This window comes from Flavobacterium sp. ACN2, from assembly GCF_002303885.1.
Taxonomy (GTDB): domain Bacteria; phylum Bacteroidota; class Bacteroidia; order Flavobacteriales; family Flavobacteriaceae; genus Flavobacterium.
Window position 1 is genome coordinate 57,672 of sequence record NZ_MRCM01000009.1, and the last position, 57,671, is coordinate 115,342.

The 57,671-nt window shown below is 32.7% G+C and carries 58 protein-coding genes (2 of these 58 cut by a window edge); 28 read left to right on the forward strand and 30 right to left on the reverse strand.

The features are described from left to right. A protein-coding gene (locus tag BSF41_RS12540; RefSeq protein WP_095929836.1) for an AIPR family protein crosses the window boundary here: on the reverse strand, positions 1-1,571 show its 5' portion. 166 nt of this gene lie to the left of the window's left edge; 1,571 of the gene's 1,737 nt are visible here — the first part of the coding sequence; its start codon is at positions 1,569-1,571; its stop codon lies off the left edge, out of view. Positions 1,572-1,970: 399 nt separating this feature from the next. Between BSF41_RS12540 and prfA the strand changes: the two genes are divergently transcribed. Both prfA and BSF41_RS12550 read left to right on the forward strand, forming a co-directional pair. Then, the gene (gene prfA / locus BSF41_RS12545) at positions 1,971-3,047 is read left to right on the forward strand and encodes a peptide chain release factor 1 (RefSeq protein ID WP_095929837.1); all 1,077 of its coding nucleotides are present in this window, start codon (positions 1,971-1,973) and stop codon (positions 3,045-3,047) included. Between the two features lie 706 nt (positions 3,048-3,753). Continuing rightward, the gene (locus tag BSF41_RS12550) at positions 3,754-5,085 is read left to right on the forward strand and encodes a DUF5723 family protein (protein ID WP_095929838.1); all 1,332 of its coding nucleotides are present in this window, start codon (positions 3,754-3,756) and stop codon (positions 5,083-5,085) included. 372 nt (positions 5,086-5,457) lie between these two features. Here the strand turns inward: BSF41_RS12550 and BSF41_RS12555 are convergent, their stop codons facing one another. The 11 genes from BSF41_RS12555 to BSF41_RS12600 form a co-directional block, all read right to left on the reverse strand. Next, positions 5,458-5,835, reverse strand: a complete 378-nt coding sequence (locus BSF41_RS12555) for a hypothetical protein (RefSeq protein WP_095929839.1) — start codon at positions 5,833-5,835, stop codon at positions 5,458-5,460. A 29-nt stretch (positions 5,836-5,864) separates the two neighbouring features. Continuing rightward, positions 5,865-6,224: a hypothetical protein gene (locus tag BSF41_RS12560; protein ID WP_008462338.1), complete on the reverse strand. Its 360-nt coding sequence runs from the start codon at positions 6,222-6,224 to the stop codon at positions 5,865-5,867. Positions 6,225-6,271: 47 nt separating this feature from the next. Next, positions 6,272-6,556: a YtxH domain-containing protein gene (locus BSF41_RS12565; RefSeq protein WP_095929840.1), complete on the reverse strand. Its 285-nt coding sequence runs from the start codon at positions 6,554-6,556 to the stop codon at positions 6,272-6,274. Positions 6,557-6,614: 58 nt separating this feature from the next. Then, positions 6,615-6,767, reverse strand: a complete 153-nt coding sequence (locus tag BSF41_RS23615) for a lmo0937 family membrane protein (protein WP_141248143.1) — start codon at positions 6,765-6,767, stop codon at positions 6,615-6,617. A gap of 37 nt (positions 6,768-6,804) precedes the next feature. Beyond that, complete coding sequence (locus BSF41_RS12570; protein ID WP_095929841.1) at positions 6,805-7,452, reverse strand: porin family protein; 648 nt, start codon at positions 7,450-7,452, stop codon at positions 6,805-6,807. Between the two features lie 34 nt (positions 7,453-7,486). Further along, entirely contained in the window at positions 7,487-8,056 is a 570-nt protein-coding gene (locus BSF41_RS12575; protein ID WP_095929842.1) for a DUF4142 domain-containing protein, read from the reverse strand. Between the two features lie 249 nt (positions 8,057-8,305). Continuing rightward, entirely contained in the window at positions 8,306-10,093 is a 1,788-nt protein-coding gene (locus BSF41_RS12580; protein ID WP_095929843.1) for a CHASE3 domain-containing protein, read from the reverse strand. Between the two features lie 13 nt (positions 10,094-10,106). Further along, on the reverse strand, positions 10,107-10,556 hold the full coding sequence (locus tag BSF41_RS12585) for a response regulator (RefSeq protein ID WP_095929844.1): 450 nt from the start codon (positions 10,554-10,556) through the stop codon (positions 10,107-10,109). Positions 10,557-10,577: 21 nt separating this feature from the next. Beyond that, positions 10,578-11,129 carry an AraC family transcriptional regulator gene (locus tag BSF41_RS12590; RefSeq protein WP_095929845.1) on the reverse strand — a complete coding sequence of 184 codons (552 nt, stop codon included), beginning with the start codon at positions 11,127-11,129 and terminating at the stop codon, positions 10,578-10,580. A 159-nt stretch (positions 11,130-11,288) separates the two neighbouring features. After that, positions 11,289-11,474 (reverse strand): CsbD family protein, encoded by a 186-nt coding sequence (locus tag BSF41_RS12595; protein WP_095929846.1) that lies wholly within the window; start codon positions 11,472-11,474, stop codon positions 11,289-11,291. 108 nt (positions 11,475-11,582) lie between these two features. Next, the gene (locus BSF41_RS12600; RefSeq protein WP_095929847.1) at positions 11,583-12,056 is read right to left on the reverse strand and encodes a Dps family protein; all 474 of its coding nucleotides are present in this window, start codon (positions 12,054-12,056) and stop codon (positions 11,583-11,585) included. A 152-nt stretch (positions 12,057-12,208) separates the two neighbouring features. On the opposite strand from BSF41_RS12600, the gene BSF41_RS12605 reads away from it, so the two are divergent. From BSF41_RS12605 to BSF41_RS12615, 3 genes are all read left to right on the forward strand, one after another. Then, positions 12,209-14,392: an OmpA family protein gene (locus BSF41_RS12605; RefSeq protein WP_095929848.1), complete on the forward strand. Its 2,184-nt coding sequence runs from the start codon at positions 12,209-12,211 to the stop codon at positions 14,390-14,392. A 112-nt stretch (positions 14,393-14,504) separates the two neighbouring features. Continuing rightward, entirely contained in the window at positions 14,505-15,332 is an 828-nt protein-coding gene (pyrF, locus tag BSF41_RS12610; RefSeq protein WP_095929849.1) for an orotidine-5'-phosphate decarboxylase, read from the forward strand. Positions 15,333-15,494: 162 nt separating this feature from the next. Beyond that, the gene (locus BSF41_RS12615; RefSeq protein WP_095929850.1) at positions 15,495-16,295 is read left to right on the forward strand and encodes an ABC transporter substrate-binding protein; all 801 of its coding nucleotides are present in this window, start codon (positions 15,495-15,497) and stop codon (positions 16,293-16,295) included. Here the strand turns inward: BSF41_RS12615 and BSF41_RS12620 are convergent. Then, positions 16,292-17,212: an AraC family transcriptional regulator gene (locus BSF41_RS12620; protein WP_095929851.1), complete on the reverse strand. Its 921-nt coding sequence runs from the start codon at positions 17,210-17,212 to the stop codon at positions 16,292-16,294. The two genes, BSF41_RS12615 and BSF41_RS12620, sit on opposite strands and share 4 nt — an antisense overlap. Positions 17,213-17,281: 69 nt before the next feature. Then, entirely contained in the window at positions 17,282-18,292 is a 1,011-nt protein-coding gene (locus BSF41_RS12625) for an aldo/keto reductase (RefSeq protein WP_095929852.1), read from the reverse strand. A 965-nt stretch (positions 18,293-19,257) separates the two neighbouring features. Between BSF41_RS12625 and BSF41_RS12630 the strand changes: the two genes are divergently transcribed. Further along, on the forward strand, positions 19,258-20,751 hold the full coding sequence (locus BSF41_RS12630; RefSeq protein WP_095929853.1) for a catalase: 1,494 nt from the start codon (positions 19,258-19,260) through the stop codon (positions 20,749-20,751). Positions 20,752-20,925: 174 nt separating this feature from the next. On the opposite strand, the gene purU is transcribed toward BSF41_RS12630, so the two are convergent. From purU to BSF41_RS12670, 8 genes are all read right to left on the reverse strand, one after another. Further along, a complete protein-coding gene (purU, locus tag BSF41_RS12635; protein WP_095929854.1) occupies positions 20,926-21,780 on the reverse strand; it encodes a formyltetrahydrofolate deformylase in 855 nt (284 codons plus the stop codon). Between the two features lie 91 nt (positions 21,781-21,871). Then, the gene (locus tag BSF41_RS12640; RefSeq protein WP_095929855.1) at positions 21,872-22,591 is read right to left on the reverse strand and encodes a DUF4197 domain-containing protein; all 720 of its coding nucleotides are present in this window, start codon (positions 22,589-22,591) and stop codon (positions 21,872-21,874) included. A 118-nt stretch (positions 22,592-22,709) separates the two neighbouring features. After that, entirely contained in the window at positions 22,710-23,273 is a 564-nt protein-coding gene (locus BSF41_RS12645; RefSeq protein WP_095929856.1) for a hypothetical protein, read from the reverse strand. 30 nt (positions 23,274-23,303) lie between these two features. After that, positions 23,304-23,726: a cytochrome c oxidase assembly factor Coa1 family protein gene (locus tag BSF41_RS12650; protein ID WP_095929857.1), complete on the reverse strand. Its 423-nt coding sequence runs from the start codon at positions 23,724-23,726 to the stop codon at positions 23,304-23,306. Between the two features lie 135 nt (positions 23,727-23,861). Then, positions 23,862-24,737, reverse strand: a complete 876-nt coding sequence (locus BSF41_RS12655; protein ID WP_095929858.1) for a hypothetical protein — start codon at positions 24,735-24,737, stop codon at positions 23,862-23,864. Positions 24,738-24,909: 172 nt separating this feature from the next. Then, complete coding sequence (locus BSF41_RS12660; protein WP_095929859.1) at positions 24,910-25,779, reverse strand: hypothetical protein; 870 nt, start codon at positions 25,777-25,779, stop codon at positions 24,910-24,912. 247 nt (positions 25,780-26,026) lie between these two features. Further along, complete coding sequence (locus BSF41_RS12665; protein ID WP_095929860.1) at positions 26,027-26,368, reverse strand: hypothetical protein; 342 nt, start codon at positions 26,366-26,368, stop codon at positions 26,027-26,029. Between the two features lie 180 nt (positions 26,369-26,548). Beyond that, a complete protein-coding gene (locus BSF41_RS12670; RefSeq protein WP_095929861.1) occupies positions 26,549-28,111 on the reverse strand; it encodes a L,D-transpeptidase family protein in 1,563 nt (520 codons plus the stop codon). A gap of 294 nt (positions 28,112-28,405) precedes the next feature. Between BSF41_RS12670 and BSF41_RS12675 the strand changes: the two genes are divergently transcribed. From BSF41_RS12675 to BSF41_RS12690, 4 genes are all read left to right on the forward strand, one after another. After that, positions 28,406-31,846 carry a methylmalonyl-CoA mutase family protein gene (locus tag BSF41_RS12675; protein WP_095929862.1) on the forward strand — a complete coding sequence of 1,147 codons (3,441 nt, stop codon included), beginning with the start codon at positions 28,406-28,408 and terminating at the stop codon, positions 31,844-31,846. Positions 31,847-31,999: 153 nt separating this feature from the next. Beyond that, complete coding sequence (locus tag BSF41_RS12680; protein WP_095929988.1) at positions 32,000-32,905, forward strand: restriction endonuclease; 906 nt, start codon at positions 32,000-32,002, stop codon at positions 32,903-32,905. A 24-nt stretch (positions 32,906-32,929) separates the two neighbouring features. After that, positions 32,930-33,424 (forward strand): hypothetical protein, encoded by a 495-nt coding sequence (locus BSF41_RS12685; RefSeq protein ID WP_095929863.1) that lies wholly within the window; start codon positions 32,930-32,932, stop codon positions 33,422-33,424. 287 nt (positions 33,425-33,711) lie between these two features. Beyond that, on the forward strand, positions 33,712-34,188 hold the full coding sequence (locus BSF41_RS12690; protein WP_095929864.1) for a hypothetical protein: 477 nt from the start codon (positions 33,712-33,714) through the stop codon (positions 34,186-34,188). A 275-nt stretch (positions 34,189-34,463) separates the two neighbouring features. Here BSF41_RS12690 and BSF41_RS12695 read toward each other — a convergent pair whose 3' ends face one another. Then, the gene (locus BSF41_RS12695) at positions 34,464-34,781 is read right to left on the reverse strand and encodes a hypothetical protein (protein WP_095929865.1); all 318 of its coding nucleotides are present in this window, start codon (positions 34,779-34,781) and stop codon (positions 34,464-34,466) included. A gap of 192 nt (positions 34,782-34,973) precedes the next feature. Between BSF41_RS12695 and BSF41_RS12700 the strand changes: the two genes are divergently transcribed. Beyond that, the gene (locus tag BSF41_RS12700) at positions 34,974-35,381 is read left to right on the forward strand and encodes a helix-turn-helix domain-containing protein (protein ID WP_095929866.1); all 408 of its coding nucleotides are present in this window, start codon (positions 34,974-34,976) and stop codon (positions 35,379-35,381) included. Positions 35,382-35,585: 204 nt separating this feature from the next. Further along, complete coding sequence (locus BSF41_RS12705; RefSeq protein ID WP_095929867.1) at positions 35,586-36,029, forward strand: hypothetical protein; 444 nt, start codon at positions 35,586-35,588, stop codon at positions 36,027-36,029. 76 nt (positions 36,030-36,105) lie between these two features. Here the strand turns inward: BSF41_RS12705 and BSF41_RS12710 are convergent, their stop codons facing one another. After that, positions 36,106-36,492, reverse strand: a complete 387-nt coding sequence (locus BSF41_RS12710; RefSeq protein WP_095929868.1) for a flagellar motor protein MotB — start codon at positions 36,490-36,492, stop codon at positions 36,106-36,108. A 337-nt stretch (positions 36,493-36,829) separates the two neighbouring features. Here BSF41_RS12710 and BSF41_RS12715 point away from each other — a divergent pair, with 337 nt between their 5' ends. Together BSF41_RS12715 and BSF41_RS12720 are read left to right on the forward strand one after the other, a co-directional pair. Next, entirely contained in the window at positions 36,830-37,282 is a 453-nt protein-coding gene (locus tag BSF41_RS12715) for a hypothetical protein (protein WP_095929869.1), read from the forward strand. Positions 37,283-37,397: 115 nt separating this feature from the next. Next, on the forward strand, positions 37,398-37,931 hold the full coding sequence (locus BSF41_RS12720; RefSeq protein ID WP_095929870.1) for a polymorphic toxin-type HINT domain-containing protein: 534 nt from the start codon (positions 37,398-37,400) through the stop codon (positions 37,929-37,931). A 67-nt stretch (positions 37,932-37,998) separates the two neighbouring features. On the opposite strand, the gene BSF41_RS12725 is transcribed toward BSF41_RS12720, so the two are convergent. The 4 genes from BSF41_RS12725 to BSF41_RS12740 all read right to left on the reverse strand — a co-directional run bounded on the left by BSF41_RS12725 (position 37,999) and on the right by BSF41_RS12740 (position 41,004). Then, a complete protein-coding gene (locus BSF41_RS12725) occupies positions 37,999-38,385 on the reverse strand; it encodes a secretion protein (protein WP_095929871.1) in 387 nt (128 codons plus the stop codon). Between the two features lie 363 nt (positions 38,386-38,748). After that, positions 38,749-39,150 carry a DUF3244 domain-containing protein gene (locus BSF41_RS12730; RefSeq protein ID WP_095929872.1) on the reverse strand — a complete coding sequence of 134 codons (402 nt, stop codon included), beginning with the start codon at positions 39,148-39,150 and terminating at the stop codon, positions 38,749-38,751. Positions 39,151-39,624: 474 nt separating this feature from the next. Next, positions 39,625-40,029, reverse strand: a complete 405-nt coding sequence (locus BSF41_RS12735; RefSeq protein WP_095929873.1) for a T9SS type A sorting domain-containing protein — start codon at positions 40,027-40,029, stop codon at positions 39,625-39,627. A 609-nt stretch (positions 40,030-40,638) separates the two neighbouring features. Further along, positions 40,639-41,004 (reverse strand): DUF3244 domain-containing protein, encoded by a 366-nt coding sequence (locus BSF41_RS12740; RefSeq protein ID WP_095929874.1) that lies wholly within the window; start codon positions 41,002-41,004, stop codon positions 40,639-40,641. Positions 41,005-41,454: 450 nt separating this feature from the next. On the opposite strand from BSF41_RS12740, the gene BSF41_RS12745 reads away from it, so the two are divergent. From BSF41_RS12745 to BSF41_RS12755, 3 genes are all read left to right on the forward strand, one after another. Continuing rightward, complete coding sequence (locus BSF41_RS12745) at positions 41,455-42,327, forward strand: AraC family transcriptional regulator (RefSeq protein ID WP_095929875.1); 873 nt, start codon at positions 41,455-41,457, stop codon at positions 42,325-42,327. A 293-nt stretch (positions 42,328-42,620) separates the two neighbouring features. Next, a complete protein-coding gene (locus tag BSF41_RS12750) occupies positions 42,621-43,490 on the forward strand; it encodes an alpha/beta hydrolase family protein (protein WP_095929876.1) in 870 nt (289 codons plus the stop codon). An 89-nt stretch (positions 43,491-43,579) separates the two neighbouring features. After that, positions 43,580-44,110 (forward strand): hypothetical protein, encoded by a 531-nt coding sequence (locus BSF41_RS12755; protein WP_095929877.1) that lies wholly within the window; start codon positions 43,580-43,582, stop codon positions 44,108-44,110. A gap of 75 nt (positions 44,111-44,185) precedes the next feature. On the opposite strand, the gene BSF41_RS12760 is transcribed toward BSF41_RS12755, so the two are convergent. Then, positions 44,186-45,157, reverse strand: coding sequence for a TerC family protein (locus BSF41_RS12760; RefSeq protein WP_095929878.1), 972 nt, complete (start codon positions 45,155-45,157; stop codon positions 44,186-44,188). 500 nt (positions 45,158-45,657) lie between these two features. On the opposite strand from BSF41_RS12760, the gene BSF41_RS12765 reads away from it, so the two are divergent. Beyond that, positions 45,658-46,212: a transposase gene (locus BSF41_RS12765; RefSeq protein WP_172426900.1), complete on the forward strand. Its 555-nt coding sequence runs from the start codon at positions 45,658-45,660 to the stop codon at positions 46,210-46,212. Between the two features lie 56 nt (positions 46,213-46,268). Beyond that, positions 46,269-46,631 carry a transposase gene (locus tag BSF41_RS12770; RefSeq protein WP_172426901.1) on the forward strand — a complete coding sequence of 121 codons (363 nt, stop codon included), beginning with the start codon at positions 46,269-46,271 and terminating at the stop codon, positions 46,629-46,631. Positions 46,632-46,732: 101 nt separating this feature from the next. Here BSF41_RS12770 and BSF41_RS12775 read toward each other — a convergent pair whose 3' ends face one another. Continuing rightward, positions 46,733-47,749 carry a glutamine synthetase beta-grasp domain-containing protein gene (locus BSF41_RS12775; RefSeq protein WP_012024410.1) on the reverse strand — a complete coding sequence of 339 codons (1,017 nt, stop codon included), beginning with the start codon at positions 47,747-47,749 and terminating at the stop codon, positions 46,733-46,735. A 429-nt stretch (positions 47,750-48,178) separates the two neighbouring features. Here BSF41_RS12775 and BSF41_RS12780 point away from each other — a divergent pair, with 429 nt between their 5' ends. From BSF41_RS12780 to BSF41_RS12820, 9 genes are all read left to right on the forward strand, one after another. After that, entirely contained in the window at positions 48,179-50,368 is a 2,190-nt protein-coding gene (locus BSF41_RS12780) for a glutamine synthetase III (protein WP_095929881.1), read from the forward strand. A 409-nt stretch (positions 50,369-50,777) separates the two neighbouring features. Further along, complete coding sequence (locus BSF41_RS12785) at positions 50,778-51,659, forward strand: hypothetical protein (RefSeq protein ID WP_095929882.1); 882 nt, start codon at positions 50,778-50,780, stop codon at positions 51,657-51,659. Positions 51,660-51,772: 113 nt separating this feature from the next. After that, positions 51,773-52,294, forward strand: a complete 522-nt coding sequence (locus BSF41_RS12790; RefSeq protein WP_095929883.1) for a hypothetical protein — start codon at positions 51,773-51,775, stop codon at positions 52,292-52,294. An 8-nt stretch (positions 52,295-52,302) separates the two neighbouring features. Further along, entirely contained in the window at positions 52,303-52,713 is a 411-nt protein-coding gene (gene csgH / locus BSF41_RS12795; protein WP_095929884.1) for a curli-like amyloid fiber formation chaperone CsgH, read from the forward strand. Positions 52,714-52,748: 35 nt separating this feature from the next. Further along, the gene (locus BSF41_RS12800) at positions 52,749-53,036 is read left to right on the forward strand and encodes a CsgE family curli-type amyloid fiber assembly protein (protein WP_256385525.1); all 288 of its coding nucleotides are present in this window, start codon (positions 52,749-52,751) and stop codon (positions 53,034-53,036) included. 16 nt (positions 53,037-53,052) lie between these two features. Next, complete coding sequence (locus BSF41_RS12805) at positions 53,053-53,457, forward strand: curli production assembly/transport component CsgF (RefSeq protein ID WP_095929886.1); 405 nt, start codon at positions 53,053-53,055, stop codon at positions 53,455-53,457. 1 nt (position 53,458) lies between these two features. Then, entirely contained in the window at positions 53,459-54,820 is a 1,362-nt protein-coding gene (locus BSF41_RS12810; RefSeq protein ID WP_095929887.1) for a CsgG/HfaB family protein, read from the forward strand. 60 nt (positions 54,821-54,880) lie between these two features. Then, the gene (locus BSF41_RS12815; RefSeq protein WP_095929888.1) at positions 54,881-56,377 is read left to right on the forward strand and encodes a carboxypeptidase regulatory-like domain-containing protein; all 1,497 of its coding nucleotides are present in this window, start codon (positions 54,881-54,883) and stop codon (positions 56,375-56,377) included. A 154-nt stretch (positions 56,378-56,531) separates the two neighbouring features. Then, on the forward strand, positions 56,532-57,671 hold the 5' portion of the coding sequence (locus BSF41_RS12820; RefSeq protein ID WP_095929889.1) for an AIR synthase related protein. The gene runs 39 nt beyond the window's last position; the window shows 1,140 of its 1,179 coding nt (coding positions 1-1,140); its start codon is at positions 56,532-56,534; its stop codon lies beyond the right edge, outside the window.

A 57,671-nucleotide genomic window follows, 5' to 3' on the forward strand; every position in this document is an offset into this window, starting at 1 on the left:
TCTATATTAATTTCATCTAAATTAATATTTGAAATTTCTTCAAAAGATACATGCCTCTTTTTATATAATTCTTTTACTATAATACAGCTTAAATGTAATTTAAAATTAGAAGTTTTAGTTTTTGTAATTGGGTCTTCATGCTTTGACCAAAAGTTATGAGTTTTTTGATTTATTAAGCAACAATTTAAATATCCTCTGAAATTTTTATTAGGATCAAATATTTTGTTGTAGGTATTCTCAGTTTTTAGCAGAGAAGTTGGTCTAGATCTTGAAGTATGGGCATCATCAAAGACAATTGCTTCAATTGCTTGAGCAGTAAGTTGGATACTAAATATTTTTGTTGATGGTTTTCCTAAATTTTTATAATAATTTTTTCTTCGATCGTAATAGTATCCTTCATTTAGAAAGAAGAGTTCTAAATTTCTCTGGATTGGTTCAGTGGCCCTTAGAAGAGTTGGTGAAACGGGATTCTGACTATTTGTAGAAGCAATTATATTGTCAGTTGTTTCTTTATTATTGTTAATAATTACTTTTACCAAAACTGATCTATTGTCAGTTGGATCTTCATTGTGATTATTAAAAATTGAATAGGAAGTCTGCAGACCATTAACAATTTGGATGTTCTCAATGGACAACTTTTTTCCAACTTCTTTCGGCTCTTCTGCGATAATCGTAATTCCATTGTTTAACCACCAAAAATCAACATCGGACTTGTTCTCAATAGTGTTTTTTATTTTTTTATTTACATCCACTAAGCCTTGAAAATGTCTGATATTGCTTTCAAATAGATCATCTCTAATATCCCCATTTTCAGCTTTTAAAAATTGTTTATAATTAGCTAATTTGACAGTTCCAATATAACCTATTCCATTATCATCAAATTCAGTAGATAAAGGCCTATCTTTAAATTCTATTGATAATCTATTTGATTTTTGTTTTTGGTACAATTCTAAAAGTTCTTTGCTGCTAAATTTTAAAAATCTAATATCAGAAGTAGATAAACAGCTACTAGATAAGTCCATCAATTGATCGACTTTCTGTTCAAATATTTTGTTAACAACAACCTCGCTTGCATTTGTTGCATAGATATAATCTAAACTAATTGAACCACCACTAATAACTGTTTTTTTCCAAACTTCAATTAATAAAAGAGTTTGCTCTACTAAATCAGAATTGAATCTGCTTAACAATGCTGTTTCAGTCTTTTCAAGATCTAGTAGAACAGGAATTGTAGTTATTAATTTATCAATTGGTCCTTCTTTAAAAGAATTTTCCTTTTTGCATTGAGTAATAATAAAACGAGAATTAGTTCTATTTGAAAAGTTAAAATTTTCAAGGTCATCTATATTTTCTACGAATTCTTCATCTATGAAAACCATTAGAGAATCAATTCCTCCATCGTTTCCTCCATCAACTATTGAGCTTAAAATATTTTCATATGTTATATTTCTATCTTTATGAATTTGCGTTAATGAAAAAATCTCAAAAACTTCGCTGTCATTCAATTCAAGTTCATTTGTTTCCTTAAATATTTTGATGCATCCTTCTAAAATAATTTTATTGTTACTCATAAATTGTTTAATAGGTTATTATTATGTGAGAAATTGAAAATAGTTGATTAAAAGCAAACATCGTATTAAATTCAAATTAATCAACAAGTAAAAACACCTGATTTTTCATTTTGGTAAAAGTAATTGCATTATATTCAATTACATTACGGAAAACCGTAAACGTAATTATGAAAACCAAAGCCCTAGCCCTGATAGAAGCGGCATCCTTTTTAGGCAAACGAAGAAGGACTTATTAAACCATAAACTTTCTGCCTAAAAAGATATAGCGGATAGCAGGAAACAGCTCCTAAAAATCATTATAATTCCACTAAACATTCAAGTTAAATTCCGCAAAAAAGGAACACTAGAATTTTCGATAAAAATTTTGTAATTTTGCCGTCCAATAAAAGGAATTAGAAAATGTTAGATAGACTTCAATATGTAAAGCAGCGTTTCGATGAGATTTCGGATTTGATTATTCAGCCGGATGTTATTTCTGATCAAAAACGTTATAAGCAGCTTAATCAAGAATATAAAGGGATTAAAGCGCTTGTTGAAAAGAGAGAAGAGTACATTGTAATTTTGGCAAATATTGACGAAGCAAACGAAATTATTGCTGACGGAAGTGATGCTGAAATGGTGGAAATGGCCAAAATGCAATTGGATGAAGCAAAAGAACGTCTGCCAGAATTGGAGGAGGAAATCAAATTTATGCTTATTCCTAAAGATCCTGAAGATGCGAAAAACGTTATGGTGGAGATCCGCGCCGGAACGGGTGGGGACGAAGCGAGTATTTTTGCTGGTGACTTGTTTAGAATGTACACGAAATATTGTGAATCTATGGGATGGAGATCATCTGTTGTAGATATGAACGAGGGTACTTCTGGAGGTTTTAAAGAGGTTATTTTTGAGGTTACTGGAGAGGATGTATACGGAACTTTGAAGTTTGAAGCGGGTGTTCACCGTGTACAGCGTGTTCCGCAGACTGAAACTCAAGGACGTGTGCATACATCGGCTGCAACGGTTATGGTTTTACCAGAAGCTGAGGAGTTTGATGTTCAGGTAGATATGAACGATGTTCGTGTCGATTTCTTCTGTTCGTCTGGACCTGGAGGACAATCGGTAAATACTACGAAATCGGCTGTACGTTTAACGCACATTCCAACAGGATTGGTGGCGCAATGTCAGGATGAGAAATCGCAACACAAGAATAAAGATAAAGCTTTGATGGTATTACGTTCTCGTTTGTACGAAATGGAATTGGCTAAAAAGCAGGAAGAGGATGCTAAAAAACGTAGCTCTCAGGTAAGTTCTGGAGACCGTTCGGCAAAAATCCGTACGTATAACTATGCGCAAGGTCGTGTAACTGATCACCGTATTGGTTTAACGCTTTACGATTTAGGAAACATCATGAATGGTGATATTCAGAAAATTGTTTCTGAGCTTCAGTTAGTTAACAATATGGAGAAATTGAAGGAAGCTTCGGAGGTATACTAAATTTCTGAGATGCTAAGATTCTAAGATACTAAGGTTCTAAGTTTTCTCTTAGGACTTTTTAATAATTTAAGCCGAACTTTGTTCGGCTTTTTTTGTGGAAAAAATACCAAAGATTGGGAAGACCTTAGAATCTTAGCATCTTAGCGCCTAAAAAGAATATAGCCAGCGGTTTCAACCGCTGGAACGCAAAGAATTGGTTAAAGTTGTTAAGATTCTGAGGTTCTAATGTTCTAAGTTTTTTTCTTTGAACATAATTTTTTTGAGTTGCTAAGTTACTGAGATTCTAAGGTTCTAAGTTTTTTTCTTTTTGAACATATTTTTTGAGTTGCTAAGATTCTAAGGTACTAAGGTTCTAAGTTTTCTCTTAGGACTTTTTAATAATTTAAGCCGAACATTTGTTCGGCTTTTTTTATGCCTAAAACTTAAAGAGAGAATGAAAACTTTGCATTTTAATATCTCAGCAACTTCGCATCTTAATTTCTAATGATAATTTAATGTGGATAATTAAGGCCTGTAATTTCAAAAAAAGCTTTCTAAATTAAGATAAATACTATAGCGCAATTTTGTGAAGTAAGATTTATAATATAGTTGGTAAAGCTTAGTCTCTTAGAGCTTTAGAGTCTTACAGCTTTAATGGAAACTTGTTTTTTTATAACTTTTTTTTACCTCATATTTGCCCTATTAACCAACCAACTAACATTAATTTATGAAGAGAACTTTACTTTTATTTTGCTTCTTTGGGAGCTTTTTTTATGCGCGATCGCAATCGTATTTCGGATTCAGGGATGATAATTATGCCGGAATTCAGTCTGCATTGTTTAATCCGTCCAATATTGTAGATTCAAAATACAAAGCCGACGTTACGTTTGGATCTGGCAACGGAACTGGACAAAATGATTTGTACGGAGTTAATATGATGGATGTATTAGATGGCGGTTACAATCTGGAAACCGATGCAAGCAAAAATTTCAAATCGAACAATAGAGGGAATTTCAATGTAGATATCATGGGGCCTTCTGTAATGCTCAATATCACGCCTGTACATAGTGTAGCGCTTTTTACGCGTGTGCGAAGTGTGACGAGCCTTGTTGGCATAAACGGACAACTTATTGATGAGGTAAATAAAGATGTAGATGTTTCCAATAGTTTTTTAATTACGGGCGGTAATCCGAATGCTGTTTCGAATTCTTGGGCCGAGATAGGAGCGAGTTATGCTACTGTCCTGTTTGATCGTGATGATCATTTTGTAAAAGGTGGTATTACTCTAAAGTATTTAATGGCGGGAGTAAACGGCTACGTTAACGGAAATGATTTAAGTGTGGCTTTTAATAAAAACGAAGCCAATCCTTTGTTAAGCGAATATTATTCGACAGGAACCATAAGAACAGCGGCAAGTTATGATTATGCTAACGGAGATGATCCTAAGTTTGATGCCGCTTCGGCTGGAGTAGGAGTAGATTTAGGTTTTACCTACGAATATCGTACAAACTGCCATTCTTGCGCAGGAAATCGTTATAAGTTTAAAGCTGCTGCTTCTATAACCGATATTGGAAAACTAAACTATAATAACATTGTCGAGAATACTTATAATATTACAGGAAGGGTAACGCAGCAAGATATTGAAGATGCAGACGATATTTTTGAGTTTTTTGATTCTAACTATACTAAAGTATCTTCGAGAAAAGGGGTAAAAGCAAATCTTCCAACGGCTTTGCACACCAATTTGGACTGGAACATCGACCAAAGATTTTATGTGAATTTAAGCGGTGATTTCAATCTAGTAGATGCCAAAAAAGTAAACGGAACCGCAATAGCCAATTCGGTTACTTTTACGCCGAGATATGAAACCAGACAGTTTAGTTTCTATGTTCCGGTGACCTATATGCAATACAGCGGAACTCAAATAGGAGCGGGTTTTAGAGCAGGTCCAATATTTATTGGTTCTGGAACTCTTTTCTCCAATATGTTTTCAAACAACTCAAAAGGCTGTAATATTTATGCTGGTTTAAAATTGCCTATTTATCAGGATTATAGGTAGAGGTTCTGAGGTGCTAAGATTCTAAGGTTCTGAGATGCTGAGATTCTAAGATTCTAACTTAAATTTGAAGACATAAAAAAACAGCATCTACAAAGTAGATGCTGTTTTTTTTTTAAGATTAGTAAGCAAGATTAAAAAATCGAAAATATAAACCTTAGAACCTTAGAATCTTAGCAACTTAGTATCTTAAAAAAATATATTGAAGGTCTTCACCCCATCAACCGTTTCCCCAAACACGTATGATGGAGCTAGACGCCTAAAAATACTCTCGTATATTCTAAACATTTATATAGATTAGAGTAAACGTAAACGCCATTTTTTATCATTATTTCGCTAAACTTTTCCATAATAATTTAAATTAAGTTAAACAAATTACTCTCTAGATGATTCGTATTGTGATGATTCTTCTTCTTCTTCAGAAGAATCATGATGAGGTTTAGAAACCAGATTGGTTACAATAAGCTGAACAATCGAGCCTAAAACACCTTTAAACATTGAGTCGCCTTTACCGACAATAAATCTTTTGGCTAAATAACCAATTCCGATACTGATGGCAGATTGAGCGATGTGGCTTTTAAAACCAACCGTTTCGTTGATTTCTTCCACCGTGTTTCGAATAAGGTTAATGGGCTTTAAATTGTCTTTAATTTCATTAATCTCGTCTTTTATAGCACACCATTCTGTGTCCTGGCGAATTTCTAGTTCCTCAATTTTTTGATTTAACTGATCAATAGTGTAAATAGCCTCCATAGTTTTTTCGGTTTTTTAGGTTAATTAAATCAGTTTTTTGTTTCTTTTAGAATACTTGAAATGATAGTATTTCCAATAGGAGTTTTTATCAGTTTATGATGTGATTTTACAACCACAATTACCAAAATTAGATAAAATAGCGCCATGATAAAAAAGCCATAGTAATACTCTCCAAGTTCTTTACCAATCCATAAACTAATCCCGATATTTAGGAACAAAGTAAAAAATGCAACAACAATACCAATCGCTATCTTTGAAGCCAATGATGAAGCACCATCAGCAACAGAACATACTGTTTTTAGTTTAAGTAATTCTAAACTTGTTTTAGCATAGTTTTCTGCTTTTTCATAAAGATTTAAATTCTCGTTTGTTGTTGCATTTGGTTCCATGATATAGGGTTTTATGGTTTGAAAATTTCACTAATTAATTCTACTTATTAATAGTTTGATTTTACTGTTTTAACATCGTCTTTTAGCGTGTTGTAATCTTCTTTAACTTGGTTAAGTTTAGATTTTCCTTCTTCGATAATTTCTTTACCGTTTGAAGTAATTGTGCTTACAATGCCATCAAATTTTGTTTTTAGATTATCACCATAATCTTTTGATTTATCTTTGATTTTTTTTCTTGTGTTTGATCCTTTGTCTGGTGCAAATAAAACACCTATGAATGCTCCCGCCGCTGCGGCTCCTAAAATTCCTAAAATTGTGCTACTAGTTTTCATAATAAATAATTTAATGGATTAATATTTAATAATTTGTTGATTTAATAAATTGTGATTTTTAAATTTCTCGACCTTTAATTAGTCGAAGCAATACTGCGATAATGGCAATTACTAACAGAATGTGGATTATGCTTCCGAAACTGTAAACAAAGAACCCAAGAGCCCAAAGTATCACCAGAATCACTGCGAGTGTATATAATAAGTTTGACATGGTTTTTTATTTTAGTGGTTAATAATCAGTTTTTCTTTTAGTTTAACTTATAAGAAAGATATAAAGTCAAGTTGCTGTTTTTTGCATCAGGAAACGTGTATGTAGTTCCTGCAACCGTTCTTTCTTTACCTACAGTAGTTAAACCGTAATTGTAACGTAATCCAACGCTGATTGGGTTAAAATCTACCCCGACACCAGCAGAAAGACCTGCATCAAATTTGGCTAGATCATCTGTGTCAATGTCTTGGTCAAAATCAAAACTTCCGTCTCCGCTAACTTTAGAGCTTACTAAATAAGAAGCGTAACCACCGGCATGAATGTTGAAATTTTTAGTAACATTTACTCTAACCAAAAGTGGCACTTCTATGTAGTTCAATCTAAATTTTGCATTTCCAGATGCAAAAGCATTGTTGTATTCTAATTCTGAACCTTTTGTTGTAAACAAAATCTCTGGCTGAATCGCTACAAAGTCTGAAATAGGAAGTGTAGCATAAACACCGGCATTAAATCCGTATAAGATATTATTATCATCTACATCGTCTCCGCTTCCATATAAGTTAGACATGTTGAATCCTCCTTTTACACCGAATTCGGTATTTACATTATTGTCCTGAGCGTGCAGCATTCCAAATGATGCTGATAAAAAAAGTGTTAAGGCGCATAAAAAATTGGCTTGTAATTTCATAGTAAAAAATAATTAGTTAATAGATAATAGGCGTTTATTCATTTTGTTTTTTTATTCTTTCAGTCTCTCGTAAGAGTTTATATTGTTCTGGCAAAAATCTAAGAACGAGTTCCAAAATTTGTTTATCATTTGTTTCTCTAGAAATAGTCTCAAATAACTCAATCTGGTCGCATATGGCTTCTGTCATGGCGTTTAAATAGATATTGTTAAAATCATTATTGCTTGCGTCTATGAGGTTGTACAGGTCTCGTTTGTGCGTGGCGTTTATTTCAGTAATAACAATGAGCTTTGATGTGGCCAATTTGGCTATTTGATCCAACAATTGATTCTCTTGGAGTTCAATTCTTTTACTTAATTCCTGAACAATAACATCTGAACTTTTTTGTTGTGCAATTTGACTTTTTGAAATAATAGATTTGCTAATATTCGCCGTAGAAATAAAAAAGTAGACTTCTGTTTCTTCTCTTTCATTTTTTGCAAAAGCTTGATTCTTCAAAGTATTTTCAATCGGATTAATTTTTCTGCAAGATGTGATGCATAGTACCAATAAGATTAAGAAAAAGACTTTAAAATATGTCGCCTTCATGGGGGAAATTACTTTCATTATTACTTCTTAAAGTATTACATTACAAAGATGCTAACGAATGAAAGATTTTGCTTTACAGCATAAAAATGAATCGTTATATAATTCCCATAATAGATTTTTTTCAAGGGTTTATCCTTTTAAAATCAATGGTTTGTGAAGTTTGGGTTTGGTATAAAAAAAAAGAAATTATAGGTTTTTCTATAATTTCTTTTTCTGTTTTTCGATATAATGTAGGAGATTTTTTTTCTTACAAATAAAAATAAAATTTTAATCTGGTAGAAAGACCGTAAAGATAGAGCCTTTGCCCAAAGTGCTGTCGGCTACAATATGTCCTTTATGGTTCTCGACAATCTTCTTGCAGATTGCTAATCCGATTCCGGTTCCTGGATAATCTGTTTTAGAATGGAGACGTTGAAAGAGAATAAAAATAGTTTCTTTAAACTGCGGGTCAAATCCCATTCCGTTGTCTGTAAAAGTAATTTTGTGAAATTTCTTTACCGACTGTTCTAATATTTCTGGATACTCTGAAGAGCTTACTTTTTCGCTAGAAATAGATATTTCAGGTTCAACATCGGGCTGACTGTATTTTAATGAATTTCCAATTAAATTGATAAACAGCTGTTCGATCTGATACGGAATTACCGCAAGCTTCGGAAGTTTACCAATGCGCTGAATAACGGCTTTCTTTTCTTCAATAGTTTCAGCCAGTTCAGATTCGGCATTGTCCAAAAGTTCATTCAGATTCATTTTAATGAATTCCTTTTTGGTTGTATTGGTTCTAGAGAATAAAAGAAGATCGTCTATTAAAACACGCATTCTTTTTGCCGAACTTTCTATTTTGGTAATGTAATTTTTACCGCTTTCAGACATAACTTCTTTGTCGGCACTTGAAACTCTAGAAATAAAGGTTTGTATTTTTCGAAGTGGTTCTTGCAAATCGTGACTAGCAACATGGTTGAAAGAGGCCAGTTCTTTATTGCTTTTTTCCAATTCTTTATTTCGTTCCTGCAATTCGATATTAAGAAGATGCTCGTCTGTAATGTCAAAGTTAATTCCGAGCAAGATTTTACTGCCTTGCTGATCGGTTACTAATTTACCTGTTGTTTTAAAGTAACGCACTTCAAAATCTGGACGTATAATTTTGTAATATACAAACGGAAGATGTTTCTTCTCTATAATTCCGTCAATAGCTTTTGCTACTGCTTCCTTATCATCTGGATGAACATATTTTAAAAGTGTTGCTTTGTTAGGAGCAAAAGATTTTGGCTCAAGCCCTAATAATCGGAACTGGTTGTCTGAAAAATCTATTTTATCAGAATCCAGATCCCATTGCCAAGTGCTGAATTTACCAATATTTTCAGATTCAGAAATTAAACCTGTCGAAATAAGAAGTTTTTTATTGAATACTTTCAGTCGTTCAAAATCACGGCTAATTTGACGATAAGCCAGTAAAATAAAGCTCAAAGCGACTAGAAATAAAGAAATAGAAAACAGCGGACTTAAAGAAATTTCCGAATCGTAAATCTTTAGTCTTTTCTTTAAAAAATCCTTCTCAATGTCGTTCATTTCGTCCACCTTAAAACGGATATTTTCCATTAAAATACGGCCGCCAAACATATGATTGTCCAATTTTCTTTTATCGTATGTTTTTGGATCGCTATATTTTAGACAATTTTCAAAAGAAACAAAACGCTGGGTAATGAGTTTGAAAAGTTTCTGAAGATTTTCCTGCTGTCTCGGATTATCGGCAGTGAGTTTTTTTAAGGTAATAAAAGAAGTATTGACCTTATCTCGGGAATAAATGTACGGAGTCAGAAAACGGGCATTGCGAGTGATGATGTACCCTCGCTGGCCCGTTTCTGCATCTTTTATAGCCGACATTAATCGTTCGAGCTGAATGTTGATTTCGTAAGTATGCATAACCAGTTTGCTTGATTCATTCAAGTCCTGATTATGTTTGTAAGCAATTGAAGAAAGAAATAACAGAATGAAAACTGCGATTACAAAAATAACTCTCAAAGAGTTTGAAGAATTAAAATTTGGTATCCACTTCATTATTGGAATGCTTTTATTTTAGTCGCAGCAAGAAATTATCACGGTTTAAACCAGAAGTATGATAATGCCAGTTTACGGTCACGACTTCATTAATTATTTTTTTCAGCGTATTGAAATCGCTTGGCTTTTTGATGTAAATATTGGCGCCTTGAATAAAGGTATCTTCAATATCTTCTTCTGAAGAAGAAGTAGAATAAATCGCAATGATTATATCTTTTAAATGGTCCGTTTTTTTGATTTCAATCAAACATTCTTTACCTGTTTTCTTAGGCATGTTTAAATCTAGAAACAAAATATCAGGAAGTTTATTGTCTTTATTCATTAAATGATCCATAAGCTGCATCCCATCATGAACAAAATTTACATTCGTTTGTATCTTTATTTCTTCAAATGCATCTTTAAAGAAAAGACGGTCATCTTCATCATCATCGGCCAATAAAATGTGTAATGCGTTTTTTTGCATTTTAATGTGGTATTTGGGTTTTTATTTTAAATTTTCTCTTCGTTTCTTAATAATTCTCTGAAAAGCAGACGGAGTAATTCCGGTTGTGTTTTTAAACTGCGTACTCAAATGCGCGACACTCGAATAGTTTAGTAAAAAAGCAATTTCGGTCAAACTCATTTCGTTGATAATAATCAACTGTTTTGCTCTTTCAATTTTCTGTAAAATAATAAAGTTTTCAATAGAAGAATACGTTACTTCTGAGAAAACATTAGATAAATAACCGTAACTGTGGTTTAATTTTTCTGCCAAAAATACAGAACTTTTATAATTATTGTTGTCATCCATGAAAACAAGTTCGATGATTGCATCTTTTATTTTTTGGACTAATACACTTTTTTGATTTTCAACTACTTCAAAACCACACGGAGCCAATTTAGTTTTTAAATTATCCAATGCTTCAGCATCAAGATTGTCTTCAATCTCAATTTCACCAAAACCCAGAGTTGTAAAATTTATGTTGTTTTGTTCCAGATTTTGTTTTAAATAAAGAGAGCAAATAGTATTGATGTCGAACTTTATAAATAGTTTCATTTTATAGAAATTTGGTTAAAGATACTTATTTTTTTTGGTGTTTTTGCTTTTAAATGGTATAGAATTACACGGAAATGTGATTTTAAAATAAATTTTTCAAAAAAATACCGTCTAATATTTTCTTACTAGACGGTATTTCCCTGATTGAGTTGCAAGGATTTACAATTCTGACAGGATCTGATGAAATTCTTCTTTTGTTTTTCCCAGTTTTTGCTGAAGTCTTCCGTACATTTCGTCTTCTTTTCCTTCAGCGAACATCAAATCATCATCTGTTAGAGTTGCAAACTTTTGTTTCAGTTTACCTTTCAGCTCATTCCAGTTTCCTTTTATTTCGGTAGTATTCATGATATCTCTTTTTATATATTATTGTATTGTAAAATTGCAAATTATCAATCGGCTTTATGTTACATTTATTTTTCTGACTGTTGCATAATTTTCATTTTTTTGTCTTTGTTACTCCTGATATCTTCTCAGAATCCAAGCCATTTTTTCGTGTTGTTGCAACAGTCCTGTTACAAAATCGGCAGAACCTACATCATTGGTTTCGTTTTCAAAAACCGGAATATAATCTCTAAATTCGGTTACCAGCTGTTCATGGTTTTCTAAAAGTTCAGACAACATAGTTTTTTGTGAAGCATATTCTTTTGGAGATTCTTTTAAAGTAGAATTATCTATAAACTCTTTCATTGTCCCGATTGTTTTTTCGCCCAACTGATTAATGCGTTCTGCAACTTCATCAATATTGGCTTCCAGAATTCTATATTGTTCTTCAAACAATTTATGCAATTCCATGAAGCTATTTCCAGAAATATTCCAGTGAAATTTTCTTGTTTTTACATATAATGTCATTTCGTTAGATAAAATTGTTGCTAAAATAGACGCACTCTTTTTTAAATTTTTTGGTGTAATTCCAATATTTGGGCTCATAATTATCTGTATATTAGGTTATTCTCAAAGATACTTTTACAACCCCATTTTTTCTTATATAATTTATCAGAGAAATTACATGAATTCAATGTTTTTTTAACCCTTTTAGGTTTTAATTATTGTAGTTTTGCGCCCATCTAAAACTAAATTTAATGAGAAAACATTTACCAATTTTACTTTTTTTAATTATTTCTTTTACCGCAAAATCACAATCCTACTTAGGCTATTTTCATGACAACTATGCGGGAGTTCAAAGTGTTTTGTTCAATCCAGCTTCTATTGTAGATTCACGTTTTAAAACAGACATTAATTTGTTCTCAATTAGTGGTGCTGTAGAAAATGACTTATATGGTGTTAAACTATTTGATGTTTACAAAGACGGGTACGATTTTGAAAGCCAGTCAAAAGTTTCTGCAAAAAATGCTAACAACGGATTGGCAAATTTTGATATTATGGGGCCCTCTTTTATGTTTAATATTGCGCCAAAACATTCTCTGGCTGTTTTTACAAGAGCAAGATCTGTTTCTAACATCAGAAAAATTAACGGGTATCTTATAGATCAGGTAAAAGACGGATTAGATCAGTCTGATAGCTTCAATTATAATTTAGGAAGTCCAAATGCAGCATCTCATTCTTGGGGTGAACTTGGAATTTCATATGCCGCAGTTTTGTTTCAAAAAGACCAGCACTTTTTAAAAGGAGGTTTAACGGCTAAATATCTTCAAGGTGGTGTAAATGCATATGTTCACGGAAAAAATGTGAATGTGGCTTATATTGAAAACTCAGCAGATCCAAAAGAAGGTTCTTTAATTTCAAATGGTGAAGTTACGGTTGGAGGAAGTCAAGATTGGGAAGCAAATGATGATTACAAATTTGATTCAAAATCACGCGGATTTGGTTTTGATTTTGGATTGGTTTACGAATGGAGACCTGACTATGATCAATATGATCTTAAAAAAGCAAAACCAGCAGATAATAATTTTAGGGATTTAAATAAATACAAATTGCGTTTCGGTTTATCGGTAACAGATATCGGATCTATCAATTATAAAAACTCAAAAGTTGACACTTATAATGTAAACGGAGTAGTGACGCAACAAATGATTGATGACGCAGAAGATTTGTATGATTTCTTAAATGAACATTATACCAAAACTTCAACTTCAAAAGGAGTAAAAACAAATTTGCCAACTGCTATTCGAGCAGATGCAGATTGGAATATGTACAATAAATTCTATTTGAATCTTAACGGAGATATTAACCTGGTTTCTGGCAGTAAATTGAACGGTTACGGAATTGCAGATCGAGTTACACTGACACCACGTTACGAAAGCAGATGGTTTAGTTTTTATTTGCCAATGACTTATATGGAATATAGCGGTATGCAGGCTGGAGCAGGTTTACGCGCAGGAGTTTTCTTTATTGGTTCTGGTTCTATTTTGAGTAATTTAGCTTCTAGCAACTCTAAAGGAGCTGATTTTCACTTAGGAATGAAGATTCCAGTTTACGAAAAACAATTTAAAGATACAGACGGAGACGGTGTAATTGATAAAGAAGATGCTTGTAGAAAAGTTGCGGGTCCAGCTGAAAATGGTGGTTGCCCTTGGCCAGACACAGATAAAGATGGTGTTTTTGATAAAGATGATGCTTGTATAGATGTAGCTGGACCAAAAGAAAATAAAGGTTGTCCTTGGAAAGATAGTGACGGAGATACTTTATTGGATAATGTAGATGCATGTCCTACAATTGCTGGACCTATAGAAAATAAAGGATGTCCATGGCCAGATACTGATGGAGATGGGGTTTTGGATAAAGATGATGCTTGCCCGAACGAAGCAGGTGCAGCAGAAAATAAAGGATGTCCAGAATTAGACGCAGATAAGGATGGCGTTTTGGATAAGGATGATGCTTGTCCAACAGTTGCTGGTCCAGCAGATAATAAAGGTTGTCCAAAAGTGACTAAAGAAACTTTAGCGCAGCTAAAAGTAGAAGCAAGATCTATTTTCTTTACAACTGGAAAAGCGACTTTAAACGATGCTAAAAAAGGAGAAACTTCTGGAAGATTAGATGCGATAAAAGAAATCTTAAGAAATTATCCAAATGCAAAATTTGCTATTAACGGACATACAGATAATGTTGGAAATGCAAAAGCAAATCAAAAATTATCTGAAGCTAGAGCAAAAGTAGTGATGGATCTTTTAATCGAAAAAGGTGTAAATCCAGAGAATTTAACTTCTAAAGGTTACGGTTCGACAAAACCTGTAAAATCAAATAAAACAGCTGCAGGAAGAGCAGAAAATAGAAGAACTGAAATTGTTTATTTAGGCAATTTGTAAACGCTTCTGAAGATAAAAGTAAAAAGCCATTCTTAATTGAGTGGCTTTTTTTATTTTTGCATACTTTTAAAAAAGAATTAATTCTTTGAAATAGAAGAACTAAAAATACAATATGACAACACAACAACTACACGAACAAATTCTTCAAAAAAAATCATTTTTATGCGTTGGTTTAGATCCTGATCTGGCTAAAATTCCGCAGCATTTATTAGAAACCGAAGATCCTATTTTCGAATTTAATAAAGCGATAATCGATGCAACGCACGATCTGACGGTTGGATACAAACCAAACACCGCTTTTTTTGAAGCATACGGAATAAAAGGATGGATGTCTTTGCAGAAAACAATCAATTATATCAACGAAAATTATCCTGATATTTTTACAATTGCAGATGCAAAGCGTGGAGATATCGGAAACACTTCTAGCATGTATGCGAAAGCTTTTTTTGAAGATCTGAATTTTGATAGTGTAACCGTTGCTCCATATATGGGAAAAGATTCTGTAGAGCCTTTTCTAGCATTCGAAAATAAACATACTATTATGTTGGCTTTAACTTCTAATGAAGGTGCTTTCGATTTCCAGACTTTAAATACTAATGGAAAAGAATTGTACAAACAAGTTCTAGAGACTTCTAAAACTTGGAAAAACAGCGAGAACCTGATGTATGTTGTCGGTGCAACAAAAGCAGAATATTTTACTGAAATCAGAAAAATTGTTCCAGACAGTTTCCTACTAGTTCCAGGAATTGGCGCTCAAGGCGGAAGCTTATCTGAAGTATGCAAATATGGAATGAATGATAAAGTTGGTCTTTTGGTAAACTCTGCAAGAGCTATTATCTACGCTTCAAAAGGAACCGATTTTGCTGAAAAGGCTAGAGAAGAGGCTTTGAAAGTACAGCAGGAAATGGCTGAGATTATTGGTTTAAAGTTTCAGGTTTAAAGTTTCAAGTTTACTTTGAACATAATTTAACCGCAAAGTTCGCTAAGATTTACGCCATGAACGCAAAGTTATTTTCTTTGCGTTCATGGCGTAAATCTTAGCGAACTTTGCGGTTAAATACACAACAACAACTTTAAACGTAAAACCTGAAACAAATAAAAAATGAAACAGTTAAAAGATCAAATAGGAAACGTTCATACTTTTGAAACTGCTCCAAAGCGTATCATTTCGCTAGTTCCATCGCAAACCGAATTATTGTATGATTTAGGTTTAGAAGAGAAAATTATCGGAATAACGAAGTTTTGTGTTCATCCGTTTCATTTTAAGTCGATTAAAAAGATTGTTGGAGGAACCAAGAAAATTCACTTTGAAAAAATAAAGCTTTTAGAGCCGGATATTATTATCTGCAATAAAGAAGAAAACACACTGGAGATTGTAGAACAGTTAAGTGTAATTTGTCCTGTGTGGGTTACCAATATTGTTACTGTCGAAGATAATTTCCAGATGATTTCAGATTTCGGGCAGTTATTCAATTGCAGAACCGAAGCGCAGAAATGGAATGACAAATTGACTTTCGCTTTAAGCGATTTTAAAAATTATATTCAGGATATAAAAGAAAAAAAAGCGTCCTATTTTATTTGGAAAAATCCATACATGGTTGCAGGAAAAGATACCTATATAAATGAGTTACTAAAACTAAATCATTTTAAAAATATCTACGAAGACAAAGGCCGTTATCCCGAAATCGAATTAAAGAAAATGCGTTTAGAAGGCGATCCTGATATTGTTTTTCTTTCTTCAGAGCCATATCCTTTTAAAGAAGAAGATGCTTTCGAAATAGGAAGGTTTACACATCACGCTAAAACCATTTTCGTTGACGGCGAAATGTTCTCTTGGCACGGCAGCAGATTGTTGAAGGCTTTCCCTTATTTTAAATTACTGCACGAAAGATTGAAGAATTAGTTAAATGAATTTCTAAACTCTAAAGGAGAAACCGTGGTTTTACTTTTGAAAAGCTTATTAAAAGATTGAGGATGTTCGAAACCTAATTTATAAGCAGTTTCACTTACACTCAAGGTAGTTGTGGTAAGAAGTTCTTTGGACTTTTCAATAATTTTATTATGAATATGATGTTGTGTGCTTTGTCCTGTCAAAGAGCGCAGCATATCGCTGAGATAATTTGGCGTAACATTTAATTGTTCTGAAATATACGCGACAGTTGGTAATCCTAATTGCTGCACTTTGTCACTTTCAAAATATTCAGAGAGAAGAAGTTCCAGTTTAGTTAAAAGAGTATTGTTTGCATTTTTTCGGGTAATAAACTGTCGGTTATAAAAACGATTGCAATAATTAAGAAGCAGTTCAATATGCGAAATCATTACATCTTGGCTGAAAGCATCAATAGAAGACAGATATTCTTGTTCGATGTTCTTCATAATTCCTGTAATCATCGTTTCTTCTTTTTCTGAAAGATGCAATGCTTCATTAACAGCATAAGAGAAATAACCATACTCTTTTATTTTTTTTGCCAAAGCATAACTCTGAATAAAATCAGGATGAATGACTAACATTGAGCCATATACAGAAGAATCCATTGGAACTTCTGTAGAAATAATCTGGCCCGGCCCCATAAATGTCATGACACCTTCATCAAAATCATAATAATTTTGACCGTATCTCATTTTTCCCTTAAATCCTCTTTTAATTGAAATTGTATAGAAGTTATAAATGACACTCTTTAGATTATTATCAAAATGACAACTTATATCTCTCAGATTTACAAAGCTTACCAAAGGATGATCTGGCTTTGGAATTCGTAATAATTGATGTAATTCTGAAATAGAGGTAATGTTATACGGAGTATGATCTTCTTTCTTCATGGCTTTAGGTTTAATACAGGAAAAGCTGTCATAAAGATAACTTTTCCTGTAGATTTTTTTTCTGATTTCTTATAGATTAACAGATTTCATTCCAGATTCATCATAACGATTTCCGGTAATTGTTCCAAGAGGAATAATGTTTTCTAATCTGTTCAATTCTTCAGTAGTCAGGATAAGCTGAGAAGCCTCAATATTTTGCTCTACATATTTTACTCGCTTTGTACCCGGAATGGCTAAAAATCCTTTAGATGCAATCCATGCCAAAGCCAATTGCGAAGCAGTAATTTTTCTTTCGTCGGCGATAAGTTTTATTTCATTTAAAAGTTCAATGTTTTTATAAAATTGTTCTCCTTGAAAACGAGGAATTGATCTTCTAAAATCATTTTCGGCTAAGTCTTGCGGATGTTGTATTTCTCCCGAAATAAAACCTCTTCCTAGAGGTGAATAAGCTACTACACCAATTTGAAGTTCTTCTAATGTTTTTATAATTCCGTCTTCTTCAATGCTTCTTTCAAAAAGGGAATATTCACTTTGAACTGCCGTTAGGGGGTGAATGTTGTGTGCTTTTCTTATGGTTTCAGAAGAAGCTTCAGAAAGGCCAATATAGCCAACCTTTCCTTCTTTTACCAAATCAGACATTGCCTGAACTGTTTCCTCTATTGGAGTATTAGGATCAACGCGGTGCAGGTAATATAAATCGATATAATCTGTTCCAAGATTTTTAAGAGAACGTTCTACTGCCTTTTTTACATATTCTTTTTTGCCATTAAACTGCCAGGTAAGTTCTTCGTTGTCATTAATCTCAAAACCAAATTTTGTAGCAATGATGTAAGCGTCACGATTTCCTTTTATAGCTTTTGAAATCAATCTTTCATTTGCCAATGGACCATATAAATCGGCCGTATCTAAAAAATTACCGCCTAATTCAAGTGAACGATGTATTGTTTTTATAGATTCAGTTTCGTCTGCTTTACCATAAATATCATTTCCTGCAATCTGACTCATTCCCATGCAACCTAAACCAATATTAGGAATAACAAGTCCCTGATTTCCTAAATTAACTTTTTTGATAGTACTCATAATTACTGTTTTAATTTTAAATCAAAATTGATTTAGCAAAGATCCGTCAGTATTGCTTTTATAAAGTATCTAAATCTCGTGTAGTTGTATCCAAAATGAGCCAATGTTTAAAAGATTGTGTTTTTTACCGCAAAGCACACAAAGAATTACGCAAAGTTCGCAAAGTTTTTAAGGCAAAGCTTTGCGAACTTTGCGTTTTATACTAAACCTCTTGAGTAAAAAAGCTTAGCGCTCTTTGCGTTAAAATATGCTCAAAGTAAAGCAACCTGAAACAAAAGAAAACATGAAACCTGAAACTAAACTTATATAAAAAAAAGAATGCCGACATCTCGAAGACGCCGGCATTATTTAACTAACCAAAACCAAAATAATAAATAACCAGTTTATTACATTACAAATGTCCGACATAAATCAATTTTATGCTGTTAAGATCTTGTTATTACTTTGTTGGATATAAGTTAATGTTCATATTGTTGAGAGTTTAACCGCAAAGCGCGCAAAGAATTACGCAAAGTTCGCAAAGTTCGCAAAGTTTTTAAGGCAAAGCTTTGCGAACTTTGCGTTTACACAAAACCTCTTGAGTAAAAAAACTTTGCGCACTTTGCGTTAAAATTATGCTCAAAGTAAAGCAACCTGAAACAAAGAAAACATGAAACCTGAAACAAAACTTATATAAAAAAAGAATGCCGGCATCTCGAAGACGCCGGCATCATTTAACTAACCAAAACCAAAATAATAAATAACCAGTTTATTACATTACAAATGTCCGACATATATCAATCTTATGCTGTTAAGGTTTTGTTATTACTTTGTTGACCATACGTTAAGATTTGTCAAACCACTGTTTTGAGCTTTCTGCACTGTTAAATAACATTTGGTTATTAAAATATAATAACAATCAATTTTGCTTATGAATATGGTCAAGATAAGTTTGTATATTTGATAAAACATTAAAAATCAGCAATATGGAATCAAGCAAAAAATTAACTACTGCAACAGGAACACCCGTTCCAGACAATCAAAACATTCAAACAGCTGGTCCTCGCGGCCCCGTTTTATTACAAGATTTTTGGTTCTTAGAAAAAATGGCTCATTTTGATCGAGAAGTAATTCCCGAAAGAAGAATGCATGCCAAAGGATCTGGGGCTTACGGAACTTTTACTGTTACGCACGATATTACTCAATACTCCAAAGCAGACTTGTTTTCTGAAATTGGTAAAAAGACAGAAATGTTTGTGCGGTTTTCAACTGTTGCAGGAGAAAGAGGCGCTGCTGACGCCGAAAGAGACATTCGTGGTTTTGCCATGAAATTTTACACTAACGAAGGAAATTGGGATTTGGTAGGAAATAATACGCCAGTTTTCTTTTTTCGTGATCCAATGAAATTTCCTGACTTGAACCATGCTGTAAAACGTGATCCAAAAACCAATTTAAGAAGTGCTGATAACAATTGGGATTTTTGGACTTTACTGCCAGAGGCTCTCCACCAAGTTACGATAGTAATGAGTGACCGTGGAATTCCGAGATCGTATAGAGAAATGCACGGTTTTGGAAGCCATACTTTTAGTTTCATCAATGCGCAAAACGAGAGACATTGGGTAAAATTCCATTTAGTTTCGCAACAGGGAATCGAAAATCTCTCTGATGAAGAAGCTGCTAAATTGGTGGGTGGAGACAGAGAAAGCCATCAAAGGGATTTGTTTAATGCAATTGAAGAAGGTAATTTCCCGAAATGGAAAATGTTTGTTCAGATTATGTCAGAAGAACAGGCGAGAACATATCGTTTTCATCCATTCGATTTGACTAAAGTTTGGTTAAAAGGAGATTTTCCGTTAATTCCAGTCGGAGAATTCGAATTGAATAAAAATCCAGAAAATTATTTTGCAGAAGTAGAACAGGCAGCATTTAATCCAGCTCACGTAGTTCCAGGAATTGGTTTTTCTCCAGACAAAATGCTTCAAGGACGTTTATTCTCTTACGGAGATGCGCACCGTTACCGTCTAGGAGTAAACAATTACCAGATTCCGGTAAACGCTTCTAGATGTCCGTATAACAGTTTCCACAGAGATGGAGCAATGCGTGTTGATGGAAATTATGGCGGAAGAAAGCATTACGAGCCAAATAGTTTTGGCGAATGGCAGGATCAGCCAGAAGTAAAAGAACCGCCATTGGCAATTTATGGTGATGCTTATGCACATAATTTTAGAGAAGACGATAACGATTATTTTACTCAGCCAGGACTTTTATTCAACTTGCTTACAGAAGAGAAAAAACAGCTTTTGTTTAAAAATACAGCGGGTCAAGTAGGAGGAGCGCAGAAATTTATTCAAGTGCGCCATATTAGAAATTGTTACCAAGCCGATCCAGCTTATGGTGCAGGTGTAGCAAACGCTCTAGGAATGACAATGGATGAAGTAAATGCTTTTGATGATCCTAGATTGGCGATTAAAGCAAGATAAGTTTTTTTTTTAGGTTCTAAGCTTCTAAGATGCTAAGCTTCTAAGTTGCCAATCTTTGAGCCTATTATAAAGTAAAAGAAAACCCGACAGGTTTTAAACCTGTCGGGTTTGTTATTTCACACAAAGATTATAAACTTAGAACCTTAGAACCTTAGTAGCTTAGCATCTTAGAATCTAAGAAAAAACCACCGTCTTATTACTGTAAACCATTGTTTTTCTTTCAGCATGCAGTTTAATTGCTCTTGCTAAAACGATGCGTTCCAAATCACGTCCTTTCATGATAAAATCTTCTACAGAGTGAATATGAGAAACCCTTGCAATATCTTGTTCAATGATCGGACCTTCGTCTAATTCTTCTGTTACGTAATGGCTTGTTGCACCAATAATTTTTACCCCACGTTTAAAAGCCGAATGATACGGTTTCGCACCTGGAAAAGCAGGTAAAAACGAATGGTGAATATTGATGATTTTATTTTCGTAAAGCGAAATCAATTTTGGAGTCACGATCTGCATGTAACGCGCCAAAACAATAAAATTGATTTGATATCTTTTCAAAAGTTCTATTTGTCTTGCTTCTCCTTCTTCTTTGTTGTCTTTTGTGAAAGGAACATAGTGAAAAGGAATATCAAAACGCTCTGCAATTGAACGTAAATCGTTATGATTGCTAATAATCATAGGGATTTCGACCCCTAATTCATCAGCACTATAACGACCCAAAATGTCAAACAAGCAATGATCGTATTTAGAAACAAATAAAGCCATTTTAGGTTTTTGCTCCTGATTGTACAAATCCCAAGACATGTCAAATTTGACAGCAAGAGTTTTGTTAAAGTCTTCTTTAAAACTTTCAACTGTGATAGTCGAATTTTCGAATTCACATTCCAGACGCATAAAAAACACATTTTGTTCTACGTCCACATGCTGGTCGATATAAGTAATATTTCCTCCGACCTTAGCAATAAAAGTAGTAACTGAAGCAATAATATTCTTCTGATCTTTGCAATGAATGAGTATGGTAATTTTTTGCATTTCGTTTTTTGGTTAATCGGTTAATCGATAATTTGTTTAACCGTTTGTTCGATTACACGAATAAACGATTAAACATTTAAACAGAATAAAACTATTTTCCATCTTGCAGAGCAAAAACCTTTTGTAATAAAGGTGTTGTTCTTGCAGAAATATTGTTTCTAATTTCTTTTTCTTCAACAGCAATCATTTTAAAAACACCAGTAAGAGCTTGATTGGTTGTGTAATCAGTCAAATCTGGATTTACTTTTTTTACTAATGGAATTGTGTTGTATTTGTTTATAATTTTTGTCCAGACAGCATCGGCTCCTACTTTTTCGAAAGAGCTTTTAATTACAGGATTAAATTTGGCATATAATGAAGTTGTTGTGCTTCCTTGTAAATAATTTGTTGCTGCGTTGTCGCTTCCTAAAAGAATGTTTTTAGCATCTGTAAAACTCATGTTTTTTACTGCTGTAACAAAAATTGGGGTAGCTTCCTTTACGGCATCTTCTGCAGCGCGGTTCAGCATTTTGATTCCTTCATCTGCAAGAGAGCTTAAACCTACTTTACGCAGGGTTGCATCTACTTTTTGTAATTCTTCTGGCATTAAAATTTTTACAGCTTCATTTTTATAAAAACCATCTACTGCGGTTAATTTACTCACTTGTTGTGTAATTCCTTTATTTAGCGCTTCTTTTAAACCTGAAGCAATATCAACAGTTCCTGAACTTGGAATCTGAGATGCAATTTGAGGCAGTTGATTTAGGGTCTGTTGTACCTGTGCACAAGAAGTAAGCGAAAATGTAACGGCTAATAGTAAAATCTTTTTCATTTAGGGTTTTTGTTTAAGTTTCAAAAATACTACTTATTCAAAAACAACGCCACAATTTTATTTAAAGCAAAGTAACATTTTGTTGTAAACTTAACATAAGCGAAATTAGGTCTCAAAATTACGGCCAAGACATTCGAATATTAAACTCCCAATAGGTTTTACTCGAAATGTAAATTGGTTTAGGCTGTTCTATTGGTGCATTATTGGCATTAAAGTAACGAACACGAATAATTTTTTCGCTAGAGTCATCTTTCATGCTAATGTTTCCTTCGGCATCATCAATGAGTTTTTTCTTTTTTAGATACAAATCTGGTTTTTCAATTGTATATTCTGTGATGGCTTCACCGTTCAGTTTTAAAAGACATCCAATTAGATTTCCATTTTTGTCAAACGATTCAATTCTTTTTAGAAAATTGTTTTCATAATAATATATTTCAAAAGTGATACTGCAAGATCCTTGTTGAAGTTTATTATTATGCAATCGGAAACGAAGTATTTGGTTTTTAGCATTTGTAAATTCAACATATCCATCTCCATGTGCGTCAATATTCTTATTCAATATTCTCGAAGGTTTTGAGAATTGTTTGATTTGATTGGCGTACACTTGGTAATTTTTGGCAGATTGTGCAAAAGAAGAGATACAAACTAAAAAGAATATGAATAGACTAAAAAAAGATTTCATTTAATAAATTTTACTTGGTCAAATCTATTTTTATTTTTTCAATAAATCTATTTTCTCATCTGTATTTTTAATATAAACCGACATTTCAGAGTATTTCCACGTACCTCTTTTTTCGCCTACAATAAATAAAGTTCCCTTGCCTTTCGGACCTTTCAACGGAACCTGTACATCGCAAGTTCGTACCTCATTATGTGAAGTGACGGTTCCAGAAACCATTCCGTCTGTTTCGACAGGCGAACCGAGTTTTTCCACTACGAGTTTATTATTCTCTACAGCTATCATAGATTCTTTATAGGCTTCCGAATCTTTAAGAACCGAAGTTACTTCATAGAAAATTCCTCCAATAAATAAAGCCGCTAATACTAAAAGCGTCAAACATCCGCTGGGAATAAACCATTTCCAGTTTCTGTTTAGCCAGCTCTGTCTTTGTACTAACTCGTTTGAATCTTCCATAAATTTAGTTTTAGGTGAAATTGATAAAGCTAAAATAAGAATAAATTTAATTGATATTCAGTGTTTTATATTAAATAAAAAATCACCTTATAAATTTTACAAGGTGATTTTTTTAAATTACTATTATTTAAAAACTTATCTGTTACTAAAAGCAATTTCTTCTAAAGCTTTAGGATTACTAATTGCTTTGCTGACATCTTGTTTTTTCATATCGTCATTATCTCCAGTTCCAGTACATAAAGTAAGTTCTTTTGGCATTATCGGTTTCTTATCGAATATTGTTGCAAAAAGCAATGCTCCTTGCAAATAACCGCCATCATTTAAAAGATGTAATGTGTTTTCTCCATAACGAAGGTTATCTTTGTTGGCTACTAAATATTTATAACCATTTTTGCCATTATAGGCATCGTTAATAGCATCGCCAACTCTTAGCAAACCTGAATTTTTGGTAGATTCTACGACAGAAATAGCATTTTCACGCATTACGTCATATAATTCATTGTAATCAGCATCAGTAAATGGAGTTGGAGACATTCCTTCGTAAATATAAATGGCTACATCGGGACTATTTTTGCGTATTTTTTCCACAATCATATCGACATTCGATTTATATTTATTTGGTTCTCCACCCGCAACGGGAGTAGATTCCTGAATAACTACATAATCATAATAATTTCCATCTTTATCTGTTTTGGCAAAGTTTTCATCGGCTTGTTTTTTATGATCTGCATAAATTTTTTCAACAGAAACGCCCATAGTAACCAATTGATCAATGATCATTGGCTGATTGTTCGCTTTACAAATTTCACCAAACAATACAGGAGCACTTACAAAAAATTCAGTATGGCTGTTTCCGATAAATAATATTCTTGGACTTCCTTCTGCTTTTGGAGCTTTAGGATGTGCCATTTTCTCTGAAGTTGCTGTCGAATTTTCAGTAGAAGTCGTTTTGTTATTGCAAGCTGAAAAAAGGATTGCAACAATACCAAATACTAAAAAGTGTTTTTTCATTGTAATTTTAATTAAAAAGGTTCACTATTTTTTTAGATAAAAAAATTTTTGGCAAATCTCTTTTTAATCGACAACAATTAGGACCTTGATAAGTTTTAAAAGTGTTAGTTTAGGACATTAAATTGTGCATTGAGAATTTGATATGAAATCCAATAAGCAGATTTAAGCTAATTTATCTATTACTAAAAGCAATTTCCTCCAGAGCCTTAGGATTGGTCACTGCTTTTGCTACTTCTTGCTTTCTCATATTGTCATTATCACCAGTTCCCGTACTTAAAAGAAGTTTTTTAGGGATAATTGGTGTTTTATCAAATATTGTAGAATATATTAAAACGGCCTGTAAAAAACCGCCATCGTTTATAAAATGAAGAGTGCTTTTGCCGTCACGGAGATTGTCTTTATTACCTGTTAGATACTTATAACCGCTTTGGCCTTCATATGCATCTTTAACAGCGTCACCTACTCTTAATACACCTGCATTTTTAATAAAAGCGGCAGCTAGAATGGTATTTTTACGTAGTTCTGTATAATAATTATTGTATTCTGAGTTTGCAAAAGATAAGGGAGACATATTTTGATAAACATAAATTGCGGCATCTGGGCTGTTCTTATGTATTTTTTCTGCAAATAATTTCAAGTTGTCTCTATACTTAGAAAGATTTGTTAGTGCAATTGGTGTCGATTCCTGAATTATAACATAATCATAATAGTTTCCATCCTTATCTATATTGGAAAAATTTTGGTCGGCCTCTGTTTTATTAGTGAAATAAACTTTATTGAGCGGAACACCTATTGTTATCAGCTGCTGAATATTTATATTTTGATTATTGGCATTACATAATTCCTGAAATAGAGTGGGACTGCTTACAAAATATTCCATATGACTATTTCCAATAAATAATATACGTGGAGGACCTACGGCCTTTGGCGGTTTAGGTTTGCTAATACCGTCGGAAGTAATTGAGCTTTCTGATTTGAAATTATTACATGAAGTAAGGAGGATTGAGACAATAAGACTAGAAATTAATATGTATTTTTTCATTGTTGATTTTCTATTAAAAAAGATTTGCAAATCTCTCTCTAACACATAATCAAACCAGTCTCAAAAGGTTTTAAAAATAATAGAATAAGACAAAAAAAAATCACCTTATAAAATATTAAGATGATTTTAAATTTTGTACTAATAAGCATTACAAGTATTTGTTTTCAGGATGTAGGTTTTCCCGTTACTTTGATGCTTTTTTATTTTCAAATTGTACAATTAAAAATTTATGGGACAAAAAAGGTATTTAAACGTACTGTAAACAGTATAAATTGGGGTTATTGATTGGATTAATCTGTTTTAAATTGGCTAAAATATACTGAGTGCAATCTTTACCGCCAAATGTCAAATAGAATAAGGATTTTGAAATGTAAGATGGCCTTAACAGAAGTGCGCGCCAGCCAAGCGTTATATTTTTAAAGAAATGTTTTAATGCGTATTTAATTGTTTTTTCGTCAGGACGAATAAAATAAATAGTGTAACCTTTAAGTTTTGTCATCAGATTTGGAAACATTACAAATCTTCCGCCTTGTTGTATCAATAAATTTATTTCAAACAATGATAAACCTTCAATATTTTCTGTTTTCATGATCTATTGTTTTTAATTTAATGCTAGTGGTAGTATTACGATGCAAAGTTGCGACAGAAATAAAAATATAAAAGGCTTTAAAAGTTTTAAAACTAATAACTTAAGACATTTTTTAAATAAAAAAATCGGAAACTCAACTGAATGAATTCCCGATTATTATTTTATGTATGTCGTTTTGTATTAATTTACAGTAAGAGACAATTGATTATTCAATTCTGCATCTTTTTCGTAAACATCTTGAAAGAAACCAATTTCTCCGTTTTCATTTACCAATGAAGTAAAATAAGTAATGAAAATTGGTACTTTTTTAGATAGTTTAAAACTGTTTTCTACTTTACCCGCCATCGCTTTGTCAATTTTTGCCTGATTCCATTCTGGATAATCTTTCAGCATGGCAACAGCCAATTCTTTTGCCATTTTTACATTAATACATCCGTGGCTGAAAGTTCTTTTTTCAAAATCGAACAGAGTTTTAGATGGCGTATCGTGCATATAAATATCATCAGGATTTGGGAACATAAATTTTACCAATCCTAAAGAGTTATCTGGACCTGGTTTTTGTCGTACTTGACCATTAACCATTTCCATGTTTTTCTCTGCGAGATAATTTGGATCTGCAGCAATTTTAGATCTCAACTCGTTTTGTACAATACTTTGTGGTACTGTCCAGTAAGGGCTAAATACAATTCGGTCAATTTCTCCATTAAAAATGGTTGTTTTGGTAAGAGGAGCTCCAACAAAAACACTCGATTTCAATACTACTTTTCCGTTCTTAACATAAAACAATTCATAAGAAGGAACATTAACCAAAACATACTCATCGGTGGCAGCAATTTGAGCCGAAATCTCACGGCATCTTTCCATGTTAAGTTTTAAAGTTGCCACTTTATCTTCAAGCGGAATATTCATTTCGTTAATATGCTCTTCTGCCAAAATGTAATTGGGTTTAAATCCGTTACGAACTTTGTATTTCATCACAGCATCCATCAATTCACGATCGTAAATATCGCTTTTAGAATCTGTTTTCAAATCTCCTAATAAGTACAAACGAGTTCTAACTTGCGAAATAGTGCTGGAAACAGCATCTGGACGCAACTCTTTATAAGGAGACTCTGCCGGAACAATAGGTTTGTATTTGCTAGATTTTTCTAATCTTTTGTATTTTTTCAGAACATCTTGCAATTTGTAATACTGCTCAAATTCTACTTTTTCATTTGATGCAACTGCTGTTTTTTCTTCCTCTTCTAAAGTGCTGTAGTTTAAGAAATCTTTTAGCATAGTATCATAAGCTAGTTTTTTCTTGTCGGCATTACTTTTTTTGGCGTACACTATATATAATGAGCTCAAAAGCATATCAGCATCAGTTTGAGAAAGTGTGCTTTTATCTGATGAAGAACTAAACAATTGGTCTATTTCTTTTTGATAAGGAATAATTAAATCATTTGTTTTTTTTGCTTTTTCATACAAAGCAGAGCCAAATTCGTTGATTTCGTTTTCGTCAAACCAGATTGTGCCAAGAGTTCTAGTTTTGTATAATGACATGACATCAGATTTATATCTTTTCAAATCTGAATATCTTTTGAAGAAATCGTTCGAAATTTCGTTTACATCATTTTGATTGTGGTAAACGGTTAAATTATTTGAAGCTTTTTTATATTTAAAACTGTTGTTTTCAATTCTGTTAAAAGAAAATACAAAAAAACTCAAACTTAAAATTACGGTGAATGAATAAAATGTTTTCATTTTTTTAATTTTTACGTTATTACTTTTCTACGTAAGTCGTTGGTAAAAATTTGGGGCTTTTCTACAATGCTAAATTACTATGGGAGTACTCAAAACGTGTTTCCAGATTTTATTTAAATGTTGCGAAATTGCCATGTCTTTAAGCTTTCCTTAACTTAGATCAATTAGTATCAAGAATTGTTACCTTTATATTGAAGAAAAAATATTTTCTTTTTTATTAACATAATGCTATTTGGCTAATCAAATATTAAAATAATTTGTACATTGGTCGCTTAAAATTATCATATTCATAAAATGGAACAACAAATACCATATATTCCTAAAAATAAAGTAAGAATTGTTACCGCTGCTTCACTTTTTGACGGACATGATGCCGCCATCAATATTATGCGCCGTATTATTCAGTCAACTGGGGTCGAAGTAATTCACCTTGGTCATGACAGAAGCGTTGAAGAAGTGGTAAATACCGCTATTCAAGAAGATGCCAACGCCATTGCAATGACTTCGTATCAAGGCGGACATAATGAATACTTTAAATATATGTATGATTTGCTTCGCGAAAAAGGAGCGGGGCATATTAAAATCTTCGGAGGCGGAGGTGGAGTAATCCTTCCAAGTGAGATATCAGAATTGCATGAATATGGTATTACTAGAATTTATTCTCCAGATGATGGCCGTTCTTTAGGACTTCAAGGAATGATTAATGATTTGGTACAGCGTGCTGATTTTCCTATTGGAGATAAACTAAACGGAGAAATCGATCATATCGAAAATAAAATTCCAACCGCAATTGCGCGTTTAATTTCTGCAGCAGAAAATTTCCCAGAAATAGCAAAACCTGTTTTTGATAAAATTCACGAAAGCAATGCTACTTCTAAAATTCCAGTTTTAGGAATTACAGGAACGGGTGGTGCAGGAAAATCTTCTTTGGTTGACGAATTGGTTCGTCGATTTTTGATTGATTTTCCAGAAAAAACAATCGGATTAATTTCTGTCGATCCTTCTAAGAGAAAAACAGGAGGAGCACTTTTAGGAGATAGAATCCGTATGAATGCCATAAATAATCCTCGTGTTTATATGCGTTCGCTGGCAACTCGTCAGTCGAATTTGGCTTTGTCTAAATATGTAGCCGAAGCAATTCAGGTTCTAAAAGTCGCAAAATACGATTTGATTATTTTGGAAACTTCAGGAATTGGTCAGTCTGATACCGAAATTATGGATCATTCTGATGTATCCTTATATGTAATGACACCAGAGTTTGGAGCGGCAACACAATTGGAAAAAATCGACATGCTTGATTTTGCCGATTTAGTAGCTTTAAATAAATTTGATAAACGCGGCGCGCTTGATGCCTTGCGCGATGTTAAAAAACAATATCAAAGAAACCATAATCTTTGGGAGAAAAGTCCAGACGAAATGCCCGTTTTCGGAACGATTGCTTCGCAGTTTAACGATCCAGGAATGAACACGCTTTACAAAGCGATTATGGATAAAGTGGTTGAAAAAACCGATTCTGATTTGAAATCGACTTTTGAAATCACAAAAGAAATGAGCGAGAAAATCTTCGTGATTCCGCCACACAGAACGCGTTATTTATCTGAAATTGCAGAGAATAACAGATCTTATGATGAAATCGCCCTTTCTCAGCAAAAAGTAGCGCAGAAACTATACGGAATTTTCAAAACCATCGAATCGGTTTCTGGAAAAGTTCCTCAAATTAATAAAGCAGGAATTGACGATTCTACAGTTTTACCAAGCGGAATTGCTGAACACGATGAAAACAGAATCTTTTTAAATCTTTTGCTTAATCAGTTTGATAAAGTAAAAATGGATTTAGATCCGTACAACTGGGAAATTATCCTGAATTGGGATGAAAAAGTAGCCAAATACAAAAATCCAGTTTACTCGTTTAAAGTTCGTGATAAAGAAATCAAGATTGCAACGCATTCTGAAAGTTTATCGCATTTACAAATTCCGAAAATTGCTTTGCCCAAATATGAAGGTTGGGGCGATATCTTGCGTTGGAATTTACAGGAAAATGTTCCTGGAGAATTTCCTTTTGCTTCGGGATTGTATCCGTTTAAGCGTGAAGGCGAAGATCCGTCAAGAATGTTTGCGGGCGAGGGCGGACCAGAAAGGACCAATAAACGTTTTCACTACGTAAGTGCGGGAATGCCTGCAAAACGTCTTTCTACGGCTTTTGACAGCGTAACTTTATACGGAAACGATCCAGATTTGCGTCCAGATATTTACGGAAAAATCGGAAATGCAGGAGTTTCAATCTGCTGTCTAGACGATGCCAAAAAACTGTATTCAGGTTTCGATTTGGTTCATGCATTGACTTCGGTAAGTATGACGATTAACGGTCCTGCGCCAATGTTGTTAGGTTTCTTTATGAATGCCGCAATCGATCAGCAATGTGAGATTTACATCAAAGCAAATGATTTAGAAAAAGAAGTTGAAGCAAAAATCAACAAATTATATAAGGATAAAGGAATCGAAAGACCTAAATACCAAGGCGAACTTCCTGCTGGAAACAACGGTTTAGGATTAATGCTTTTGGGCGTTACGGGCGATCAAGTTTTACCTTTGGAGGTTTATAACGAAATAAAAGTAAAAACGTTAGCTCAAGTTCGTGGAACGGTTCAGGCTGATATTTTAAAAGAAGATCAGGCGCAGAATACTTGTATTTTCTCAACTGAATTTGCTTTGCGATTAATGGGTGATGTTCAGGAATATTTTATTACCAAAAACGTTCGTAATTTCTATTCGGTTTCGATTTCAGGATATCATATTGCCGAGGCGGGAGCAAACCCAATTACGCAGCTGGCTTTTACGCTTTCAAATGGTTTCACTTACGTGGAATATTATTTGAGCCGTGGTATGAGCATTAACGATTTTGGACCAAACTTATCGTTCTTTTTCTCCAACGGAGTTGATCCTGAATATTCAGTAATTGGTCGTGTGGCGCGTAAAATTTGGGCAAAAGCCATGAAGAACAAATACGGAGCCAACGAAAGAGCACAAATGCTGAAATATCATATTCAGACATCTGGACGTTCGTTACACGCGCAGGAAATTGATTTTAATGATATTAGAACAACTTTACAGGCTTTATATGCCATTTATGATAACTGTAATTCATTGCACACAAACGCATACGACGAAGCAATTACAACGCCAACGGAAGAATCTGTACGCCGTGCCATGGCAATTCAGCTGATTATTAATAAAGAATTAGGTTTAGCCAAAAATGAAAACCCAATTCAAGGTTCGTTCATCATCGAAGAATTAACTGATTTAGTTGAAGCTGCGGTTTTACAAGAATTCGACAGAATCACAGAAAGAGGCGGCGTTCTAGGTGCAATGGAAACGATGTACCAAAGATCTAAAATTCAGGAAGAGAGTTTGTATTACGAAACTTTAAAACACAACGGAGATTTCCCAATTGTTGGTGTAAATACATTCCTGAGCTCAAAAGGTTCGCCAACGGTAATTCCGGCTGAGGTTATTCGTGCTACCGAAGAAGAAAAACAATATCAAATTACGATGCTGGATAATCTGCATAAATTCCACGAAGAAAAAGTAAACGAACATTTAAATAATTTACAGCAAGCGGCTATTAAAAACGAAAACTTATTCGATCATTTAATGGAAGCGGCAAAGGTTTGTTCTTTAGGCCAGATTACTTCGGCGTTGTTTGAAGTTGGCGGGCAGTATAGAAGGAATATGTAATTATTTTTATTTTTTTATTGATATAGAAGAACCTCTCAGATAGTTGAGAGGTTTTTTGTTTGATAAAATTATAAGGATTACGGTTATCCATATTTTTATTCTTAAATGTTTATATATATTAGCAAATCAAGAATTAAAGTAAATTACAAAAAGATGGCAAAATCAAAATCACAGAAAATAGCAGAAAAAACCATTTTTGCAGCCTTTAATATTTTAAAAGAAGCTGGAGGTGAAATGCTTGGAAAAGACGTTATTGAAAAAATTAGAGAAACTGTAACTTTTGATGAATACGAAAATGATAGGTTAGAAAAAACAGGGAATATTCGGTGGGAATCAGTTTTGAGGTTTTTTACGATAGACTGCATGAAAGCTGGCTATCTACGCAAAAATAAAGGAATTTGGATATTGACTGATGAGGGAGAGACTGCTATAAAACTTGGTCAAGAAAATTTATTAAAAACAGCAACAGAACTTTATCGTGAATGGGATGGAAACCGAAAAAAACAAATAACTAAGGAGGGCGTTGCAGAAAAAGATATTACCGAAGAAAATACACATCAAGCGCAAGAGGCTATAATAAGCCAATATGAAGAGCAAGCCTATAACGGTATTAGAAACTTTGTAATTAGTAAAAACCCCTATGAGTTTCAAGATTTAGTTGCAGGATTATTAAAGGCGATGGGCTATTTTATTTCTGAAATAGCACAAAGAGGTCCAGACGGAGGAATTGATATTATAGCATTTACAGATGCTTTAGGAACAAAACAACCACGTATTATTGTACAAGTAAAGCACAAACCAAATGATAATATTTCTTCTGATGAAGTGCAGAAATTAGCAGGAACATTAAAGCGTAATACAGATGTGGGAATATTTGTTACGTCAGGAACATTCTCTAAACCTGCAATAAAAGAAGCAAGAGATTCAAGGGAACACATTGAATTAATTGACTTTAATAGATTTACTTCTTTATGGCAAGAATATTATTCTAAAATGAATGATGAACAAAAAAATCTATTGCCTTTACATCCAATTTATTTTTTAGGAAGTAATGAATAATTTAAATAATCAGCTTTTTCTATAATGAAAAAATATACAGATATACTTTTAATTAATTCAATCGCTATTATTGTTGCGATGCTACTTTATTATCTTCTTAATGAAAAGCCAGAAATTCCTATTGCGATAATAGCAACTGGAATTTCGATATCTTTTGGAATTAGACAAAGTATGATTGAAAACGATAAAATTTTTAAAGAATTATTTATATCATTTAATCAAAAGTATGATGAAAAATTTAATAATTTACTGAATGAAATTGTTGCTAAGAATATAGATAATAACGAATACCAATTAACGCCAAATGAAATAAAATTAGTAAGAGATTATTTGAATTTTTGTGCTGAAGAATATCTTTGGTACTCAAAAGGAAGAATTGATGAATCGGTTTGGTTATCTTGGGAAAATGGAATGAAATATTATTTATGCGATTCATCTATTTTACCATTTGTGGTTAAAGAAAAAAAACAAAAAGATTCTTATTATGGATTATTTGAGAAGTTGAAATTCATTAATTAATAATTTTAAACCAAAACCTGTAATAAAAGGTTTAACTCCCGCTCGTGAACCTAAAGTATTCACGTTATTAAGAAAAGCGAGACGCTCGCGACAGTAATGAGGGGATGCTCGCGCTAGAAGGGGTAATAATTTTAGTCTTAATTACTTATTTTGGTGTGTTTGTTATACAAAAATACAGATCATTTTAAAATATGATATTTTTGCAATTAGTGGCATTTGATTAAAAAGTAAAAAGATATTTCTAGTTGAAATCGAAAAATTATAGACTAATTTTAAATTATTGAAATATGGCAAATTTATTGGAAGGGAAAAAACAATCTTGGGATGGTATGTTTTATAGTATTCAGAGAATTGATTTGTTAATAATTTCAATATGTGGCGCTGGGATTTATGTTTGCTTAGAAACAATTAAGTATATTGCTACAACTCATAATCTATGTGCTGAAACACTATATATAAAAACGTCAGCAGGTTCTTTTTTAGGAGGGATAATTCTTAACTTTGTGTCTCAACAGTGTGGATATAAAGCAAATCTTCAAAGTTATTTGATGTATGACTGTGAAATTGAAATTGATGAAAAGAAATTGTTGCCTGAAACGGAAGATTTAATAATTGAATTAGAAAAGTTGGTCGATTGCCGAAATAATTATGATATGAAATCAGAAATGTTCTCAAACCTAACAACATTATATAACAACATTAGTATGTTTCTTATGTTTATAGGTTTGATTTGTACATTTATATTTTTTCTAATTACCTTTTAGGAGGTCTCGGAATTCCTTTTTGTTCTAAGCCTCTATCTGGTGAAGTAGTTGGTCTTTCAGGTGGTTTTTGGGTTGGTTGAGGTCTTGGTGTTTCTTTGTCAGACATAAAAAAATGTTTAATTTTATTTTTAATTATAAACATACAGTTTTTTTTGCTCATTTCAAATATCAGATAAACAAATATTTAAAAACTTTGCGACTTAGCTCCCGATAACTATCGGGATTGCAAGATTTTTTAGCATTAGAACTTTCTTCTTCGTATCTGCAAATAGAAATCATTCAACAACAATCTCCCCAATAAACCCCAAAAATTCCATTTCATCCATAGGAAACAAATGCAGAATCGTTTCCAAAATCAGACTCACATTAATAGTTGCACTTTTATCTTTTTTAGAAAAATTATGCATGTCATTATCAAGCGCTAGAATGCATAATTTTAGTAAATCGGTAATGAGGCAGCCGAGTTCTAAATAATTTACTACTTTAAATTGTGCGGTATAAGAATTGGCTTCATTGGTTGGTTTTAGTGATGTAAAATACTGAGCGGTTAATTTTTGCAGTTTTTGTAGCTTTTCTGTTTCGTTCGTTTCCATAAGGCGTATATTTTTAAATGGTTTACAATTTGACTTTTATAAATTTATTATAAGAAAAATTGTACTTTTGTTTGATTCGGCGAAGTAAGAAATAGATTTTGCTGTACGAAATCATTTTTTACTGTATCGCACGGCATAAAATCTGTTTTTTACATTTTACCGATTTTGACACTTTATTATTATCTTTGAATTATGAGCACACTAACAAAACCAAATCATATAGGGCGAAAAATAAGCCGTATTCGTGAACTTCGTGATATGAAGCAGGAAGCTTTGGCGCAGGCTTTAGGAACAAATCAGCAGGCGATTTCGGCTATGGAAAATAGCGAAACTATTGATGACGAAAAACTTGTTGAGGTGGCAAAAGCGCTTGGTGTATCGGTTGAAGCTATCAAGAATTTTTCGGACGAAGCGGCAATTAATTATTTCAATACTTTTAATGAAAGTCCTAATAATTATTTCGGACTTAATAATTGCACTTTCAATCCATTAGATAAATTAATGGAAACGGTAGAAGAAAATAAAAAACTTTACGAGCGTTTGCTTCAAGCAGAAAAAGATAAGATTGAGTATTTAGAGAAATTGCTAAAAGATAAATAGTAAGCTTTTAAGAATATAGAAACCTCTCAGAAATGAGAGGTTTTTTCTTTTACAAAAAAAATATCGTTTTACGTCTTTCCTCAATTTAGAAGATATTTGTTTGTATATATTAGCAATCAGAAAATAGAGATGAAAGGCTTTTTCGGATAGGCAAATCAATTCTAAAAACCAAAAACTATATATAACCTCAAAAATTAATTTTAAATGAAAAAAAGCATTTTTATTTTAGGATTGCTATTTATTACAAGCTTGAGTTTTAGCCAGGCAAAGGTTAAGCAAGATATAAAAGCAACTAATAAAACGGAAAACAAAACTTATGACCCGAAACTTTTTGGATGCTGGAAAGGCTCTGAAATGGGACAACAGCAAGAAGGAGTAAATAAATATTGGGTGTCATGTCGTTTTGAAAACGGAACAAGTGTTTTACTTTTTGTTGCGATGTACGAAAACGGTAAAGTCGATCAAATTACTGAAAATGGTAAATGGTGGGTTGAAAACGGAAAGTATTATGAACTACATAACTATGATGGCGTAATAGATGTTTATGATTATCAAGTTACAGATCAAGGTGTTAATTTTCAATCTATTGAATTAATGGGAAAAAAGGACAATACTTATAAGTTTACCGATTATAAAATATCGGATTAATTGAAATGATAAGATTGTGGATTAAACAAAAAACCTCTCATTTCTGAGAGGTTTTTTTATATCAATTCAAATTTTATTAAACTTTACTTTTTATCGAAGTTTTAGGTTTACGTTTTAATTTTTCGATAAGGGCATCGGCTTTTGCGTTTTCAGAAATAGAACGTAACGATTCTGCATAACGGTAATAATAAACGGGATCTAGATCGGTTGTTAAGGCAAATAATTCGCTGTACCACTCGGCTGCTTTTTCTAGTTCGCAATTTGAATACGATGAATTCCCTAATTTTTGAAATAAATCTACCGACTTGTAACCTTTTGCTGCAACCTTTTCATAGGTTCTTATAACATCGACATAGGCATACTTTTCGCCGACTTTATCGGTTTTATAATAAGTTTCGTTTTGCGCAGAAGCACGAAATGAAAATACGATAAACAATACTAAAATAGCTAGTTGTTTTTGCATAGGTTTAGTTTTGGTTGTGGTATTTAATCGTATTCTTAATTGTTTTTGAAAATCTTTTTTCGCCGCAAAAAAACAGCTTTAAGCAATTATAAACTTTAAAATTCTGTATTTATTATATATTTAATGTGCTTTTTGATGTACAAATATATGGAAATCAAGGATATGAACTGCATTTTAACGATGTTTATTCAGTTTTGTCGATTATATTCCATTTTTGTAAATAATTGATTTTATATGATTTATATATTTTTTTTGAATGAAAAACGATTTTTAAAACATAGTTTTTCATTTACAGAAAAAAATATCATTTAACTTTATAACAGTTAAGGTTTTCAAGATGACAATACAGGGATATTTAGATAAAATAGAGGTTTTACAAAGCGAAAAAAACAAGACTACATTTTCTGATAATGCTGATGTGGAGCTATGCATTCAAAAAATAAAAAACAAAACGACAGAACTGTCTTTTACTCTTACTGAAATATTTCAAAAGTCAAATTCTAAAAAGACGATCATAAATAAGGATATATTAAAAAGGTTTTCAAATCATTTAGGTTTGTTGTTTTTAGAAGAACAAGAATCTGGAAATGTATGTTTTGCTAATAGTGATGAGGTAAGATCAGAATATAAACAGAGTTTCAAATTAATAAATATGCTGGATTATATTTATGCTTTTGGACATTCTACTGCTTTTAAAGAATCTCAAAAAATAATAATCACATCAGAAACTGATCTTTTTTGGAAATTGGCAAAAATAGGTTCAAGTTTAAGAGAAAGAACAATCAGCTAGGGCTTTAAATAAATAACCTTAAAATAATTACTTGTTGCTTAAAAACAGGTATTTATACTTTAACTAGTGATTTTTTTACAGTGTATTTTTGGTTAGCACTTAAAAACATAAAACTATGGAATCAGATTCTGATCAATTATTAAACGATTTAACCCTTAAATGTACGGCAGGAGGCACTAGAATTGCTACTTCTTCAGGAGAAAAAGCTATCGGTGATTTGTATAAAGGAGACTCAGTTCTGGCATTTTCTGTAAAATTAGAATCAGGCAAACTTGAATTCTCCTCATCAGAAGCAAAAGTTATATTTAGCGAGGGTGGGCAAGGGCAAAATAAAGCGCTTTATATCAATTTTGGAGAGTATAAAGAAATTATCTGCACCTTAGACCAGCCCTTTTTACTTAGGAATGGCAAATACGCTAGAGGTTCAAAATTAAGAACGGGACAGGAGCTTGTAGATGCAAAAGGGAATGCTGTTGTTATTAACAGCATTTCATTGATAGATTATTCTGGAATGATTAATAACATTGCTGTAGATGATTTTAAGTTTACTAGCCCTAATGGACATTTATTGTTGGCTCAAGGAATCATAATAGGAGATTTTGCCTTTCAATTATCTTTTGATTCTCTTCCAGATAATTTAAAAGAATAACAAAGAAGATATAAAAAAAGCAGCTCCTGGTACGAGCTGCTTTTCTAATTCTTTTGGGGGCAAAAAATTAACGACGGAAAGATGGACTCTGGTTAACAGATTGGTCTAACTTTACAGTCTTTACTTTTTTAGCAGCGACTTTAATTTCGTGTTTCGCAACTTTGTCGTTTGCTTTCACTTCTAGAACATACGTTCCAGCAGGAAAACTTTCTAAACTAATTGTTTTAGAAACTTCTAATTTGTGTGCTGCAGATTCTCCCGCATAAAGTAAATTGTGATTTTCGTCGTAGATAGAGAAAGATGCATTTTCTACAGTGTCTAAAGTAAAGCTAACTACTTTTCCATTTCCTGTTTTGATATTTAAAATGTAATCACCTTTTCCATCAATGGCGTAGGTAAACACAGTCGCTAAAAAAAAGGCAGCAACTAAACCAGCTTTGGTAAATTTTGTCATGTTTTTTTTAAATTGTTAATTACTAAATGTGGAACGCGTAAAACTACAAATACAAATTTAATTTTTAGCAATAAATTAGCATTTTTAAACGCTTAAGTTATTGAATTGTAATTATTTCGGTATTTTGTTTGAACTATGTACGTAAATACTGGGCTTTTGGATTTATTTTTAGAAAACATTTTTTAACACTTAAAAATCAAAGAGTTGAATTAATAAGAATAATTTTCAGAAATTTTCTGTTTCATCATCTGTTTTAATTCTTAAACAAAAAAAAACAGCTCTGTAACCACCACGAGCTGTTTCTTATAAGCGCAATTTTAAAATTTTCTAACCTTAATTTATACCTTTTTGAAGTATAAAATTTTAGCGTGTAGCAACACTTGTGTTTTTAGCAAAACCAGATTTGTAAACAGAAGAAACTGCATTTCTCGATAAAGATGCATTATCTCCTATTGTAATTTCATATTTTACTCTTTTTACACTGTCTTCTACTTCTAAATAGTAAGTTCCCTCAGGAAATTCTTCTAGACTGAAAGTTCTTAAAATTCCATCTTTTCCAGATGCGCTTTCAGAGTAGATTAAAGTTCCGTCCTTGTCATAAATAGCTAAATTGGCTTTCTGTACTTTGTTAAGTGCGAAAGTGATCAGTTTTCCATTAGCTTTTAATACATGAAGATTAAAATCTCCATTTCCATCAATTGCGTAAGTGCTTATTCCTGTGAAAAGCAACGCTGCTACTAAACTCAATTTTGCAATCTTTTTCATGGTACTTAGTTTTAAATTAATAGTTCTAATTCTCTGATGCTAAATTACTTATGTAATACCTGAAAAAGCGCAACTGTGTTTTCCTATTTCTATGCTATATTCTCATTTACGAAACCGTTATAGGTTAAAACATGAATTATTTTTAATGTTTTTGTTAATTCAGTTATTATTTTTTAATGTTTTGCTTGATTTTAAGTTTACAATGGATTAAGGATTTCTTTACAAAAACGAAGTGAGTTTTTAACCTCAAAGTACGCTAAGAATTATTATACAAGAGGTTTATAAAACGAAAAAGTTCGCAAAGCTTTGTGGAAAAAACTTTGCGAACTTTGCGTAAATCTTTGCGGTAAAAAACTTTGTGGTAAAAAAAAAACAGCTCTATAACCACAAAGAGCTGTTTTTAAAACTTTTGAAAGTTTTTAAACTTACTAACTATCTAACCTCACTTTTATACTTTATGAAAGCATAAACTTTTTAGCGTGCTGCCACGCTTGTATTTTTAGCAAAACCTGCTTTATAAACAGAAGAAACTGCGTTTTTAGATAAAACAGAAACTTCATCAGTTATAGTGATTTCGTATTTTGCTTTTTTTGTATTGTCTTCTACTTCCAGGAAGTAAGTTCCTTCTGGAAACTCTTCTAGGCTGAAAGTTCTTAAAATCCCATCTTTACCTGAAGCACTTTCAGAATAAATTAAAGATCCATCTTTATCGTAAATTGCTAAGTTGGCTTTTTGCGTTTGGTTAAGACCAAAAGTGATTTGTTTACCATTAGCTTTAATTACATGCAGGTTAAAATCTGCTGTTCCATCAATTGCATATGTGCTTATTCCTGTGAAAAGCAATGCTGCTACTAAACTCAATCTAACAATCTTTTTCATGGTATTTAGTTTTTAAATTAATAGTTCTAATTCTCTGATGCTAAATTACTTCAGTTGTAAGTAAAAAATCAATACTATATTCTCCAATTTATATGCTATATTCTCATTTACGAAACCGTTATAGGTTAAAATTTGAATTATATTTATCGTATTTGTTAATTCGGTTATTATTTTTCAACGTTTTTAGTGATTTTTAATTTACATTGAGATAACTATTTCTTTAAAAAATGTAGGAATTTTGAAAAGAGGCTAAGATACTAAGGTGCTAAGGTTCTAAGTTTTTGAAAGATTTTGAGATTCTAAGCTTTTTCTTTTTTTGTTTTGATTGTAGAGGAGCACTGCAGTGCGTTTCTTTTTTTTTGTCGCAATTATATTTAGGTGTCAATATTTAAATGCTTAAGGAAAAAAACTTAGAACCTTAGCATCTTAGTATCTCAGAATCTAAACAAAAGTATAGAGCAAAAAAAAACAGCTCAGTAACCACAAAGAGCTGTTTTTAAAACTTTTGAAAGTTTTTAACTTACTAACTATCTAACCTCACTTTTTATACTGTATTAGAGTATAAAGTTTTAAGTGCCGTGAAGAATTGCACTTAACCTTAATATTTTCTTAGTTAACAGAAACTGTACCTTTTGAAGATAAAACAGAACTATTAGCGTCAACAGTGATATCGTATTTTACTTTTTTGAAGCTGTCGGCAACCTCTAAAATATATTTTCCTTGAGGAAATTCTTCTAAACTGAAAGTTCTTAATATTCCGTCTTTACCAGAAGCATTCTCAGTATAGATTACATTACCATTTGTATCAGATATACTAATAACTGCTTTTTGTAATTGATTAATTCCAAAAGCAATTACCTTGCCATTTCCTTTTAATACATGAAGATTTAATGCTTCATTTCCATCAATTGCATATGTACTCATTCCTGTTAGAAGTACTGCAAATACTAAACTTAATTTCATAACCTTTTTCATATTCTATAGTATTAAATTTTTTTCGTTCATTTATCTGATGCAAAGTTATAGCAGCATGTGTGGTATTTTAACATCTATATTTTCCAATTTATATGCTATATTCTCATTTACGAAACCGTTATATGTTAAAATTTGACTTTAATGTTGTGTTTTTGTTAATTTGATTGTTTTTATTCAAAGTTTTTAAAAAACTGAATACTTCTTAAAATTTCTATTTTTCTTACAAATTTTAACATATTGGTATAAAATCGAGTTTTAAATAAGATAAATAGAAAAAAAGTGAAGAAAAAAAATAAGACCCTAAAAAAAAGCCGAATTTGATATAAATTCTTCAGCGTTAAGAACGTTATTTTAATGTAAAATTCGCATTTACGAAACCGTTATAGGTTAAAATTTAAATTATTTTAGGTGATTTTGTTAAATTTGCTATTATTTTTTAAAGAAATTATCATGAAGACTATTGCCCCAGCTCTTGAAGTGATAACTAACTCATACGGAAGTTCTTTTACCTACGCTAAACACGCCGAAAAGACCAATAGCAAAGCTCATTTATGGCACTATCATCCAGAAATTGAGTTGGTCTATATAAATGGTGGGGCAGGAAAAAGACAAATAGGAAGCCATGTTTCTTATTATACCAATGGTAGTTTACTTTTAATAGGAGCTAATTTGCCGCATTGCGGTTTTACAAATGAGCAAACAGGAAATACAACGGAAACCGTTATCCATATTAAACCTGAATTTTTAGGAAGCGACTTTTTTGTTGCGCCCGAAATGAAAAAGGTGCAGAATATTTTGAAACAAGCTAAAGGCGGAATCGCTTTTGGAGGTGAAACGAAAAAACGTATCGGTAAGAAAATTGAAATGATGGAGAATGAACCGCCATTTCAAAGACTTATAACACTTTTGAGTGTTTTAGACGAACTGGAATCGGCTGAGGAATATACCATTTTAAACGCCGATGGATTTTCGATGGAATTGCAAACTCAAGATAATGACCGTATGAATGTGGTTTTCAATTTTGTAAAAGATCATTTTCAGGAATCTATCTCTATAGATGAGGTTTCGAGTCTGGTAAGTATGACTACGCCTTCTTTCTGCCGTTATTTCAAGAAGATATCCAATAAAACATTTACTGAGTTTGTGAATGAATATCGTCTCGTGCATGCTTCAAAACTTTTGGCAGAACAGCCAATGAGTATAAATGAAGTTTGTTATGAAAGTGGTTTTAATAACTTCAGCCACTTTAGTAAATCGTTTAAACAATACACCGGTAAAAGCGCTTCGCAATACCGTCATGAACATAAGATTATTATTAGTTAATGTTTTATGCCACAGATTGCACAGGTTAAAATGGTTTATTTGCCACGAATTACACGAATTTGCACGAATTAAATTTTAAAATTTATTAGATAGAAACTCAATTCGATTAGTCAAAAGCTGGTCGGATTTTTTTAGTCTTTTCTATTTAGTTATTGATTTTTTATAAGAGAGTTATTTAAATTAATTAGTGGAAATTCGTGTAATTCGTGGCATCAAAAACCAGTCGGATTTTTCATATATTTTATTCTTAAAAAAGTTATATTTACAAACCCTAATCAGAAAAAAATATCAAAATGAAGAAATTTAAAATGCTATTGTCTGCATTTTTGCTTTGTCTTACCACCATGACATATGCTGCAAAAGTAGACACACTTCAAGTTGCCAGTACAGCAATGGGAAAAACCTATAAAGCGGCGGTAGTTTTACCAAATTCTTATGCAAAAAGTAAAACGGCTTTTCCTGTAATGTACCTTTTGCATGGTGCTTACGGACATTTTAGCGACTGGCTTAAAAATACTCCAAACAAAAAATTGGTTCATAATCTAGCAGATCAATACAATATGATTATTGTAATGCCAGAAGGGGAGACGTTTAGTTTTTATATTGATAGTCCTGTCAATAAAGAAAGTCAGTTTGAGACTTTTATTACACAGGAAGTAATTCAGAAAGTAGATAAAACTTATAAAACAATTGCCAACAAAAATGGTAGAGTTATTACAGGTCTATCTATGGGCGGACATGGTGCATTGTATTTGTCAGCCAGACACCCAGATTTATTTTGCGCAGCAGGAAGCATGAGCGGAGCAGTAGATATGAGTACGATGCTGAACAGAGATTCTTCGGCTCAGGTTGTAAAACTAATGCAGCCCGTATTTGGGGATAAAAGCGGTAATACAGAATTGTACGAACAAAATTCTGTTTTAAGAATGGCTGATAAATTAAAATCAAATAAGCTTCCTTTAATAATAGATTGTGGTGTAGACGATTTTTTAATCGAGCCAAATAGAGAACTGCACAGAAGATTGGTTTATAATAAAGTTGACCACGATTATACAGAACGTCCAGGAGCTCATACTTGGGATTATTGGGAAAACTCACTTCCGTATCACGTATTATTTTTTAATAAAATACTAGCTAGAAATCAGGTGACTGTGAAAAAATAAGGACATTTTTATTGCAAAATAAGGCAAATCACTTTTTTTGGTTTAATTTTTGGAATACCTTTATAGTATAATCCTTAAAAAAAATAATTATGAAAAAGATACTTACCTTATTTGCAGTTATCGGTTTAATTGCATTTTCTAGCTGTGAAGGACCAGAAGGGCCTCCGGGGCCAGAAGGGATTCCAGGGCCAGAAGCTGAAGTTTTTCAAGTTAAAGGCGTGAATTTTACTTCATCTAATGATTATAATCCTATAATTCCTTTGGATCCAAATATTTTCGCATCTGACATGGTGCTTGTATATAGAAAGGCTGGAGTAGATAATGGTGCGGATGTGTGGAAATTAGCGCCTGAACTTTATTATTTTAATGATGGAACCTTTGATTTTGGGTTTAATTATAATTTTACATTGAGAGATGTTAGTATTTATATGGATGGAGGAGATTTAGGAGGTGTCTTAGATTCTTTTAGATTAAATCAAACATTTAGAATTGTAATTATTCCTGGATATTTATCAGGTACAGCAAAGTCAGTTAATAAACCTGATTATTCAGATTATAAGGCGGTAATTGAAAAGTACGGTATTGATGACAGTAAAGTAAAAGAAATCAAGCTTAAATAATTTATCTCTTATTATTCATAAAAAAAGGAAATCCTAAGATTTCCTTTTTTTATGAATATATATGTTTAAAACTAATTATTCTTCGCTTGATGAATCATTTAAAACCTTTTCTGGTCCGAATTTAAGAGAAACTAAAATTCCTACTAGAAGAGATAAGGCAATAAATCCTAAAGAAGCCCATTCTGGAACGTGGAAGAAATCGTGTAAAAGCATTTTTAATCCAACAAAAGCCAAAATTGCTACTAAGCTGTATTCTAAATAACTGAATTTTGCTAACATATTTGCTAAGAAGAAGTACATAGAACGTAATCCAAGAATAGCAAAAATGTTCGAACTGAATACTAAAAAAGGATCTTTCGTAATAGCCAGAATTGCAGGGACACTGTCTACAGCAAATAAAACGTCCATTACTTCAATAACAATTAAAGCTACAAATAGTGGAGTGGCTGCTTTTTTTGCAGTTTTGGTCGAAATGAAAAACTTCTCGCCATCTGTTTCAGCTGTAATCGGCATCACTTTGCCTAAAGCTTTATAAATAAAAGAATCTTTTGGATGAAAATCTTCTTCTTCTCCAGAAAAAAGCATTTTTATTGCGGTAAATAGTAAGAAAACTCCAAAGACATACGTTGTCCAAGCAAATTTATTGATCAGCATTACTCCGAAGAAAATCATTAATCCGCGGAAAACAATAGCGCCTAAGATTCCCCAGAATAAAACACGGTGCTGATATTTTTGCGGAATTTTAAAAGAAGCAAAAATAATAGCAATAACAAAGATATTGTCAACACTCAAAGAAAGCTCGATTAAATAACCAGTAATAAACTTCATTGAAGCAACGGCTGGCTTCAAATTATCCGGATTATCAATATAGTCTGTGGTGTATAGCCAATAAATTACTCCCGAAAATAGGAAAGATAAAGTAACCCAAACCAAGGTCCATTTGCTGGCTTCTTTTGTGCTAATAATATGGGGTGTTTTGTTAAAGACACCTAAATCTAAAGCAAGAATAAAAACTACAGCAAGTAAAAAGAGTGACCAGACTATCATAATAATTTTTTTTAATGATTTACAAAGATAAGTTTTGATGTTTAACTTAATTAATTTAAAAATTAAATTAATCCTAAAATTAAGTAATATTTGTTATTTATAAAGTGTTAAGTATTATAAAGTTATGGGGTTTTTTGAAGCTTAGGTTGTTTTGTTTTTTTTAGTTTGTTGAATTGTGCTCTTGGTTTTGTCATTCCGAGGAACGAGGAATCACACTCGGGATTCGACAAAGATTGATAACATTCTTTGCGGAGTTTCTAGTGTGATTCCTCGTTCCTCCTTTAGATTTGTTTTTTGAAATTTTAAGTAGATTTATGATTGAGAAAGGAAGCAAAAGTAAACTGTTCGTTCCTCCGAGCTTGTGACTCATATTTCGATTAAGACTTTAGCTTCCTTTTCATCAAAGACTCAGATAGAAATTTGGGCTAGTGACCTGTTATTAAGGAGTTGAGCTTATGATGAATTTCTCAAATCATTTGTTGAATCGTAAAAGCAAAGTTATGAAAAACATTATTATCGGCATTGATATCAGCAGCAAGACTTTGGATATTTGTGTTAAAGAGGAATCAGTAAATTATTTTTCTATTGAGAATAAGATTCAGGCAATAAAGCATTTTTTCAAAAAATATTCAGGTGAAAATGTAATGATCGCTATGGAAAATACTGGCAGATACAATTGGAATCTGTTTGAAGCACTTGAAAAATTCAACTTTAAGGTTTATGTAATATCTGCTTTGCATATCAAGAAAAGCATAGGTCTTGTCAGAGGCAAAAATGATAAAATTGATGCGTTGCGAATTTGTAGTTTTATTGAAAAAAATTATCAGGAAAATAGGGAATGGAAACCAAGTTCCTGCTCCATTAAAAAGATAAAAATATTATTAACCGAAAGAGCTTTAAGAATAAAAATCAAAAAACAGCTTATGGTTCAGCAGCATGACTACAAATTAATGAAAGGCATTGCAATGGATAAAGAATTGAAAAGCTTAAACATCAAACTTATTAAAAGCATTGATGCACAGATTAAGATTATTGAAAATGATATTGAAAAGTAATACATAATGACCAAAGTTTAAGCCAGCAACAGAAACTGATAAGATCTGTTCCTGGAGTGGGCCAAGTTCTATCATGGACATTATTATCAAAAACAGAAGGTTTTACAGTTATAACTGATCCAAGAAAAATGGCATGCTACAGCGGAGTCGTGCCTTTTGATTTTCAATCTGGAACATCATTAAAAAGAAGACCCGGAGTATCAATGCTTGCAGATAAAAACCTAAAAACCATTCTGCATTTGGCAGCAATGAGTGCAATTAGATTCGATAATGATCTGAGAAGATATTACATTAGAAAAGTTGATGAAGGAAAAAACAAAATGAGTGTTTTAAATGCTGTGAGAAACAAAATAATCCATAGAGTTTTTGCAGTAATAAAAAACCAAACCTTTTATGAAAAAGATTTGGTTTTATCATAGAAATCGGAATGACAAATAGTGTGGCTCGTTGTGTCGGGTTTATGGAAAAAAAATGCCAGCAAATAATGCTGGCATTTGTAGAATATATTGTAAGCTTAAAATTATAGCGCTGATTTAACAGTTTTGATAATTCTAGCAGCAATTTTGTAAGGGTCTCCGTTTGAAGCTGGTCTTCTGTCTTCCAACCATCCTTTCCATCCTTTTTGAACAGTCATTAAAGGAATTCTGATAGAACATCCTCTGTCTGAAACTCCATAAGAGAAATCGTGAATAGAAGCTGTTTCGTGTTTACCAGTTAAACGTTGGTCGTTGTAAGCTCCGTAAACTGCGATGTGCTCAGCAGTAACAGGACGGAAAGCTTCGCAGATTCTTTCGTAAGTTGCTTGGTCTCCACATGTTCTTAAAACTTCGTTAGAGAAGTTAGCGTGCATTCCAGAACCATTCCAGTCTGTATCTCCTAGAGGTTTTGGGTGATATTCAATATAGTAACCATATTTCTCAGTTAAACGGTCTAATAGGTAACGAGCAACCCAGATTTCATCTCCAGCTTTTTTAGCACCTTTAGCAAATAATTGGAATTCCCATTGTCCGCAAGCAACCTCTTGGTTGATTCCTTCAAAGTTGATTCCAGCAGCGATACATAAATCAGCATGCTCTTCAACTAATTTTCTTCCGTGTGTGTTTTTTCCACCTACTGAACAGTAGTACATCCCTTGTGGAGCAGGGTATCCTCCAACTGGGAAACCAAGTGGAAGTTGGGTTTTAGTATCCATAATGAAATACTCTTGTTCGAAACCAAACCAAAAATCATCATTATCATCATCAATTGTAGCTCTACCGTTAGAAGGGTGTGGAGTTCCGTCTGCGTACATAACTTCAGACATAACTAACCATCCATTGATACGAGTTGGATCTGGATAAATTGCAACAGGAACTAAAAGACAGTCAGAAGAACCACCTTCAGCTTGTTTAGTTGACGAACCATCAAATGACCAGTTTCCAAGTTCTTCTAATGTTCCTTTGAAGTTTTCATGTTCTTCAACTTTAGTTTTACTTCTAAGATTTTGAGTTGGTTCATATCCATCTAACCAAATGTACTCTAACTTAATTTTAGCCATAATAATATAAATTAATTTTTTTGTTTTTTTTCGTTGGGTCAAATATAGATTTATTTTTTTAGTCCCAAAAATTAGGGGGCTATTTTGTTTTGCGAAGTATAATTTTTTGGATAAGCGCAATTTTGTGAGGGGTATATTTTAAAAAAAGCAATTTAAGTAAGCTTAAAAAAATAAATTCGTAATAATTACGGCTCATTTTTGAATTTATGAGTTAAGAAATTATGAAAAAATGTTTATTTAATCAATAATACCGTACAGTTTTGTTATATTTCTATGATTTGAATTCATTATTCTTCGAAAAAACCGTTTTATGTTGAAAAATCATTGACTAAAAATCTATAATTTATATTCTAAACAGGCTTATTTATTGTTTATATTTGTTGCTTCTTTTTTAATGAAAATTAGTACGAATTTAAAATATATATAACCATGTCAACATTACGTTTTCAAGCTTTACAGCAAGCTTCTAACAGAAAGCCGGTGCATTTTGAAGAAATTGGCCGAAAATCAAATCTTTTTGGTGCAAATGTGTTTAATGAAAAAGCAATGAAGCAATATTTAACTTCAGATGCATTTAAAGGAGTAAGAGATGCTATTCAGCATGGTACAAAAATAGACAGAAAGCTTGCCGATTATATTGCTATGGGAATGAAAGAGTGGGCTCTTTCTAAAGGAGTGACTCATTATACACATTGGTTTCAACCATTAACAGGAACAACGGCAGAAAAACATGATGCTTTTTTTGAAACTTCTTATGACGGAAGCGAGTCTGTAGAAAAATTTGGAGGAGCACAATTAGTGCAGCAAGAGCCAGATGCATCTAGTTTTCCGAATGGAGGAATCAGAAATACTTTTGAAGCCAGAGGATATACTGCTTGGGATCCGACTTCTCCAGCTTTTATATATGGTACAACTTTATGTATTCCAACCGTATTTATTGCTTACACAGGTGAAGCTTTAGATAATAAAATACCTTTATTAAGAGCATTGTCTGCAATTGACGAAGCTGCAACAGAGGTTTGTAAATATTTTGACAAAAACGTAAAAAAGGTAACTGCAACATTAGGATGGGAGCAGGAATATTTTTTGATTGATAAAGCACTGGCAAATTCTCGCCCAGACTTAATGATGACGGGAAGAACTTTGTTAGGTCATACGTCTGCAAAAGGCCAGCAGTTAGACGATCATTATTTCGGATCTATCCCAACTCGCGCTCTTACTTATATGAGAGATTTAGAGCAAGAATGTATGCTATTGGGTATTCCGGTAAAAACACGTCATAATGAGGTAGCACCGAATCAGTTTGAATTAGCTCCGATTTTTGAAGAAACGAATTTAGCGGTTGACCACAACTCTTTATTAATGGATGTGATGCAGAAAGTTGCGGAACGTCATGACTTTAAAGTATTATTTCACGAAAAACCATTTAAAGGAGTAAACGGTTCTGGAAAACACAATAACTGGTCGCTGGCTACAGATACAGGAGTTAACTTGTTGAGTCCGAGCAAAACGCCAATGAGCAATTTACAATTCTTGACTTTCTTTATTAATACAATCAAAGCGGTTAACGACAACGAAACTTTATTAAGAGCCTCTATCGCAACAGCAAGTAACGACCATAGGTTAGGAGCAAATGAAGCCCCGCCAGCAATTATGTCTGTATTTATTGGAGCGCAATTAACTAAGGTTTTATCTGAATTGGAAAGCGTAACAACAGGAAAACTTTCGCCAGAAGAAAAAACAGATTTGAAATTGAACGTTGTTGGTAAAATTCCAGACGTATTATTAGACAATACAGACAGAAATAGAACTTCACCTTTTGCTTTCACTGGAAATAAATTTGAGTTTAGAGCTGTTGGATCCAATTCAAACTGTTCGAATGCAATGACCACTTTGAATGCGATTGTAGCAAAACAGTTAATTGATTTTAAAAATGAAGTAGAGAACTTGATTGAAAATAAAGACATGAAAAAAGACGATGCAATCTTTAATGTCTTAAGAGAATACATCAAACAATCTAAAAAAATTCTTTTTGAAGGAGACGGTTATAGTGATGCTTGGGAAAAAGAAGCGGCTAAAAGAGGTTTGAGCAACTTTAAAACTACTCCAGAAGCTATTAAAGCTAAGGTTTCTAAACAAGCTTTAGAATTATTTGAACAATTAGGAATCTTTAATCATGTAGAAGCAGAAGCTCGTTACGAAATCGAATTGGAAGAATACACTAAAAAAATCCAAATTGAAGGAAGAGTTTTAGGAGATATTGCTAGAAACCATGTAATTCCAACAGCAATTCGTTACCAAAACACTTTAATTGATAATGTAAAAGGGTTGAAAGAAATTTTTGCAAAAGAGTTTGAGGCTTTAGCCAAAGAACAGATTGTTTTAATTAAAGAAATTTCAGGTCATATTGAAGGAATCAATTCTAAAGTATTGGCGATGACTAATGAAAGAAAAAAAGCAAATCAATTGACCGATGCTCAAAAAATGGCAGAAGCATATTGCAATAATGTAAAACCTTATTTTGATGAAATTCGTAATCACTGCGATAAATTAGAATTATTAGTAGATGACGAAAGCTGGACATTGACCAAATATAGAGAATTATTGTTTACCAAGTAATTATATAATAACAATTTGTTAAAGCCTGTCTCAAAAAGACAGGCTTTTTTTTGAGATTATACTAAAAAAAAGGTTTGTGAAGAACTTTTTTGCTACTTATAGCCCCTTAAATGTAAAGAAATTGTAATAAGTATCTTTTTTCCTATGAAAATTTTTGCGCATTTGGGCAGTTCATCGAGATAGTATTACAGTTCATCGAAAAGAGGTTAATATCTTGTAAAATAGGTATTTATACGTGAGCTGCTTTTGGGTAAAGTTTTCTAATTTTGGTCGTGAAGAAAAGAAAATAGATTTAAAATTTGTTTTCAAAATGATAGAATAAGCCCCCCACTTTTCCTCCCCGGGATTATAAACCTACAGAAGAACCTACATAATAATTTGTATTAATAACCAATTAAATATATTTATTATGAAAAAAGTAATTTTAAGCATCTCAGCGATGCTGTTTGTAGGATTTGCTGCTGTAGCGCAGAACACATCTAATGTAGGTCAGATAGGAAATGGTAACAACGGTATTGTTGGCCAAAACGGAACTTTAAACAGTTCAAAAATTACACAAGTAAGCCCAGGTGGAGCGGCTCCAGCTTCTGACGGAAACAAATCAGAAGTGTATCAAGGTATTCAACCAGGTTTATATGCTGCAGTAAGTAATAAAGCTGAAGTAGATCAAAACGGAAAGAAAAACGTTGCATTTGTTTCTCAAAGCAATAAAAACAACCAAGCTTACCAAACTCAAAAAGGAAATGAAAACGATGCTACAATCTGGCAAGATCAAATTGCTGGACCAGCTTCTGCGCTTAACGGAGGAGACAAAGCATGGCAAACTCAAACAGGAAATAAAAATAAAGCTACAGTTGACCAAGGTACAACAGGAAATGAATATCCAGCTCCTGGAGGTGTTTTCACTGCTAGCCAATTGACTGCTTTAGGTTCTGTATCAATTCCATTTGCTCCTAATGGAGGCAATGAGGCTACTCAAACTCAAACTGGAGATTACAATTTGGCTTATGCAAGTCAAGGTGGTACAGGAAACAAATCTTGGCAAACTCAAACTTCTCCAGCAGGAACTACAGACCCAGCTAAAAATATTTCTAGACATTTTCAATATGGAGATGGAAATGAGTCAAAAACTGTTCAAAATGGAATTAGAAACATTGAGAATACATTACAAATTGGAAACTTGAATACTTCTGATGTAAAACAAACTAATGCTGCTGGTGCTGGAAACCAACAAGTAGGATTCTCTTTTGGTAATTCAAACCATATTACTGTGACTCAAACAGGACTATAAATTTATAATTCTCTTGAGAAGAAGAATATAATAAAATGAGATAGCCTTTATCTATTAACTAGGCTATCTCATTTAATTTCGATTTTAAAAAATAAATCTAAAAAAAAATAAAAATGAAAATTTTCATTTTAAATATTGTTTTACTCCTTATCTCCTCAGGGCTTTATGCCCAGCAGAAAGAAGATAATTCTGAGTTTAAAAACTATAGTTCATCCGTTTTTAATTCTAAAGAAATGGCAATGAGTATAGTTTCTGGCTTGGATAAAAAAGCTCAAAAGGATTTAAATCAAAACCTCCAATCTGGAATACAGATACAGCAGATTGGCGATTTAAACAAAGTGAATGCAGCTTTGAAATCTAATGACTTAAAAGTTTCTGTTAAGCAAAATGGAGATAGAAATGATGTGCAGTTAGATAAAAGTGCAAACTCTATTACGCAAAGTGTTATTCAGCAAGGAGATAATAACCGACTTTTTGATTATACATTCAAAACAAATTACGATATAAATATGCAGATTGTTCAAAAAGGCGACAATCAAAATATTCAAAATATTGGAACCAATTCCTTGTCAAAGAATATGAAAATTACACAAACAGGAAATGGAGCTTCAATAATTCTTATAAATAAATTATAAATAGCAACATGTATTTTTTTAACAGACATATCACGATTCTATTTTTATTTTTTTCTATAATTTTTTATGGACAAGTTCCTCAAGATAAGATAAAAGCAAAAATAGAAATTGAAAAAATAGAGGGCAATGTAAAAATAACCGGTACAGCTGAAAACATGACAGATGTAATCAGGAGTGCCGCCTATAGATTGTCTGTGATAAAAAATAATGATAGTAATAGTAATCAGTCTAAGAATGAACAGGTTGGTGTTTTTACCTTACAGCCAAACGAAAAACAAAAATTATCTACATCGCAGATAAATCTGCTTGATACTGATGAGGTAATTATTATGCTTTTGTTTTATGATGAAGATAAACAAATAATAGCAAAAGATCGTGTGGTTTTGGGTGAAGAAAAAAAAAAGATGAGCCAGTTGTAATAATCCCTGATGAAGGTTTTGAATTACGTGGCATTATTACTGACGACACCAAAACGAAAATGGGTAAAGATTTCTATGACAAATATTACTATAAATATAATGCGATTGGAATAAATGCTAAGAAAATAGTAACCATAGGTGAAGAATATAGTTTTGCCAGAAATACAGCGATATCTATCACTATAGATAATGAGGTCATTTATGATTTTTTGGTTAGGCCAGACGACGAATATTTAGAAGCGGCTGCAGAAGAAGCTGTAAACACAACCTTTACTTATTTGAAAGAAAAAGAAAAAGAACGCAAATATTTCACTCAGTATTAATTTATTTATCAAAGACATGAAACTTATAGCAACCTTAATATTGTGTCTGCTTTTATCTCCATCTGTAAATGCTCAGGCTTTTGTTTACAAACCTGTAAACCCTGCATTTGGTGGCGATACGTTTAACTATCAATGGCTTTTAAGCAGTGCTGAAGCTCAAAACAAGCAGAAAGATAAAACAGCTGTCACTCCTACACAAACTGATTTAGAGAAGTTTAAAGCCAATTTAAATGCTCAATTATTAAATCAGATTTCCAGTCAACTTTATAAACAGCAATTTGGTACAGATGGCATCAAAGAAGGCTCTTATACTTTTGGGAGTTATTCGGTCGATGTATTTCCGTCATCAGATGGTCTTACTCTAAATATTTTAGATACCAATACAGGAGAACAAACACAAGTAATCATCCCAAATCAATAACATGCGAATCCATTACTACCTATTTATTGTATTTGGGTTACTTCTTACTGGCTGCGGCGCTTATTATAACCAACCCACTGGAGTTCAAAAAGCTGTTTTGGGAGAAGGTACGCCCGCTACGTCATTATTAAAAGATCTGCCAAAACCCAAAGAACAAGTCGTCGTTGGTGTCTATAAATTTAGAGACCAGACTGGACAATACAAACCTCAGGAAAACGGAAGCAGTTTTAGTACTGCTGTGACACAGGGAGCCACTTCTATATTGATAAAAGCGCTGGAAGATTCTAAATGGTTTATACCAATTGAGCGTGAAAATATTGGAAACTTATTGCAAGAACGAAATCTAATTCGTGCAACTCGTCAGGAATATATAAAAGATGCAAATCCGAATGAACCGCAATTAACACCTCTATTATATGCTGGAGTGCTGTTGGAAGGAGGTATTGTTTCGTATGATTCTAATATTATCACGGGCGGATTTGGTGCAAGATATTTTGGTGCCGGAGCATCTGTAAAATACCGTCAAGACCGTGTAACAATTTATTTGAGAATGATTTCGACTTCAAACGGAAAAATTCTAAAATCAGTTTATATATCAAAAACGATTTTGTCGCAAGCAATTGATGAGAGCCTTTTTAGATATGTCAATTTTAAAAGACTTCTCGAAGTAGAAACGGGATACACTACTAATGAACCAGTACATATGGCTGTTACAGAAGCTATAGAAAAGGCTGTTGAATCTTTGGTTTTGGAAGGAATAAAAGATAATGTCTGGGAAGCTGATGCTCCAAAATGGGAAGTTGATAATTTACTGAAAGCTTACGCCGAAGAAACCAAAACTGCCGATGTAACGGGTTTATATGATAGAGTGCTTGAAAACAGAAGAAGCAAATTTGCCATAGAACTTTCTGGCGGTGCTACTTTAATGGATGGAGATTATCGCGATCCTCTTTTAAGACCCTTCGGGCGCGGAGCTTTAAAATGGATGATTTCTCCAAGTTTTACAGTAAGCGCTTCTACCAATGTTGTAAACCTCGCCAACAAAAATTTACTAGATGTCGGGTATATTACCTACGATCTTAATATGGAATGGATCATTCTTCCTAAAGATCGCCTTACGCCATTTTTATATGGAGGAGGAGGATATGGAATGAATCGGAAATTTGAAAATACCTACGGTAAATTTCAATATGGTGCAGGCTTAGAATATATGGCATCAGATCAGATAGGTATAAAATTATTTGCTGAACAAAATATTAATTTCAGTGATAATGTCGATTATATTGTTGCAGGAACCCGAGATGATTACTATTACAAATTTGGTCTAGGGCTAACTTTTTACTTTGGAAAAAAGAAAAAATAATTTGAATAGTTAATTATCAGAAATTATAACGTTGAAGTTAAATTTAAAAACAAATCAAAAATGAAGTATTTATACCAAATTGCCAGTGTACTTTTTTTATTGTTTTTGGTTTCATGCAGTGAAGAAAAAATAGGGGAACAACTTAATGATTATGGTACAATCACAGGGAAAGTTGTTTCTGGTGATACTTTTGAGCCAATGGAAAATGTGAAAATACTTTCTAGTCCAGCCACGAGTACCGTGTTTACAGATGCAGAGGGGAAGTTTACACTTTCTAATGTGAAAGTAGGAGAATATTCAGTTCAAGCTCAAAAAGATGGATATGTCGCAAAATTTGAAGCTGTTACCGTAACTAAAAATACGACCTCAGAAGTTGTTTTTGAACTCAAAAAAGCAACAGCAAACAATAAGCCTCCAACAGTTCCTGTTTTGGTTAGTCCAGTAGATAACAGTACAGGTCAGGCTGTTTCTTTAGACTTAACCTGGACGGCTACCGATCCAGATAATGACGCACTTACCTTTAAGGTCACTCTTAGAAATGACAGTAATGCAGAAGTAAAAACTTTTGAAGCCATAAAGGAGAAAAAACTTTCACTGACGGATCTTGTATATGGTATAAAATACTATTGGCAAGTTGAAGTCACCGATGGAGTTAATACTCCTATATTGAGCGCAATTAGCGCTTTCTCAACTCTTAATTTTCCAGCAACAAGGCAACTATTCGTAAAAGGGATTAATGATAATAATGTGATTTTTACAGCTGATGATACTGGAAAACAATATCAATTAACTGGCTCAGATAAAAATTCGTGGCGCCCTCGAAGAAATAATCAAGTTAAAAAAATTGCTTATATAGCCACAAATGGCTCAAGAAACGATATTTACACCATGAATTTTGATGGTACAGGAGCAAAAAAAATCACTAGTTCAGTATCTATAGCTGGATTTAATTCAGATTATGTTGGATATTCATGGAATGCTTCAGGAAGTGCATTAATTTATCCAAATTTTGATAAGCTGTATAAAATTAATAATGATGGAAGTGGTTTGACCAAAATATTTCAAACGCCAAACGGTAAATTTATTTCTGAATGCGATTGGAGTGCTGATGAATCAAAAATTGTGTTGAAAGTAAATGATGCAAATGGATATAATGTTGAGATTTATGTTATTAATATGTCAGGCACTGTAATAGCAAATGTTATTTCTGGGCAAGCTGGAGCTTTTAACGGCTTGAATTTTTCGATTACAGGACAAAAAATAGTATATTCTTGGGATGTTTCAGGATACGAAAATGCAAATTATCGTCAGCTTGATTTAAGAATTTATGAATATAGTTTTACCACAGGAACTTCTACACCAATTTTACTCGATAAAATTGTAGGAACAAATGATTATGATGTTCGATATTCTCCAAATGAAGCCGAAGTTATTTTTGTAAATACCTCTAATGATGGTATATCAGAAAAAAAGATTTATAAAGCATTAGTTAAAAATACCACTGATAATGTAAGGACATTATTGTTCACAGGAACCTCAATGCCAGATTGGGAATAAGAAATAATAAACCAACCTTTAATAACCAATTTTATTTCAGGAGATCGGCAGAATATATAATTCTGCCGATTTTTTTATCAATCAAATAATCGAATAAGGCAAAGAATTAAAAAAAGGGATTATCTTTGCTGCACATCAACACAAACTAATTTTCATGAGTTCAGATTCTAGCAAAAGATATGCACAAAGAGGTGTTTCGGCATCAAAAGAAGACGTACATAACGCTATAAAAAATATTGACAAAGGTTTATTTCCGCAAGCATTCTGTAAAATTGTTCCTGATTATTTAACTCAGGACAATGAGCATTGCCTTATTATGCATGCTGACGGAGCAGGTACAAAGTCGTCTTTGGCATACATGTACTGGAAAGAAACTGGAGATCTTTCGGTTTGGAAAGGAATCGCTCAAGATGCCCTAATCATGAATATTGACGATTTATTGTGTGTTGGTGCAACAGATAATATTTTGCTTTCTTCAACTATTGGAAGAAATAAAAACCTGATTCCAGCTGAAGTAATTTCTGCAATCATTAACGGAACAGAAGAATTAATCAACGAATTAAAATCTTTCGGAGTTACCATTCATTCAACAGGAGGAGAAACTGCCGATGTTGGAGATGTAGTTCGTACTATTATTGTAGACTCTACCGTAACAGCTCGTATGAAACGCAGCGATGTTGTAGACAACGCAAATATTAAAGCAGGAGACGTAATTGTTGGTTTGGCTTCTTTCGGACAAGCTACTTATGAGAAAAGCTATAATGGCGGAATGGGAAGTAACGGATTAACTTCTGCACGTCATGACGTTTTTGGAAAATATTTGGCTAAAAAATATCCAGAAAGCTACGATGCAGCAGTTCCAGAAGAATTAATTTATTCTGGACAGGTTAATTTAACAGATGAAGTTGAAAACAGCCCAATCAATGCTGGGCAGTTAGTGCTTTCTCCAACTAGAACCTACGCGCCAATTATCAAGAAAATTTTAGATAAATATACTCCAAATGATATTCACGGAATGGTGCATTGCAGTGGAGGAGCGCAAACTAAAATTTTACATTTTGTAAAAGATTTACACGTTATAAAAGACAATTTATTTCCAGTGCCACCATTGTTCAAATTAATTCAAGAACAATCAAAAACAGATTGGAAAGAAATGTATCAGGTTTTTAACTGCGGTCACAGAATGGAGCTTTACGTTCCAGAAAGTATTGCACAAGATATTATCGAAATTTCGAAATCATTCAATGTTGATGCGCAAATTGTAGGTAGAGTAGAAGCATCTGATTCTAAAAAG

Bases quoted from the DNA above. Each gene is read 5' to 3' on its own strand.
- prfA (WP_095929837.1), top strand. From the start codon at position 1,971: ATGTTAGATAGACTTCAATATGTAAAGCAGCGTTTCGATGAGATTTCG.
- BSF41_RS12550 (WP_095929838.1), top strand. From the start codon at position 3,754: ATGAAGAGAACTTTACTTTTATTTTGCTTCTTTGGGAGCTTTTTTTAT.
- BSF41_RS12555 (WP_095929839.1), bottom strand. From the start codon at position 5,835: ATGGAGGCTATTTACACTATTGATCAGTTAAATCAAAAAATTGAGGAA.
- BSF41_RS12560 (WP_008462338.1), bottom strand. From the start codon at position 6,224: ATGGAACCAAATGCAACAACAAACGAGAATTTAAATCTTTATGAAAAA.
- BSF41_RS12565 (WP_095929840.1), bottom strand. From the start codon at position 6,556: ATGAAAACTAGTAGCACAATTTTAGGAATTTTAGGAGCCGCAGCGGCG.
- BSF41_RS23615 (WP_141248143.1), bottom strand. From the start codon at position 6,767: ATGTCAAACTTATTATATACACTCGCAGTGATTCTGGTGATACTTTGG.
- BSF41_RS12570 (WP_095929841.1), bottom strand. From the start codon at position 7,452: ATGAAATTACAAGCCAATTTTTTATGCGCCTTAACACTTTTTTTATCA.
- BSF41_RS12575 (WP_095929842.1), bottom strand. From the start codon at position 8,056: ATGAAAGTAATTTCCCCCATGAAGGCGACATATTTTAAAGTCTTTTTC.
- BSF41_RS12580 (WP_095929843.1), bottom strand. From the start codon at position 10,093: ATGAAGTGGATACCAAATTTTAATTCTTCAAACTCTTTGAGAGTTATT.
- BSF41_RS12585 (WP_095929844.1), bottom strand. From the start codon at position 10,556: ATGCAAAAAAACGCATTACACATTTTATTGGCCGATGATGATGAAGAT.
- BSF41_RS12590 (WP_095929845.1), bottom strand. From the start codon at position 11,129: ATGAAACTATTTATAAAGTTCGACATCAATACTATTTGCTCTCTTTAT.
- BSF41_RS12595 (WP_095929846.1), bottom strand. From the start codon at position 11,474: ATGAATACTACCGAAATAAAAGGAAACTGGAATGAGCTGAAAGGTAAA.
- BSF41_RS12600 (WP_095929847.1), bottom strand. From the start codon at position 12,056: ATGAGCCCAAATATTGGAATTACACCAAAAAATTTAAAAAAGAGTGCG.
- BSF41_RS12605 (WP_095929848.1), top strand. From the start codon at position 12,209: ATGAGAAAACATTTACCAATTTTACTTTTTTTAATTATTTCTTTTACC.
- pyrF (WP_095929849.1), top strand. From the start codon at position 14,505: ATGACAACACAACAACTACACGAACAAATTCTTCAAAAAAAATCATTT.
- BSF41_RS12615 (WP_095929850.1), top strand. From the start codon at position 15,495: ATGAAACAGTTAAAAGATCAAATAGGAAACGTTCATACTTTTGAAACT.
- BSF41_RS12620 (WP_095929851.1), bottom strand. From the start codon at position 17,212: ATGAAGAAAGAAGATCATACTCCGTATAACATTACCTCTATTTCAGAA.
- BSF41_RS12625 (WP_095929852.1), bottom strand. From the start codon at position 18,292: ATGAGTACTATCAAAAAAGTTAATTTAGGAAATCAGGGACTTGTTATT.
- BSF41_RS12630 (WP_095929853.1), top strand. From the start codon at position 19,258: ATGGAATCAAGCAAAAAATTAACTACTGCAACAGGAACACCCGTTCCA.
- purU (WP_095929854.1), bottom strand. From the start codon at position 21,780: ATGCAAAAAATTACCATACTCATTCATTGCAAAGATCAGAAGAATATT.
- BSF41_RS12640 (WP_095929855.1), bottom strand. From the start codon at position 22,591: ATGAAAAAGATTTTACTATTAGCCGTTACATTTTCGCTTACTTCTTGT.
- BSF41_RS12645 (WP_095929856.1), bottom strand. From the start codon at position 23,273: ATGAAATCTTTTTTTAGTCTATTCATATTCTTTTTAGTTTGTATCTCT.
- BSF41_RS12650 (WP_095929857.1), bottom strand. From the start codon at position 23,726: ATGGAAGATTCAAACGAGTTAGTACAAAGACAGAGCTGGCTAAACAGA.
- BSF41_RS12655 (WP_095929858.1), bottom strand. From the start codon at position 24,737: ATGAAAAAACACTTTTTAGTATTTGGTATTGTTGCAATCCTTTTTTCA.
- BSF41_RS12660 (WP_095929859.1), bottom strand. From the start codon at position 25,779: ATGAAAAAATACATATTAATTTCTAGTCTTATTGTCTCAATCCTCCTT.
- BSF41_RS12665 (WP_095929860.1), bottom strand. From the start codon at position 26,368: ATGAAAACAGAAAATATTGAAGGTTTATCATTGTTTGAAATAAATTTA.
- BSF41_RS12670 (WP_095929861.1), bottom strand. From the start codon at position 28,111: ATGAAAACATTTTATTCATTCACCGTAATTTTAAGTTTGAGTTTTTTT.
- BSF41_RS12675 (WP_095929862.1), top strand. From the start codon at position 28,406: ATGGAACAACAAATACCATATATTCCTAAAAATAAAGTAAGAATTGTT.
- BSF41_RS12680 (WP_095929988.1), top strand. From the start codon at position 32,000: ATGGCAAAATCAAAATCACAGAAAATAGCAGAAAAAACCATTTTTGCA.
- BSF41_RS12685 (WP_095929863.1), top strand. From the start codon at position 32,930: ATGAAAAAATATACAGATATACTTTTAATTAATTCAATCGCTATTATT.
- BSF41_RS12690 (WP_095929864.1), top strand. From the start codon at position 33,712: ATGGCAAATTTATTGGAAGGGAAAAAACAATCTTGGGATGGTATGTTT.
- BSF41_RS12695 (WP_095929865.1), bottom strand. From the start codon at position 34,781: ATGGAAACGAACGAAACAGAAAAGCTACAAAAACTGCAAAAATTAACC.
- BSF41_RS12700 (WP_095929866.1), top strand. From the start codon at position 34,974: ATGAGCACACTAACAAAACCAAATCATATAGGGCGAAAAATAAGCCGT.
- BSF41_RS12705 (WP_095929867.1), top strand. From the start codon at position 35,586: ATGAAAAAAAGCATTTTTATTTTAGGATTGCTATTTATTACAAGCTTG.
- BSF41_RS12710 (WP_095929868.1), bottom strand. From the start codon at position 36,492: ATGCAAAAACAACTAGCTATTTTAGTATTGTTTATCGTATTTTCATTT.
- BSF41_RS12715 (WP_095929869.1), top strand. From the start codon at position 36,830: ATGACAATACAGGGATATTTAGATAAAATAGAGGTTTTACAAAGCGAA.
- BSF41_RS12720 (WP_095929870.1), top strand. From the start codon at position 37,398: ATGGAATCAGATTCTGATCAATTATTAAACGATTTAACCCTTAAATGT.
- BSF41_RS12725 (WP_095929871.1), bottom strand. From the start codon at position 38,385: ATGACAAAATTTACCAAAGCTGGTTTAGTTGCTGCCTTTTTTTTAGCG.
- BSF41_RS12730 (WP_095929872.1), bottom strand. From the start codon at position 39,150: ATGAAAAAGATTGCAAAATTGAGTTTAGTAGCAGCGTTGCTTTTCACA.
- BSF41_RS12735 (WP_095929873.1), bottom strand. From the start codon at position 40,029: ATGAAAAAGATTGTTAGATTGAGTTTAGTAGCAGCATTGCTTTTCACA.
- BSF41_RS12740 (WP_095929874.1), bottom strand. From the start codon at position 41,004: ATGAAAAAGGTTATGAAATTAAGTTTAGTATTTGCAGTACTTCTAACA.
- BSF41_RS12745 (WP_095929875.1), top strand. From the start codon at position 41,455: ATGAAGACTATTGCCCCAGCTCTTGAAGTGATAACTAACTCATACGGA.
- BSF41_RS12750 (WP_095929876.1), top strand. From the start codon at position 42,621: ATGAAGAAATTTAAAATGCTATTGTCTGCATTTTTGCTTTGTCTTACC.
- BSF41_RS12755 (WP_095929877.1), top strand. From the start codon at position 43,580: ATGAAAAAGATACTTACCTTATTTGCAGTTATCGGTTTAATTGCATTT.
- BSF41_RS12760 (WP_095929878.1), bottom strand. From the start codon at position 45,157: ATGATAGTCTGGTCACTCTTTTTACTTGCTGTAGTTTTTATTCTTGCT.
- BSF41_RS12765 (WP_172426900.1), top strand. From the start codon at position 45,658: ATGAAAAACATTATTATCGGCATTGATATCAGCAGCAAGACTTTGGAT.
- BSF41_RS12775 (WP_012024410.1), bottom strand. From the start codon at position 47,749: ATGGCTAAAATTAAGTTAGAGTACATTTGGTTAGATGGATATGAACCA.
- BSF41_RS12780 (WP_095929881.1), top strand. From the start codon at position 48,179: ATGTCAACATTACGTTTTCAAGCTTTACAGCAAGCTTCTAACAGAAAG.
- BSF41_RS12785 (WP_095929882.1), top strand. From the start codon at position 50,778: ATGAAAAAAGTAATTTTAAGCATCTCAGCGATGCTGTTTGTAGGATTT.
- BSF41_RS12790 (WP_095929883.1), top strand. From the start codon at position 51,773: ATGAAAATTTTCATTTTAAATATTGTTTTACTCCTTATCTCCTCAGGG.
- csgH (WP_095929884.1), top strand. From the start codon at position 52,303: ATGTATTTTTTTAACAGACATATCACGATTCTATTTTTATTTTTTTCT.
- BSF41_RS12805 (WP_095929886.1), top strand. From the start codon at position 53,053: ATGAAACTTATAGCAACCTTAATATTGTGTCTGCTTTTATCTCCATCT.
- BSF41_RS12810 (WP_095929887.1), top strand. From the start codon at position 53,459: ATGCGAATCCATTACTACCTATTTATTGTATTTGGGTTACTTCTTACT.
- BSF41_RS12815 (WP_095929888.1), top strand. From the start codon at position 54,881: ATGAAGTATTTATACCAAATTGCCAGTGTACTTTTTTTATTGTTTTTG.